Origin of the sequence: Corynebacterium sp. UMB6689, from assembly GCF_030215295.1 — a bacterium.
In the GTDB taxonomy this organism is placed as follows: Bacteria; Actinomycetota; Actinomycetes; order Mycobacteriales; family Mycobacteriaceae; genus Corynebacterium; species Corynebacterium aurimucosum.
Genome location: NZ_JASOLS010000008.1, coordinates 57,055 through 112,706, shown reverse-complemented (window position 1 = coordinate 112,706; position 55,652 = coordinate 57,055). Strand labels below are relative to the sequence as shown.

Genomic DNA, 55,652 nt, shown 5'->3' with positions numbered 1-55,652 from the left:
AAGTGTCCAAGGCCTCCATGGATTCCGTGTCCAAAAAGACACCGGACTCCATGTCCAAAAACCCTATGGACATAACATTTTCTAACTAAGGCCCGGGATGAGCGCGTTGATGCCGAGCATCAACGCCAGCGTTGCCAGCGGGATAACGATGGTCACCACGGCAACATCCTTATAGGACAGACGGTGCGTCATACCGCACACAATCAACATGGTGAGTACCGCACCATTGTGCGGCATGGAATCGAAGGACACCGAGGCCATCGCAGTCACGCGGTGCATCAGCTCAAGGCTGATGCCCTGTTCCGTCGCTAGCTGGGCGAGCTGATCACCCAGGGTCTGCATCGTGATGGAAAGACCACCCGAGGAGGAGCCGGTAATACCGGAAATGACGGCGGTAGACACCGTGGAGACCACCAAGGCATTATCGGAGATCCCCATCATGTTGCTTTTAACCACGCTAAAGACCGCCAGGGCGGCAATCACTGCGCCATAGCCCACCTCCGAGGCCGTGGTCAGGCACGGCAGAATAGCGTTCTTGGCGCCATCGGAGAATTCCTTGACGGACTCTGCAGCCCGCTTGGGGAACATCGCCACGATGACGAAGACCGCGCAAGCTAAAGCGACCGTCGGCGACCAAATACCCAACAACGAATCGAGATCGGTCTCGCCGTATTTCTCTTCGCCAAGATAAGACGTATCCAGAACCTTGGACACGCCGTAGACCATGGCGAAGTTCACCGCGATGACAACGGCGATGGGAACTAGGCCCAACAATCCCTGCACGTGGACGGAGGGTTCAGTTTCTGCCCGAGCATGAGTAGAAACGCGGCCACCGGAGTTGGTGTCGAAGGATTCTCCACCGATTTCTACGCTGGCTTCTTCCCCGCTGTCGCCGATTCCCTCGGGTGTTTCGATGACCTTGCCGTCAGCATCGAGCGGCTCAAATGTTTCCCCACCCGCGCGCAGGGTGCGCACGCGGTACTCCAGCCACGCGGTTCCCACCGCCAGCATGATCGCAGAAGAGATGAGACCGAAGAGGGGTGCCGCGTAGACGTTGGTACCGAAGTAACTGGTGGGGATTGCGTTATGGATCTGCGGCGAACCGGGAAGCCCGGCCAGCGCGAAGGTGATGGTTCCCAGCGCAATCGCTCCGGGCATGAGCCGTTTGGGGATCCCAGATTCCTTAAACAGGGCGGTCGCGATGGGCACGATGGTAAAAGCCACAACCCACGCAGATACACCGCCATAGGTGAGCAAGGCTGTGGCGACGACCGTCGAGAACATCGCGCGCTTTGGCCCGAATAACGCGGTAATCCCGCGAGCTAGGTACCGGGCAAGCCCCGTGGAAGTCATGAGGAAGCCGAAGATCGCGCCGAAGAGGAAGAGCGGGAAATACTTGGTCACGAAGTTTCCGGCTGCTGGCATAAAGATCTGGGTATAGGTAGCCAGGATCGGCTCTCCAGAGAAAACCACCGCGATCAAGGCCGCGAAGGGGGCGACGACCACCACGGAGTGCCCGCGGTAGGCCATCACGACGAGGATAATCAGGGAAAGAACCACCCCGATGAATGAGATAACCATAATTTCTACCTCACTGTCTTGGTCATCTGAGGCAAGAGGGCGAATCACCCTTCCTGCGCATGCGTCGCCGGTACCATGTCCTCTATGGAGGAGAAAACAGCTTCGACGCGGGAGAGAATTCTCGAATGTTCACGCGAGCTTTTCAGTGAGCGGAGCTTCTCACAGGTCTCAATGAAAGACATCGCGGAGGAAGCGAATGTTTCTGTCGCGCTGATTGTGAAGCACTTCCACAACAAGGAAGGGCTCTTTGAGGCCACGGTGGATTTCACTGCTTCCTCGGCAGCGCTCTTTGCCGGTCCCTTCAGCGAGTTAGGCCGCACCGCGGTGGTTGAAACCCTTACTGCTCCACACAACGCGCCCTACTCCATGGCCCGGACTATTTCCGTGGCGAGCGGTGACTATCAGACGCTCGGAGCCATTGGTAAGAGAATTAAATCCGACTTGCTGGAGGTCTTGGCTTCTCGGATTCGTAAAGAGTCCGGGAAGCACTCGCCTTCGCCGGAGCTGCGGGCCCAATCCGCGCTGGCCCTTCTCATGGGACTGTCGTTCATGCGGCGTTTTGGTGATACCGAGTTTGCGGCCTTTCCTACCGAGGAACTCATCGAGTACTATGCCCCGCTGCTCCAGGGCATCCTCGACGGTGGCCAAGCGCCCTAGCGCTCTCAGCAGGCTAGAGCGCCTAGGAGGCCTTAGAAGCACTTAGGAGCGCTTAGGCTGTTCCTTTGGAACGAACTTCGGAAATGATGGCGGAGAAGTCGAGGCCGCCGTGGCCTTCGTCCACAAAGGAGGAGTACTGCTCCTCCGCGATCCGGCCCAGGACAGTGTCGGTCTTGGTGTCTTCCGCCGCGGCCATGGCCAGTTTGAGGTCCTTGAGCATGAGAGCGGCGGCGAAACCTGGCTTGAAATCGTTGTTCGCCGGTGAGCTCGGCACGATATCCGGAACCGGGGCGTTGACGGACAGCGACCACGAATTGCCGGTGGCGTTGGAGACGACGTCGTAGAAGGCTTGGTGATCCAACCCCAAGCGCTCGCCGAGGACCAGGGCTTCAGCTAGGACAATTTGTTGGACCGCGAGGATCATGTTGTTGCATGCCTTGACCGCTTGGCCGTTGCCAATGTCACCGCAGTGGGTGACTGACTTGCCCATGATGTCGAGCAGCGGTTTGACCTTCGCAAAGTCTTCGGCTGTGCCGCCGACCATGAAGGCGAGCGTTCCCGCTGCCGCCCCGGCGATGCCGCCGGAGACTGGTGCATCAAGAAAGGCGGAGCCAGCCTTGCCCACCGTCTCCGAAAGCTCACGTGCCTCCGCGACCGCGATGGTGGAGACATCAACGTAGGTCTTTGCATCCTCGTTGGCTGCGAGGACCGACTCGATGACCTGCTTGACCAGCCCACCATTAGGCAAACTGGTAAAGACTACCTCGGCGCCCTGCGCGGCTTCCTCCGCGGTCTCGATGATGGTGACGCCCTGCTCGGCGGCGCGCTCCCGAGCCTCTTCCACGACGTCGAATCCGCGGACCTCATGCCCGGCCTCCGCCAAGTTGACGGCCATAGGGCCGCCCATGTTGCCCAATCCGATAAACGCGATAGTCGTCATTGTGTTCTCTCCTTACATGACCGGCATGGTGAACTGAGGACCTGCGGACTCATCATTAGGCCAGCGCGAGGTGATGGTCTTAGTCTTGGTGTAGAAGCGGAAGGAATCCGGTCCGTGCTGGTTGAGGTCGCCGAAACCGGAGGCCTTCCAGCCGCCGAAGGTGTGGTAGGCAATCGGCACCGGAATCGGAACGTTGACGCCCACCATGCCGACCTGGACGTTCTTGCAGAAGTCGCGGGCCGCGCCGCCGTTCTGGGTAAAGATGGCGACACCGTTGCCGTAGACGTGGTCGTTGGGGTAAGACACGGCCTCTTCCAGGGTTTCGGCGCGGACCATGACCAGCACCGGGCCGAAGATTTCCTCGCTGTAGACGGACATGTCGGCGGTAACGTTGTCGAAGAAGCTCGGGCCGGAGTAGAAGCCGTCCGCGAGGGAATCCTCGTTATAGGTCTTGTCAGACATGTCCAACTCGCGGCCGTCGGCAAGCAACGTGGCTCCTGCCTCCACGCCCTCGGCGATGAGCCGGTGTACGCGATCGCGTGCCTCTGCCGTGACCAAGGGGCCATAGTCGGCCTCAGGATCGAGGCAGTGGCCTACCTTAAGTTCTGGAATCTTGGCCAGGATGGCATCGCGCAAACGGTCTGCCGTGTCCTGTCCCACGGGGACTACCACGGACAGGGCCATGCAGCGCTCACCCGCGGAGCCGAAGGCAGCGCCCACGATGGCGTCGGCGGTGGCGTCAATGTCGGCGTCGGGAAGCACGATGGCGTGGTTCTTCGCACCGCCGAAGCACTGAGCGCGCTTGCCTGTGGCCGCGCAGCGCTCGTAGATGTACTGCGCAATCGGCGTGGAGCCGACAAAGCCCACGGCCTTGATGGTGTCGGAATCGAGGATGGCATCGACTGCCTCCTTGCCTCCGTGCACCACGTTGAGAACGCCGGCCGGGCCGCCTGCCTCAATGAAAAGCTCCGCTAGGCGTACCGGTACGGAGGGGTCGCGCTCAGAAGGCTTGAGTACGAAGGCGTTGCCCGCTGCCAGTGCCGGGCCGGCCTTCCACAGCGGAATCATGGCCGGGAAATTGAACGGGGTAATACCGGCGACCACACCAAGTGGCTGGCGCATCGAGTAGGTATCGATACCGGTGCCAACCTCCGAAGAATACTCACCCTTGAGCTGGTGCGGGGCGCCAAGCGCGAACTCCAGCACGTCGACGCCGCGCAGCACGTCTCCCTTAGCATCCGGGAAAGTCTTACCGTGCTCCAAGGAGAGCTGCGTGGCCAGTTCATCCATGTTCTCGTGGATGAGACGGATCCATTCCATGATGATGCGGATACGCTTCTGTGGGTTTAGTGCTGCCCAGCCTGGCTGAGCCTTCGCGGATTCCGCGATGACGCTGTCCACATCGGCCTTGTTCGCCAGAGCGACGGCGGCCTGCTCCTTGCCGGTCGAAGGGTTCAGGACGGGCTGGGTGTTGCCCGACGTCCCCTCGAACGTTTCTCCATTGACATAGTGATACACAGTGCGCATGTCGCGTCTCCTTCCTGGAACCTCCGGCTCCTTCTATGGCTTGGGTCACACACTAACCGCAGTCCACAGCCACACGCCATGAATAATGAGACATCAAACACTATTCACCCCCTAGAGTGAGTTGACATACATGCTTTGTCCTGCACTTTCCCCATACGCCTCCCCTCGAAGTAGTGGGGTGAATGCCATTCACCTGGCCTGTGCCCGAGAAAGCGCGGGCTAAGGTGATGACATGGACCACACGGAGCAGCCTGCGACCACCACCCCCGACGGGCCCGGACTAACGAGCTGGGAAGCCGATGTCATCCTCAACGATGGCGATATCGCTACCCTGCGTCCCATCACGCCGGGCGACCGCGATGCCATTCGCGCTTTCTATGATCGCGTCTCGGATCAGTCGAAGTATCTGCGCTTCTTCGGCACACACCCCACGCTGACCGACGATGATCTTGACCGCTGGCTCCATACAGACGGCTATGACAAGGTCACGCTCGTCATGGTGGAGCGCGGCAGTATCGTGGCGGTGGCCGGATACTCCATTGTCGAACAGTTCTTGCCGGCGCGCGTGGGCGATGTCTCCTTCCTAGTCCAGGATTCCCACCACGGCAAAGGCGTAGCCAACATCCTTCTTGAACACCTGGCGGAGATCGGACGCGAAGGAAAAGTGGAGCGCTTTTTCGCAGAGATGCTCACCCAAAACCGCAGGATGGTGCAGGTCTTCGTGCGTGCAGGCTACTCCGCGAAGCCGGAGCTTGAGGATGGATTCATTCGAGTGGATTTCTACATCGCTCCGAATGAGAATTCCCGCGATGTTATGGAACGCCGCGAGCTGCGCGCCGAAGCCAACTCAATTCACCGTTTGCTCACCCCAAGCTCCGTGGCGGTGGTTGGCACGCTCTCCAGCCAGCAACTGGGCAGCGCCGGCTTCACTGGTTCACTGCATCACCTGCACAGCGTCGATGAACTCCATGACCTTGCTGAACCGGTAGACCTCGTTGTCATCGAATTTCAAGGGCGCGGCGGCGCCAATGTCATGGAGGCGGCTGCCGCCGCAGGCGCTAAAGGGGTCATCGTCATCTCTCGCAGCCAGAACCCTAACCTTTCGCGCGAGGAAGCTCGCGACATCGTACTCGCGGCTAGGGACTACGGTCTGCGCGCCCTCGGCCCCGCTGCATTGGGCCTCATCAACACCGATGACTCGGTTCGCCTCAACGCAAGCCCCGCGCCCATGCCACGGGCCGGCCAAGTAGGGCTCTTTACCCAATCGGCTGGCGTGGCGACACTGGCTCTATCCCATGCGCTGCAACTTGGCTGCGGTTTAAGTAACTTCATCGCCGCTGGTTCCTTCGCTGATGTCACCGGCAATGACGTTATGCAGTTCTGGAGCCAAGATGAAAACACACGCATCTGTCTGTTGTCCCTCGACTCGATAGGTAACCCACGTAAGTTCTTCCGCGTTCTGCGCCGCCTAGCACTGGACAAGCACGTCGTGGTGTTTCTTCCTTCGCGCGCGCTGAAATCCGCCCGGCACTACGCGGTCGAAGGACTGTCTGCGGCCAGTCCGGCCGCACTGGATGAGATCATCCGCTACACCGGAGCCATGGTGGTCACCCGCCGCGATGCCATGCTTGACATCGCCCAGCTCCTCGCGCGCCAACCCGTGCCGCAGGGCCGTCGAATTGCCGTGATGTCGAATTCCTCTGGACTGACCGCGCAGATGGAGCAGGCAGCCTGGCGCTTCGGGCTGCGCCCCCGCGCTACCACCGTCGTCGACGATCCCGCTCCCGCCATCACGGAACAGGCCCGGGCAGCTGTAGCGGACCCGAATATTGACGCGGTGTTGTGTGCCGTCGTAGAAGTCGGCGAGTTTATCCTCAAGGATGCTTATTCAAGTTTGTCGCAGCTGGCATCCACGACGACGGATACCCCGCTTATCGCCAGCTTTGTTGGCTTCGACGTCCCCGATTTCCGCACCGCTCCGGGCCCAGAGAAACCCGGCCAACTGCCGGTGTTTGACACCTATGCTGACGCCATCGAAGCATTAGCGACCATCATCGATAACGAACGCCGACGCGCCCTCGCCCGCCCCAACCCTGCCGATGAATTCGCCACCAGCGAGGGTCTGGCTGAAGCACGCGGGGTCGTTGCGGAGGTGCTTCTGGATTCGCCCACCGGGAGGTGGACAACCGATGAGGAGTGCGCGCGAATTCTGAGCGCCTATGGCATCGACATTGTTCCTTGGAATCCGGTCAGCACCCTTGAGGAGGCCATTGCGGCTGGGCACGAGTATGGATGGAATGTGGTCCTCAAGTGCACCTCGCAGATAGTGCGGGGCCGCTCGGAACTTCCCACTGTCGTGCGCAACATCCATGACGAGGAGTCCATGAAGCGCGCGTGGAGCACCATCACTCAACTCACGCGTGATCTCCACTTAGGCGAGGACCCGGCCATCTTGATACCGGTGGTACAGCGCATGGTCACGGCGGGCGCCTCCCTTACTCTGCGGGCCATCGAAGATCCCGTTGTGGGCCCTATGGTTTCTGCAGGTTTCTCCGGGCTGCCCTCGGATCTGTTGGGGGACGTCGAGTGGCGCGTGCCTCCGCTACGCCGAACGGATGCCCTGGACATGCTCAGCTGCTTGAAGGCCTCTCCCCTGTTGACCGGCTATCGCGGTACCAAGGCCGCCAAGCTACATCGCGTCGAAGAGGTCATGATGCAGCTGGCACAGCTCAAAGACGACATTGCCGCACTCGTTGACATCGAGCTCTCCCCTGTCATCGCCGGGGTGACACAGACTGATGTGGTGGGGGCCCGCATGCGCATCGCCCCGCTGGGTGATGTCCGCGATCCCCTCGCGAGGTCCTTGTCATGAGTCAGTCAAAACCGCTGCTTTTCGCTTCGGAGGAAATGTACCGCTACTCGCTTGGTCCAGAGCATCCGATGGGGCCGGACCGGGTCGCCGCGGCGATGTCACTGGCTCAGCACTTCGGTGTGCTCGAGGAATTCGATATCGAGTGCCCCGACCCGCTGAACACCTCGCACCTGCAGCTCGTGCATAGCCCCGACTACATCGCCGCCACCCGCGCCGAGGTGCCCACTAAACGTTTTGGTCTGGGCACCGAAGACAACCCGATTAGTCATGGCTTGTCGACGGTCGCCGCGCGCATCGCCGGCGGTACCCTAGCGGCCGCACGGGCTGTGTGGGAAGGTCGCGCACCACGCGCAGTCAACCTTTCCGGCGGGCTGCACCATGCTTTTGCCGATTCGATGTCGGGGTTCTGTATGTACAACGATGCCGCGATTGCCATCCGGTGGCTTCTGGATAACGGCGCCCAGCGCGTGGTCTACCTTGATTTAGACGCTCACCACGGCGACGGCGTGGAGAAGATCTTTTGGGACGATCCCAACGTGCTCACGATTTCAGTGCATGAATCGGGACTCTATCTCTTCCCCGGCACGGGCTATGCCCACGAGGTTGGTGGACAGGGCGCGGAAGGTACCGCCGTCAACGTGGCCCTGCCCCGTGGGGTCACGGATGAGGAATGGCTGCAGGTGGTCCACGCTATCGTCCCGCCACTGCTCAAGAAGTTCCGCCCCGATTTCATCATTTCCCAACACGGCGCGGATCCGCACCGTTCGGATCCCCTCGCTGACCTAGAGCTCACCATCGATGCGATGGCGCGGGCGTACCGTTCGGTGGCGGTGTGGGCGCAGCAGTTTGCGGCTGGGCGGTGGGTCGCCCTTGGTGGCGGTGGCTATCGAATCGATGCCGTCGCACGCGCGTGGACGCATGTACTCGCCGCGGCCGCCAATGTGGAGCTCACTGCCTCCTCCCGGATGCCAGGCGGCTGGGAAGGCTCCCCTACTCTGGGCGATGAGGGCTCGGGCGCCACCATCGAGGACTTCGACCCCACCAAGGTCATGGCAGAGAGGCCGCACGCAGCGCTGGTGCAGACCACGCGCGCCATCTTCCCCTACTGGGGTTTACCTGCTTATGGTTAGGCCCCGCGTGGGACCTTAGCACTGAATACGCGGCATTCGCCTTAACGCGGCGGCATACGCAGCGCACCATCCAAGCGAATCGTCTCGCCATTGATATAGGGGTTGTCAGCAATCGACAGGGCCAGGGCAGCGAATTCCTCCGGCTTAGCAAGCCTGGCGGGGAAAGGCACAGTGGCTTCCAACTGCTCACGGAACTCCGGGGTGATCTGCTCCATCATCGGGGTGGATACCACGCCCGGGGCGATGGCATTGACGCGAATGCCCAGCGAGGCCAAATCTCGAGCCCCGGTAATCGACAGGGCGGCCACCGCACCTTTCGACGCCGCGTAAGCTGCCTGCCCGACTTGTCCTTCAAAGGCTGCGACGGAGGCAGTGTTGATGATAACGCCGCGCTGGCCGTCCCCATCGAATGGTTCTGTCTGAGCCATTGCCTCAGCGGCAGCAGTCATGACGTGGAAGGTACCTATGAGGTTGACGTTGATGGTCTTGGAAAACAGCTCCGGATCGTGTGGTCCTTTGCGTCCGAAGATGCGTGCCGAGGGGCAGATTCCCGCGCAGTTCACGGCCACGCGTATGGGCGCTTTCGTTGCTGCACCGAGGACCGCCTCCCGGACTGCGGCGGCATCGGTGACGTCGACGGCTATGTAGTTGATGTCGCTGTGCTGTTCCTCTGGGACGGACAAGTCGAGCACAGTGACCGCGGCTCCGTGTTCCGCGAGTGCTGCGGCCGTCGCCGCTCCAAGGCCGGATGCACCGCCGGTCACGACGGCTGATACTTCGTGTAGGTTCATGGTTTTCTCCTTTTGAGAAGAGCGAGGGGGTGGGTTCCCTGGTGCTGTGAATCTGTGGCGGTGAGTACGAGGACAGAGCTACTTAAACGAAGGCAGATACGCCAGTCACAGCACGGCCGACGATGAGCGAGTTGATGTCGTAGGTGCCCTCATAAGTGAAGAGAATCTCGGCATCATCCATCATCTTCGACAGGTCATACTCCGTGAGGATGCCGTTTCCACCGCCAATGTTGCGGCCCGCTGCGGCGGATTCGCGCGCTAAGCGTGTGGTGGTTGCCTTCGCCAGGGCGGCAAACGGCATTTCCAGCATGCCCTGTTCCTGGACCTCCGCCAGCTGGGCCATCATGGCAAGCGACGCAGTAGCGTTGCCCAGGATACGGGAGAGCTGCTCCTGGACGAGCTGGAATTTAGCAATGGGCCGGCCGAACTGCTCGCGCTTAACCGCGTACTCGCGGGCCTTGTCGAAAATGCCCAGCTGCAACCCAGCGCCCTGCCAGCCCACCCAAGCACGGGAATAGCACAAGAAGTCGTTGACGTTGGCGAAGGATTCGGCACCAGGGATCAGGTTCTCATGGGGAATGAGAACGTCGTCGAAGTGCAGATCTGCATTCTGCATGATGCGCAAACCCATTTTGCGCGAGATCTTGTTACGCGTCACGCCGTCGCGGTCGAGCTCAACGATGAAGGCTTTAATCTCATTATCCGCCGTATCGCGGGCGAAGGTGATGGCGAAATCAGCAAAAGTACCGGCGCCGATCCAACGCTTCGATCCATTGATAACCCAGCCCTCGGCGGTGCGCTCCGCCGTTGTGGCTAGTCCGCCGGCGATGTCGGATCCGTGGTCCGGCTCGGTCAGCGCGAAGCACCCCACTTTGGTGAACTGGCGCAAGCCTGCCAACCAGGTGTCTTTTTGTTCCGGGGAACCAAGCTTGTCGATGAGTCCGAGAACAAGCTCATTGTGAATACCCACCAACGCCGATAGTGACACATCTGCGCGCGTGACTTCTGCGTAGACCAGCCCACGATAGAGGCGTGAGGTATCCGTAAGCTCGACTTCCCCTAAACCCATCTCCGCCATGCGAGGAAGAAGGCCGAAAGGCAGCTCTTCACGGTCCCAGTATTCCCCCACGACCGGACGAATCTCCGTCTGCAGAAACTCGTGGATCTCTGCCAGGCGCGCTTGCTCCTCGGGAACTAGGCGGTCAGCGACTGCGAAGATATCAGCGTGAGGGTACTTAATCTTCTCCAAGTGTTTCCCACTGGGATGTTGTGGTCCAAGGATTGGGGGCATAGTTTTCTACCTTTCTAGCTGAGAGTTTGTGGTGGCCACATGGATTTTCTTAAAGCAATGCGGCGATCTGTGGGATGGGAAATCAATGGGAACTACGCATTGAGTGAGTACGATAATACACCGTTTCGTACCGCACACGGCGTGTTCTATGATCGATTGGCACACCGCCATACGTCAAGCCCCACGAGAAATGGGTGCCCGAAGGCCGGAATCAACACAGACGGAGCGACACATGACCAAACCACTCACACCGCGGCAGCGAGAGCTCTTTAACGCCCTTTTGCAGGACTTTCTAGTCGAGGGTTTCGAGTCCTTCACCATCGACGGTGCAACCAAGCGCTACCAATGCTCCAAATCCACCATTTACGCACTAGGGCCATCGAGAGATGCCATCATTCGGCGCGTACTGGTCAGCTTCTTTAAAGAAATTGCACGCCGTACCGCCGTGAGCAAGACACCCACCTACACGCAGGCGCTTGAGAACTACTTTTCCTCCATGACCACCGCCCTAGAACCTGCCAGCCCGGAGTTTATGCGCGATCTCGCCTCCGAACCCGCTGCCCAGGAGGTTTTTAGCCTCAACACGCGCAGGGCTACCGAAACTATCCACGAGCTACTCAAGCAGGGCGTCGCAGCGGGAGAATTCACTGCGGAATACACAGATTTTGTCTCTCACCTGATCCAGCGCTCCATGACCGACATCCAGCAGGGCTTTTACTCGGATACTTTAGCTCCAGCCGAGGCCTATCACACTCTTGGACAGCTCATCCTTCACGGAATTTCATTGCGCTAGCCTGCGACTTCGGTACGCGTTACCCAAAATCTCTAGCAATTACTTCGAACTCGAAGTAAAGTAGTGTGCGACCCACGTCACATAGACGCACGGTTTGGGATACGGGCCATAGACATTGCAGCGTCCTTTCCCCCATGAGCACAAGCTAGAGGAGAACCAATGACCACGGTGACCGAACAATTCCAAGCAGCACGCGACCTGCTGGTTTCTTTTCAGACTGACTATGAAGAGGCCCGAAGCAACTTCGAGTGGCCGCGCTTCGAACACTTCAATTTCGCACTCGATTGGTTCGATCACCTTGCCACTGCAGAAGACTCTAAAGACCGCGAGGCACTCGTCATTTGTGAGACCGATGGCAGCAGCACCCGCCGTACCTTCGCTGAAATGTCGGCTCGCTCTGCGCAGTTGGCTAATTGGCTCGAGGGTCAAGGCGTCCAGCGCGGTGATCGCGTCATGCTCATGCTCAACAACCAAGTAGAGCTGTGGGAGTGCATGCTGGCCTGCATCAAAGCAGGCTTCGTCCTTAATCCAGCAACCGCCATGCTCGGTGCAGCGGATTTGCAGGACCGCACCGACCGCGCCAACATTTCCTGGGTTGTGGCTAACGCTGAGGATGCCGAGAAGTTCCAAGACGTCACCGGTGATTTCACCATTATTCAGGTGGGTGATGAACCAAATGCACAGTCGGCACACCCCACCCTGCGCTACTCGGATTCTTTCACCGGCCCAGAGGTCTACACGCCAAAGCAAGACACCAAGGCTGACGAAACTCTCCTGCTCTACTTCACTTCCGGAACCACATCGAAGGCGAAGCTCGTCGAACACACCCATACCTCTTATCCGGTCGGCCACCTGACCACGATGTACTGGATTGGCTTGGCGCCTGGCGATGTCCACCTCAACGTCGCTGCCCCTGGCTGGGCTAAGCATGCATGGTCGAACTTCTTCGCCCCCTGGATCGCCGGGGCCACCATCTTCCTGTACAACTATGCCCGCTTCGATGCCGCAGCCCTCATGGACAAGATGGAAGAAGAAGGAGTAACCAGCTTCTGTGCTCCACCGACCGTCTGGCGCATGCTTGTCCAAGCAGACTTGGGACGTATGAAGACCCCACCGAAGAAGCTAGTCGCTGCGGGTGAGCCACTAAACCCCGAGCTCATCAGCACCATCAGCAAGGCCTGGAACACCGATGTTCGCGATGGTTTCGGACAGACGGAAACTACCCTGCAGATTGCCAACACCCCAGAACAAAAGGTCAAGCCAGGCTCAATGGGTCGCCCACTGCCGGGGTGGGAAGTCGTGCTCAAGGATCCCGCTACGGATGAGATTGGAGATACCGGCGAAATCTGTTTGAAGATTGATCCCCGCCCGGTCGGTCTAACGGTGGGTTACTTCAACGACCCCGACAAGAACGCGGAAGTCTTTCGCGATGGTTACTACCACACGGGCGATACAGCGGAGCGCGATGAAGATGGCTACATCTTCTACATTGGTCGTGCCGATGATGTCTTCAAAGCCTCCGATTACCGCCTGTCCCCCTTCGAGCTCGAGTCCGTCGTCATCGAGCACCCAGCTGTCGCCGAAGTAGCGGTAGTTCCCTCCCCCGACCCCATCCGCCTCGCTGTGCCGAAGGCTTATGTGGCGCTGGCCAACGGTTACGAGCCGAATGCCGAAACGGCCGAAGCCATCCTCAAACACTGCCGTGATGGCTTGGCACCCTATAAGCGTATCCGCCGCCTCGAGTTCTACGAGCTACCAAAGACGGTCTCCGGCAAGATTCGCCGCGTCGATCTGCGCAAGCGCGAAACCGAGATTCACTCAGCTGATGGCGGTGAGACCACTGCGTCGACAGAGTTCGCTGATTCCGACTTTCCGTCACTGAAGGGCTAGCCCCACTAATCTCTCGACGATACAGGCCCCAGTTTCCAACTGGGGCCTTTGCTTCTCCTATCCCGGTTCTCAGAACAATGAGGCGGTCATTTATAGTTGTCTCGCGCTCTGAGCGCGCTACAAGGAGGTCTCTTTCCCGCTCATGGACATCATTGCCGAAGCACGCCGCCAGTGGGCCAAGCGCTATTCCACGCACTCCGCGCGTGGCCTGGCCACGGTCTCCTCCTTCGAGCGCGCCGCCCACATTTTAAGAAACGGTGCCGAAGAGGTTCTCACTCCCTTCGGGGTGAGCTATAGCCAGTTTGAAGTCCTCGCTGTGCTTATGTGGTCGCGCGCGGGAAGCATGCCCATGTCGAAGATCAGTTCCCGCCTTCAAGTCCCGCCGGCATCTCTTACCCACACGGTACGCAAACTGGAGAAGGACGGGCTCATCACGCGGGTGAGCGACCCTAAAGATAAGCGCTCGACCTTGGTGATGGTTACCGACCAAGGAATCGTGTTGGCCTCTGCGGCGGGGCCTGCCCTCGACCGCTATTTCGAGTCCATTGCGCTACCCGCCCGCGAACAGGATCGCGTCATCGCTGCTGCGAACCGCGTTCGCCGCGCCGCCGGTGAGGACGTCGAGGGGCCCGAAGCCCAGTAGAGCGGCGAAGCTTAAGCATGCTTGAAGTCTGGATCACGCTTCTCCACGAAGGCCGTCATTCCTTCCTTCTGGTCGTGAGATGAGAAGAGTGCGTGAAAGGTACGGCGCTCAAACTGGATGCCCTGGGACAGGGAGAGCTCGTCCACGGCATTGACCTGTTCCTTGATCTGGGACGTTGCTACGAAGGACTTCGAGGCAATGAGCTCTGCGGTTTCCAGTGCAGAATCGAGGAGCTCATCGGCGGGGACCACACGGGCCACGAGGCCGGAGCGCTCCGCTTCTTCTGCTGCCATCATGCGGCCGGTCAGGCACATCTCCATGGCCTTTGCCTTCCCAATAGCGCGGGTCAGGCGTTGGGAGCCTCCCATACCCGGGGTAACGCCGAGGTTGACCTCCGGCTGACCGAACTTGGCCTTGTCGCCGGCGATAATGAAGTCACACATCATAGCTAGCTCACAGCCGCCACCTAAGGCATATCCGTTGACCGCGGCGATGATCGGCGTGCGGGCGCGGGTAAGTACGTCCCAGCCCGCAAACCAATCCGCGTTGTACATTTCTGTCGCGGTCTTCGACGACATCTCCTTAATATCCGCGCCCGCAGCAAAGGCTTTATCGGAGCCAGTGATAACGATTGCTCCTACCTCGGCATCGGCATCGAATTTCTGCACCGCTTGGGTGACTTCCAGCATGGTGTCGTTGTTCAGCGCGTTGAGCGCCTCTGGGCGGTTGAGGGTAATGAGGGCGACGCGGCCGCGCTTTTCAGTAAGAATTGCCATGGATCTAGTGTCCTTTCTGTGCTTTCGGATAGTGCTGTAATAACTCGTGATGAGTGGTGAGCGTGTTTAATCTTCGGAGGCATCAAATGCGGGGGCTTCCACGCTGCCTTCGCCGGGTTCGAGGATAGACGCCACCACGTCTGCTGGGACGGCACCGATGGACTCGTACTCCCAGGAAGGGTTGCGGTCCTTATCGATGATCTGCGCGCGTATTCCTTCCACGAATTCCTTGTGCTTTTGCATGTTCACGGACATCCAGAATTCTTGTGTCAAGGTTTCTGCGAAGCTCATCGACGCAGTGCGGTTAAGGGATTCCTCGGTAACGCGGATTCCCAGTGGGGAGTTGAGACTCATCCGCTTGGCGGCCTTCGCGGCCCAGTGCCCGTCACCGCGCGTGGCGGCGAGTTCCTGCAGCCGGGCCAAGGTTTCCTCAGCAGTCTCTGCAGCGTAGACCTCTACCATTTCGGCGCGCTCCTCCCCGAAGCCGCGCCCCACCTCCTCGGTGAATTTCTCGATGTCTGCGGGGTCACCCGACTCCACCAGCCGTTCAACCAACGCGTCGAGCTTGTCCTTGGGCACAAAATAGTCCGCAAAACCGGTGTCGATCGCTTCGGCAGCGCCCACGTGGATCGCGGTATATGCCAAGTGGCGGCCAAGACGATCTGCGGCCCGGGAAAGCAGGTAGGAGCCGCCGGCATCGGGCGAATACCCAATTCCTACTTCCGGCATTCCGATGCGGGAATCTTCGCTCACAATACGGTGCGAGGCGTGCGCTGAAACGCCGATTCCGCCGCCCAGCACGATGCCTTCCATGAGGGCCACATAAGGCTTGGAATAGGTGGAAATCAGATAGTTCAGCTCGTACTCCGTCTTCCAGAAATGGGCACCGGCGGTTCCGCCTTCCAGGGCATCGTGATACAAAGCCGCGACGTCACCGCCCGCGCACAGTCCTCGATCCCCAGCACCGCGGAGGATGACGAGCTTGACGCGGTCATCATCCTGCCACTGCCTGAGCACCGCCGTCATCTCGTCGATCATCGTCTGGTTGAGCGCATTAATGGCCTTGGGGCGGTTGAGTGTAAGCACGCCGGCATGTCCACGAATTTCGCTAAGTATTTCGTTCGTCATGGTCTTCTCCTTATCTCTCCTACTAGCTACTGAGCTGGAGTTAGTTCACAGCCTCAAGCAACAGGGCTTCGCCTTGACCGCCGCCCCCGCACAAAGTGACCCCGGCGCGGCGAGCATGGGATTGCGCCAATTGGTGCGCCGCATGCACCACGAGCCGTGCGCCGGAAGCCCCGATGGGGTGGCCTAGGGCGATGGCTCCGCCTTGCGGATTAACATCATCGGGGTTGATCCCTAGGATCTTCGCGGAGTGCACCACCACCGCGGCGAAAGCCTCGTTGATCTCGATGTGGTCGAGGTCGTCCACGCCCCAACCTTCGCGTTCTAAGGCTTTAAGAAGAGCACGAGCAGGCTGTTCCTGCAGCGAAGAATCCGGACCGGCTACTTGTCCGGGCGCCCGAAGGACTGCCATGACGGGCAGTCCTTCCCTCTCCGCATGCTCGCGGGTGGTGAGGACGACGGAGGCTGCTCCATCCGTGATAGGTGAGGAATTTCCGGCCGTAATGCTTCCCGTGCTCTCGAAGGCCGGACGCAGTGCAGTCAAAGTTTCTTCCGTGACTCCTTCCCGGATGCCTTCATCGTGCGAGACGGTGACCTCATCGCGCCGGCGGTTCACCGTGATGGGAGCGATTTCCTTGTCGAAGGTTCCCTCCTCACTCGCCTGAAGCGCGCGCTGGTGGGACAGTGCCGCACAGCGGTCTTGTTCCTGACGGGTGGCCGGATAGCGTTCGGCATATTTCTCCGACAGCGAGCCCATGGAAATTCCGAGGTCAGCTGCGCGCAGGCCATCGTGCTCCATGTGATCGAGAAGTTCAACAGGACCAAATTTCTTCCCCCTGCGTGATTGCGGAAGCAGGTGGGGAGCCTGTGACATCGACTCCATTCCCCCAGCCACCACGACAGTAGCCTCACCGGAGCGCAGGAGCCGAGAGGCGTCGATAATCGCGGTCAGACCTGACAGACAAACCTTGTTGACCGTGGCGGTATGTGCCCTCGCAGATATCCCTGCCCCCAGCGCCGCCTGTTTTGTAGGATTCTGCCCCACACCCGCCTGCAAGACCTGTCCACAGATGACGGCATCAACATCATCCGGCTTAATCCGTGCTTGTGTGAGTGCGGCGGCGATGGCGTGAGAACCGAGCTCCGTCGCTGTCACGGTGGAAAGGGAACCAAGTAATTTGCCGAAGGGCGTTCGGGCGGCACCCACAATGACGATGTCCATATATCGCTCTCCAAACTGTACGAAGTTAACTCAAATCGTACCGCTGGATTGTGTGCTGCGCCACCCTTTTGAGGCATTCTATGCTCGCATGATTCTGGAGCAGCGCCATACGAAACAGTTTGAAGAGCAATTAAGGCTCACTAGAACCAGCCACATGAGAGAGCCGTCGAGGCTCTACCCAGCTGCATTCCTGAAAGATTAGAACGTGAGCATCAACGGAATGACCACGATCTTGACTATCTGCGCCACCACAATGGTGGCCGCGTAGCCGGTCATGATGCGGGAATCCGTGCTCATACCCGTGGCGTAGTTGACCACGGCAGGCTGACCGAAGATGCCGGAGATACCGCCGGCGGTGCGGGTCTCCGACTGGCCGAGGAACCTATTGACAACAGCGAAGATGGCGACGGCAACCACGGTAATGATGGCGGCCAGAACCATGGACTTCAACCCCATCCAGGAGAAGGCCGTGGACTGGAAAGCCTCACTCGAAGCGAGGCCCACCGACGCCAAGAAGATGACTAGACCCCACTGTTGAAGAGCCATATTGATAGAGGCCGGGACCTTCCACGGCACACGACGCGTGCGGTGGAGAGCGCCAAGAACAAGGCCGGTAATCAGCGGCCCCAGCGCGAAGCCCAGCTCAAAGGACGTGCCACCCGGCAATGGCACCACGATGAGCGCAATGAGGTAGCCCAAGAACAGGCCACCTCCCACGGCGATCCAGTTCAGCTGCGAGTAGCCCTGAACCGAGTCACCGAAGTAATCGCGAATATCGCCCATACGGTCCTGATCCACGATCACCGTCACGCGGTCACCGGCATCAAGGTGCGTATCGAAGCTGGCGAGGAACTCCTCATCGCCGCGCTCCACGTGGACGATGCGGCCACCATAGCGCCGGAAAAGATTGAGCTCCTCCACGGTTCGTCCCGCAATATCGGTGTTCGAGACCACCACGTTTTCAATGACCAAGCGCTTGTCCACGAAGGGTACTTGGGGCTGACGTTTACCCAAGGCGGCGGTAAGCTCGCGCCTCTTCGCCTTCGTCACGAGCACGCGCAGGATATCGCCTTTGCGAATCTCTGGATGGTCCCCCGCCACGGTGCGGGTATTGCCGCGGCGAATCGTGGCGATGACAAATTGATCCTCGAAGCGGTCCACGAGCTCCTCATAGGTGATGTCCTTGGTCACCCGAATGGTGCGGGAGCGGAAAACCTCCTCCGCAGAATTGTCTTTGTCTTTAGAACCCGGCCAGGACTGCTTGAGCAGGAATGCCACGAGCAGAATGGCAACGGCTACGCCCACCGGGTAGCCCAAGGAATAGCCCACGGCGGGCAGCTCCTCGCCGGTCTGTTGTTGGGCAACAGCAAGCGACGCCGTCGAGGTCGTCGCACCGGAGAATACGCCCACGGAGAGCAAGGGTGACAGGCCCAACCATCCGCCCGCGAGAAGCGCTACGGCAGCAGCCCCCACCACCGCGATGGCAGCAGTGATCATGTGTTTCAGCTGCTCAGAGAACCCCTTGAAGAAGCGTTCGCCGGCAGACAAGCCCTGCATATAGATAAAGAGGCCAAGCCCCATCTCTTGCAGGCTGCTTAAAATCGTTCCGTCGAGTTCGATAAAGGCACCGATGGCCAGTCCCACAAACAAGGTGCCGGCTGCGCCGAAGCGCAGCGGGCCGAAGGGGATCATGCCAAACAACGTGCCGAGCAAGGCAACAAAGAATATGCTCAGCCAAATATTTCCATCAAATAGAGCCAACACGAAAGGCCATTGTAGGAAAGCGAGAGCAAAAGACCACGTTCAAAGACGCTTTTCTGCGCTAAGGGTGCTCCGTCTCACGTCTGAAGCAGAAAGGAGATCTAAAAATGGCGCCTCAGCTTGGCCAGTTAGCTGCCGAGGAATTCCTTCCACGCCGGCCACTCCGCATAGGTCTGAGCGCGCCCGGCTTCATAGTTCGCACGCAGCTTAGTCACCGAGCGCTCGGTCGAAGCCACCTGCATATCCTCCGGAAAGAAAAGCTGAGCGCGCCCCTTTTTCTCCAGTTCCAGGAGTAGCTCCTTGGAGGCGTTATAGCGTGGTGGGCGCGCAATCATCGCCTCCGCCACAGCCGGGTACTTCCGGAAGACCCGCCGCAGCGCCGCCGGCCGCCCCACTTCCGGGCGCACGTACCCACGCGGTTTCGAACCGAGGAAAAGAAACTTCTCGAACCCGGCCTTCTCCGCTTGCTCGATGAGGATGCCACCGGACTCGCCCATCGCACCGTCGACATAAGGCACGCCATCGATGACGCGCATCGGCATGATCAGCGGCAACGTTGAAGAGGCGCGAACACGCACCATCAGGTCGTCTTGGGTCTTTATGTCTTCGCGCCCCCAGTACACGCTCTCCCCGGTATCGGCACGGGCGGCGGATATGCACATTTGTGCCGGGTTGGCCTCGAAGGCTTCCCAGTCAAAAGGCATGTCCTGGTCCGCGGCTTTCTCGTAGATGAACTCCGCGTTGAAGTAGCCGCTACCGCGCAGCAGCGAACCTAGGCCACCGAAGCTGGGGTTCTTGGCAAAGTCTACGAAGGATTCCTCCGAGCGACTCACATCGCGGGAGAGGAAATTCACGGTGTGCGAGGAACCCGCGGAAACGCCTCCAACCCAGCCGAATTCCACCTCCTCCTGCAGAAGCTTGACGATGCACGCGGCGGTATAGGAATTGCGCATGCCGCCGCCTTCAATGACAAGTGCTGTATCTTTCGCGTCAATCACAGTGCTCGATGGTACCCCCGCGCTAGGATCGCGCCATGGGTTTGTTTTCTGCGGTTAAGGATGTCATCGACAAACTCGGCGGCTCCAGCACTGTCCGTTTGGCTTCCCCGGATCCCCACGCCGTCGAGGTCTCTTTAGATCACCTGTCCGTGCACACGGCGAGCGGTCTCATCATCCTGGCTACCTCCCCTGCCGGTGCGCAGGTGCTCAGTGAGGTGGCCCATTCCGGCGAGCCCGCACAGTTACGCGGACCGCAATCCACGGTGCACCTCTCCCCCACGGCGAAGACACAGCGCCCTGTCCACGATCCCAAGCGGGGCTGGGCCATCCCGTTGTCGTCTGCGGAAAGAGAGGCGCTGTCCCGGATCAGCGCCGAGCCCGGCGATTATGAAATTTCCGAGTCCCTCGCCGTATCGATCGAAACCACCCCTGAAGAAAGCTAGTCCGCCATGCTCATCCTCCCCTTCCAAGGCCGCACTCCCCGCATCCACCGCAGCGCCTGGCTTGCCCCGAATGCCACCATCATCGGTGACGTCACCATCGGGCCAGATTCTTCCGTGTTCTATGGCAGCGTGCTGCGCGGGGACGTCGGTTCCATCCACCTTGGGGCACGCGTCAACATCCAGGACAACTGCGTCATCCACGTTGAATCCAGTAAGCCTTGTGTGCTGGAGGATGACGTCACCGTAGGACACATGACCATGCTCCATGGCACGCACGTGGGCGCGGGCACGCTCGTTGGCATGAAGGCCTCCCTACTCTCCGGCTCTACCGTGGGCCCAGGTTCTCTCATCGCTGCCGGCGCTGTGGTGCTCGAAGGCCAGGATATTCCCGCCGGCACCCTAGCTGCTGGGGTGCCCGCCAAGGTGCGCCGCGAGTTGAGCCGTGAGGAATCCGCCGCCTTCATCCCGCACGCCGCGCGCTACGTCGACATTGCTCAGAAGCAGGCGCTGCTTGGCGAAGCCCTCCCCCTCGACGAAGTCCTCTACGACTAGCGCCACGACTCTTTCACACTGCCGTTGTTGCCAAAACTCTTGAGCTCGCCGCAGGATCTGACCAGATCTTTGGCAACTAGGGCAGTTCTGCTCCGCAAGCTAAGGCCACGAGCTAAGCCACCCATCGATTGCTCTCAGTGCTGAAGCCCTAGAGCAGGGAAACAAGCCCCATGATCACTAGGAAGGCAGCCACGCCATAGCCACTCCACAGCGCAACTGTGGCGGAGTTCTCCCGCGCCCACGCGAAGGCGCGACCGGCCCAGGAATGTGGTTTCGCCCGAACCACAGCGATGAAAAGCCCGCACACCGTGGGCAGTGAGAGCGCGAAAGTGGCATAGAAGAAAAGGCCGCCGTATTTAACGGTGTTGCTAAAGTCCCCTGCCGCAAGGTGCATCAGGCCATAGAAGAAGGGCACGGAGGTCAAGGACTGGATAACCCCCATGGCATAGCCCACCGCGACAGTCTTGGCCGAAGGCGTGCGCAGCGGGCCGAGGAGTTTCTGCACCATGTCATTAGGTTCGCCCTTGGAGCGCCAGGCCAGAAGGCCCAGTCCCAGGCCGATGATCACCAGCCCCCAGCCAAGCAGCGGTGATTCGAGTGCGGCAGCCACCTTGTCCTGAATACCGACGAACACAAACATCACCACGGCGGCTGCGGTGAGCACACCGAACCAATCACCGACGATGACTAGGGCCGCGATCTTGCGGTAGCTGCCCCGCGGAAGCATGATGCCGATAGCTACCAGGATTCCGATCAGTAGAGCATTGACGGAATCGGCAAAGGCATTGAGCACGGCTTCGAGCATGCGGGCCAGTGTACAGGGCGTCGTGTCGGAGCTAATACGGACTCCGAGCCTTCAGCTCCTGCACCGAGCCTCACCCTAGCGGTACAGCCTGAGGAAACATTCACTCACTGTTTACCGTTAAGGGCCCTCATGTGAGGGCTGTCAACGGTAAGGTATTGAAAAGTGCTTGCCGCCGCGACGGGTTTCTCCCCCATCGTCGGCGGCGCCCTAACTCATGCCCCCGACAGTGATGTGGAGAGATAACAAATGAAGGTAGCGATTCTCGGCGGAGACGGCTTCTGCGGTTGGCCCGCTTCCCTCTATCTCTCCGACCAAGGCCACGATGTCATCATCGTGGATAACCTCTCCCGGCGCGCCATCGATGAGGAGTTGGGCGCGGAATCCTTAACACCCATCGCCTCCATTGAGGAGCGCCTGGCTGCGTGGACCGAGGTCTCCGGCAAGACCATCGGCTTCCGCAACCTCGACGTGGCCCAGGACTACGACGGCTTGTTGGATTTCCTGAATACCGAGCGCCCAGATGCTGTGGTGCACTTTGCTGAGCAACGTGCCGCCCCCTATTCCATGAAGAACTCGCGCACCAAGCGCTACACGGTGGATAACAACATCAACGCCACCCACAACTTGCTCGCCGCCATTGTCGAGTCTGAGCAAGATATCCACGTCGCCCACTTGGGCACCATGGGTGTCTACGGTTACGGCACCGCCGGCATGAAGATCCCGGAGGGCTACCTGGATGTACAGGTGGATGCGGGGGAGAATGGCGTCGTCAAGCAGCAAATCCTCTACCCCTCCAATCCGGGCTCGGTCTACCACATGACGAAGGTGCTGGACCAGCACCTGTTTGCCTACTACGCCAAAAATGATGAGCTGCGCATCACCGACCTACACCAGGGCATCATCTGGGGCACGCACACTGAGCAGACCCAGAAGGATGAGCGCCTGATCAACCGCTTTGATTATGACGGTGACTACGGAACGGTGCTCAACCGCTTCCTCATTCAGGCCGGTATTGGTTATCCGCTGACCGTGCACGGCACCGGCGGACAAACCCGCGCTTTTATCCACATCCGTGACATGGTGCGCTGCATCGAGCTAGCGCTGCAGAACCCGCCGGCACGCGGTGAGCGCGTGAAGATCATCAACCAGATGACCGAAACCCACCGCGTGCGTGACTTAGCAGAGTTGCTGGCGAAGATTTCTGGTGCGGAAGTGGCTTATGTGCCGAACCCGCGCAAGGAATCCGCGGAGAATGAACTCCACGTCACCAACGACACCTTCCTCGAACTAGGACTGGAGCCGACCACCTTGTCGGAGGGGTTGCTCCATGAGGTCGAGGAGGTTGCGCGTAAGTACGCCGACCGCGCGGACCGCTCCAAGATTCCGGCGCAGTCACTATGGACACGCCAGCAGCACGCCGGCGTTCCTTCCACGGAGGCTTAAGTCCCACCGTGCGCATCGCAATCGTTACTGAGGTCTTCCTGCCCAAGATCGACGGCGTGGTCACGCGCCTGACGCGCACGCTGGACCAGTTAGCCGCGATGGGCCACGAGGTCCGGATTTTTGCCACGGGCAAGGCTCCTGACTCCTATGCCGGCTTCGAGGTCACCCGCATCCCCAGTCTGTCGCTGTGGGTCTACCCGGAGATCAAGTTTGGCCTGCCTTCGTGGAAATTCTTCAAGGAGATCCGAGATTTCGATCCCGATGTCATCCACGCGGTCAACCCCATTTGGACTGCAGCCCTCGGCGTCTTCGCCGCGCAGCGCGATGCCGTGCCGCTGGTGGCGAGCTTCCACACCAACGTGCCTGAATACGTCGATGCGCTGGGCATCGGATGGACCCGCCCGCTGACTGAGGCCGCTCTGAAGTACCTGCACAACCAGGCGGCGGTGAACCTGTGCACCTCTGGCCCCATGGTGGATAAGGCTCGGACGATGGGGATCCGCAACGTGCAGTTGTGGCCCAAGGCGGTGGATACGCAGACCTATCACCCTGACCGCGCCACAGCACAGATGCGCGAGCGCCTCACCGGTGGTAACCCGGATACCCCGCTGGTGACCTATATCGGCCGAGTGTCCAAAGAGAAGGACTTGGAGCGCCTCGACCACGTGATGCAGCTAGTGCGGGCAGAGCTTAGCGACGCCCGCCTGGCCATCGTTGGCGATGGTCCCGCTTTGGAGGAGCTCAAGGCTAGCTTCGATCCTGCGCACACAGTGTTCACCGGCTACCTGTCTGGCGAGGAGCTCGCCGCTGCATTCGCCGTGGGGGATGTCTTCCTCTTCCCCTCCGCCACGGAGACTTTGGGGCTGGTAGCACTCGAGTCCTTCGCCTCGGGCGTGCCGGTCGTCGGCACGAATGCCGGTGGTATCCCCTTCGTCATTGAAGAAGGCGTGACCGGGCACCTCATCGCTCCCGACGCCGATGAGGAGGCGTGGGCGCGCGCCACGGTCGGACTCCTCGAAGACCCTGCCCGCCGGGAGACGATGGGCGCTGCCGCCCGCCGCGAGGCTGAAAAGTATTCCTGGGTAGAATCCACCCAAGCCCTCCTCCACGCCTACGAGGAGGCTATCGAACACCCCTTCCGCAGGGAAGAAAACGAAGTCAAGGAGCACTAATGGATTCCGCCCAGAACCTGTACTCCGCAGGCGCTTTTATCCAAGCCGGCATCGACGCCACGTTTACGTCCCGCTTGGGCGACGTGCGCGACGTCGAAGTGAACTTCACGCCCGCTGCCCCCGCCCCCGAAGCCCGACAAGCAGCGCAGCCAGACCAAGACCAGCGCGCGGTGGTGCGCTTTAGTACTGATTCAGGGAGCTATGACTTCGATGGGCTGCGTCTAGCCACCATCCAGGACGGACAACTGCACTGGGCCACGGGTTTGACGGAACAAGCGCCCCAACCTCAGTTCCACGGACCACAGCCCGATTCCGCCCTGCTTCGCGGCTTAGCGCGGCGGTTGGTGGGTGACCGGCCCGTTCTCCGCGTCCCACAGGGTGAGGGCGAAGCACTCGTCGCCGTCGATTTCACGGACCTCCACCCGGATCCCCGTGTTAGCATCCTGGCCGGGCTCGAACGCTCGGGGGATGTCGAAGGAGGCGTCGACGAGCGCCTTGCTACCTCTGAGCTCGCCTCCTATCTAGGCGTGGCCTCGGCAGCAGCAGAAGGCCTCGCGCGCTTCCACGGCACTCGGATCGCGGCCCTTCCCCACCCCTCAGGCCAGGCCGGGCTTAGCGCACGCGATGTATTGGCTGACGCCCACTTTCTTGCCACCGAGCATAATTTCTTCTTGGAGGCCCGCTTCCCCAACCTGTCTGCGGACCTCGACCCTGGCACGTCTCGCACCGTGGTCAACTCTGATTATGGTTCGCTCACGGTTCCCGCCCACCTCATTGCTACTCTCGACGCATCCACGGACACGTTCACCTGGGCATGGGCGGACGAGCTATCTAGTTCCATGTCCGCCCAAGCAGCGGCGAACCTGCGCCGCTTCGGCTATGACAATGCTCTCCCCGAGCTGATTCGCGCCCGTGTGTCGATCCCCGAAGCGCGCTCGGTGCGCCTGCCGCAGTTAGCCATGCCGGTCTTGGGGCTGTGGACCCTATTGCCTGTGCAGCTGCCCGATGGTCGCCAGGGGCTGGCGCTGACCGATACCCCTGCCTTCCATCTGCCCGCACCGACCCCGGCCGCCACGCAGGCCACCCTTAACGTTGCCGTGCCTGAAGGAGTGGATGAACACCGGGCGCGCGCCGCCTATCAGCAGGCACGTGGCCTATAAGTCCTAACTAGGAGTTCAACACTGCGCGGAATTCTTCGGCGTCAACCTCCTCGGTGGTCGCTGGGTTAAACGCAGCATCCTGGGTCTTGTCCACCAGCACCGCGCGCACGCCTTCGGAAAAATCGGGACGGCGGTACATGTGCATGCCCAGCTTGAGCTCCAGTAGGAGGGCCTCGCGGATATCGTCGACAGCAGCCTCCGCCTCATAAAGCTCATTGGCCGCAACGATGGCGGCTGGACAGGCGGCGGCCATGAGGCGGCGTACTTCGCCGGCAATGGTTGGGCGCTTGTCGAGCTCTGCGGAAATCTCCTCCCACGTCGGCAGCGCGAAGGTCTCCTCCAAGTCTTTGGCTACCTGCTCCAACGGCGCCGGCTGTTGTGGTGCCGGCAAAGCTAGATCCTCCAGTGCGGCGTCGATGCCCCGCTCGATAGCTGCCTCAATCAACTCAGCGGCATCCTTAACCACGTGGGTTGCGACTCCCGTCCACAGCATGTCCGCGGCATACATGCGGTAGCCGCTGAGCCCCCAGAATTTTGCCAAGCCCGGCGAAGCTACTCCGCGTGTGCCCACCATGCGCTGCGCTGCATAGGCCACTCCCACGTCCGTGACGTAGCCGATATTCATCTCCGGCATCGACGCGAAGGCCTTCTCAGTTACCACGCGGTGCGAACCATGCATGGAGATACCCAATCCACCACCCATCACAACCCCGTCGATGACGGCAATATAGGGCTTCGGGAACTCGGCTATATCACCGTTGGTGAGGTACTCGCTGGCGAAGAAGGCATCGACTTCCTCCAACTGTCCTTCCGCGATTCCCTCACGGGCGTGGCGCACATCGCCACCGGCGCAAAAGGCTTTGGGGCTGTTGGAATGAATCAGGACTTGCTCAATCTCGTCATCCTGCGCCCACGCTTCGAGGGAGCGGCGGATGATGTCAATCATCTCCGGGTTCAAAGAATTCAGAGCCTTCGGGCGATTGAGTTCAAGGACTCCGGTACGGTTGCGGACAGAAACGAGTACTGGATCAGTCATAGTCATGCGCACCAGTGTTCCATATCACAAATGTTTCAGCCACCTATTTTTGGCGCTACCTTGGACATGGTTTCTGCTTTTAGCCCAACCCGTTTAGATTGGTGTGACTTTTTTGCTCCCACAACTTGTTGCTCTTGACATGGACGGCACGCTCCTCGATGACCACGGCCAACTACCAGCGGACTTCGCGGAGCTGCAGGAGCTTGCCGCGCACCGTGGATGCGAGCTAGTTCCGGCCTCAGGGCGCCAACTGGCAACACTCAAGCAGATGTTCCCGCAAGGTGAAACCTTCATCGCTGAAAATGGCTCAGTAGTCATGCGTGGTGGCGACATCATTGCGACATTCCCGCTCCCAGAAGCGACCGTGCACTCAGCACGCGAGGCCTCAGCAGCCATGGATGTGGAGCACACCGTGGTGCTGTGCTCACCTGAAACCGCCTATGTCGGGCGGGATGCATCCGATGCAGCCTGCGCAGAGATCTCCAAGTACTACAAGGCGGTCACGTGGGTCGATGACCTAGACGCCGTCCCCGATAGCAACATCATCAAGATCGCCATCTTCTGCGAATCCGGTTCAGAGGCACACATCTACAAACCCATTGTCCGCGCTGTCCCGGAAGACAACGTGGCGGTATCGGGCAAAGTCTGGCTCGATGTCATGGCTCGCGGCGTGGATAAAGGTGCAGCCTTAGTCAAGCTCGCTGAACTCGCCAACGTACCCATCACCGCCACCGTGGCCTTCGGTGACTACCTCAATGATCTCGAAATGCTGCGCGCTGCCGGGACAGCCGTCGCGATGGAGAACGCACATCCGCAGCTGAAAGACCTAGCGGACATCATTGCCCCTCCCAATACTGACAACGGCGTCAGCACCGTGCTTCGCCAGCTTTTGCGCACCTAACACGCTCCCCTGACTCCTTGACCGACTAGCCACGCGCACAGAGTAGGATTACTCGGGTTACTAAGCCTCAGTATCCGAACCACGGTGTCTACCTGCGGAGTGTGAAGTGAAGAAGTTTTTGCGGTCGATGGTGTCACGCTTGGCAAAAGGCGAATCATCCACATCGAGTTCCACTCCGGACTCCCCTTCCGCTTCACAGAAGCCTTCTTCAACGTCGACTACTGCATCTAAAGTCTCAGCCGCGTCTACTAAGTCCACTACGGCTGTCAAGCCCTCATCGGCTTCTCCTTCCACCGCACCTACTGACACCACGAAGCCTGGAAAGTCGACCTCACCCGCCAAGCCCACCACCTCGGATAAAAGCGCTACGCCCAGAGCTCAGCGGCCCAGCACTCAGCGCCCAGCCGCGCGGCCTGGCCGCGTGCGCCCACGGCCAGCGGAAGACTTCACCCTGGACTTGTCGCCGAGCGCCCTTCCCAAAGCTGCGGCGGTGAAGAAGGCCAAACTCGTCAAAGCCCGCGAGGAGGCTGACGTAGTCTCGACTGGCCGCCGCGGCCCACGACGCACCGTCCCTCGCCGCCCGATCACGCAGAGCCCTGCCCCGCAGAAAACAGGTTCTGAGCAGCAGAACAAGACTTCTGTTCCGGGAAACAAGGTCTCGGAGACCAGCCGTGCCAGCAAGACTCCGGCCGCCACACCAGGTTCCCAGCCCGCTGCGGCAAAGTCCCCTACAGCTGCCACAACACAGAAGCCTGCCTCGACTCCGGCACCGGCTGCACACAAAGAAAAGACTCCCAAGCCTACTAAGAATCCTGCACAGGGCGAAGAGCGCCAAAAAGCCCAGCGCACTGAGGCCATCAAGGCCGAGGCACCTGAACAGACCAAAGAACCGGGAAAGGGAAAAAAGAAAAAAGAAACCGCCGGGCCCGAGAATGAGATTTCGCGGGCTCTGGCTCGTCGCTCACAGTCCGTCGGGGTACTGAGCACAAAACAAGAAAAGCGCCGTTCAGCAAAGCGGCCAGTAGCGAAAGAATCCACTGCTGCTGCGGCGGCTCCGGCAACTGCAACCGCGGCAGCGGTAGGCGCCGCAACGGCAAGCGCGACGTCCGCCACTGCGGCTACGGCCCCCGCCACGGCTCCTGCCGCTGCCAGTGCATCCGCCCGCAGCACAGCCGCCCCGTCTACAACTTCACCTGCAACCAAACCACGCCGTCGACGCGCCCGGCTGCGTCAAGTACCGGGCTTGGATGGTCTGCGTGGTCTCGCGGTGATCGCCGTAGTGATCTATCACTTCTTCGGGGATATCCTCCCCGGCGGTTACCTCGGCGTGGACATGTTCTTTGTCCTTTCCGGCTTCCTCATTACCTCGCTGCTGGTCCGTGAATTCAACGCGACTGGGCGCATCAGCCTCAAGGATTTTTGGATCCGCCGTTTCCGGCGCATTCTCCCCGCCGCCCTCGTGGTCCTCTCGATATGTACTGCGATTGTGGCCCTCATCGGCGGCGACCTAGCAGTAGGCATCCGCCAGCAATTCTTGGGCACCTTTTTCTTTGTCAACAACTGGACCCAAATCGCCACCAGCCAAACCTACTTTGCGCCAAATGAAGTGCAGGTCTTCGCGCACTATTGGTCCTTGGCCGTCGAGGAACAGTTCTATCTGATTTGGCCCCTGCTGATGTTTGGCATCTTTGCCATTTCCCGCCGCAAGCCCAAGCGTCTGCCCATCGCGGTATCGCTGATCCTCACGATTGCTTCGGCCGTCGCGATGGCGCTCATCTTCACCCCGGGCGAGGATCCCACCCGTGTGTACTACGGAACCGATACCCATGCCTTCGGTCTCCTCATTGGCGCAATGTTGTCCCTGCTTTTGACCTCCACCGACAAGGACGTCGACGCCGACTCTTGGCCGGCAGCAAACAAGGGCACTCTTGCCGGTGCCGTTGGAACTCTCGCACTAGTTGCTTACCTTGCCCAACTGGTATGGATGGGCGCGGACCGCGAATTCACCTACCGCGGTGGTTTGGTCCTCACCAGTGTGCTCGGCGCGGCGATGATTTGGGGAGTGGTGCGGGAAACCGGCCCCCTCACCTGGATCTTCCGCACCCGCGTGATGCGCTGGCTGGGACAGCGTTCCTTCTCTTTGTACCTCTGGCACTGGCCGGTAGTCATGATTGTCCACGCGCTGTCCGATGCCCCTTCGTGGCTCCTGGGTCTCCTTTGCCTTCCGCTGAGCTGCTTGCTGGCAGAGGTGACCTACCAGTTTGTAGAAAACCCCTTCCGCCGCGCCGGATTCCGCCCCACGTGGCATGCCTATTGGTCGGCACGCCCCAGCATGGAGGAGATTAAGGATGGCTTTGGCAAGGCCCTGTGGCCTGCAGTCCCCGTCATCGTCGTGCTATCTCTGCTCGGTGTGGGCTATGCCCTGGTGACCTCGGAGGATAAGAGCGAACTAGAGCGCGAGCTCGAGCGCATGGCGCAGTCCAACGAGCAGGCTGCTAGCTCCGCTCCGGCACAGCCCTCGGAAACTGCAAAGCCGAAGGAGAAGCGCGCGATACCCACTGGCAACGAAATCAGTGCGATCGGTGATTCTGTCATGCTTGCTGCTTCCGAAGCACTTAGTGAGCGTTTCCCGGGTATCAGTATCGACGCTGCTATCTCCCGCCACTATTCGGCAGCCCTGCCCGTGGTTCAGGGGCTGAAGGATTCCGGGCAGTTGCGCTCCACCGTATTTATGGGCTTGGGCACCAACGGAGCTACGTTTGAGGGCCAAATGGACGAGCTCATCGACATCGTTGGCTCCGAGCGCACACTGGTCCTCGTGTTGCCTTACGGTGAGCGCGATTGGATGGGGCCGGCGCGCGCCGAAATCATCGAGGCCGCAACGACGCACGACAACGTCTATATCGCAGACTGGTGCGGAGTAGCGCAGGAGAATCCTGCCATGCTTTACGACGACGGTGTACACCCGCTACCCGAAGGCGCGCACCTGTACGCGGATGCTCTGTACGCCGCCCTCGAACAGTACGCAGACGGGGAGAAGAACCTCACTACAGTGTGCTCCAGCTAAGCGACAAAGACCTAAGAATCACGAAAAGCCGCCCAGCTTCACAGCTGGGCGGCTTTTGTTTAAGCATGCGGTTTAGACCGAGAATTCAGCCATCTTATCCCACTCCGTCTTACCTGGAATGGAAGTATTGATGATGTCCGGGGTCTCCACCAGGTACTTCGGGAACTCCTCGCAGGAGCGCTTGAAGTGCTCGGTGTTGACGTGGTCGACGTCAGTGCCATCCTTGTAGGACTCAAGCAGCAGGAAGCGCTGCTTGTCTTCCGGATCGCGGAACCACTTGAAGTCGATGCAGCCGGGCTCTGCCTGGCATGCTTTGGTGTACCAGTCAATCTCGTCCAGGAAGGTATCCGCGTACTCGGGCTTAACGTGGAACTGTACGTTGATCAAAATCATGTGCCCCACTGTAACGCTCTCCACGAAAACGTGCAGAAGGCCCTGCCTGAGGCGGCAGGGCCTTCTGCTAGGGCGGCTTTCATAAACCGCGCGGCGGCTTAGTTGAAGAAGTACTCCGCTACGTAGACGTGGGTGCCATCAAAGGCCTGGGATACGCCGAAACCGGTGCCATCGGTCTTGGTCACGGGCACGTCGCGGTTGAGCCAGTTCACGCGGTCCTTCGCTTCCGACTCAGTGAGCTTGTAGATGTTGCCGCTGCCCTCTTCCAGGTGAGTCAGGCCATCGCCAACATTGTCTTGGAAGGTGACCTTGCCAGCCGCGGCCTGGTTTGCCCACTCCTGGGCAATGTTCTTGGCGTTGGCATCCTCGTGGTGGCCCTGCTTCAGCAGGTGGGCGTGGGTTGCACCAACGAGCTCATTTGCCACGGCCGGGGTCGGCTTCTTGATGAAGCCTGGCAGCTGGACGTTGTACTGCTTGGCCAGGTCATAAGCCTGCGCTGGCAGCTCGATTTCAAAAGAATTGATCTGCTCAGCAGCCTGTGAGGACAACTGGTTCAGTTCCTGCGGCTGTGCGGAGGAAAAGTTGGCCGGGGCGGCCTGGGCCGCGGAGACCGACAAAGCGGCGCTAAGGGATGCTGCCACGGCGGCAGTAGCGGACAGGCGGGAAACACGACGGAAGGAATTCATGCCTTCTATCGTGCCATACAACTGCGAGCGCAGTGAAGGTCTGCTCGGCTCTAGGGGATTTTCGATACCACTTTGTTATCCCCTGCCGGCGTCAGCGCCACGACGTGAAAGAATGACCGAAGGCTAGCTTTCACAATTATTCGAAAGGTTGATCACTGTTGCTGGACGTCTTAACCGGCTTCGCCATCATTTTTGTGGTTATCGGGGTGGGCTTCTTCTTGGCTCACCGAGGCGTTATTGGCGAGGGCGAGGCGCGCCTGCAGTTCAACCGCACAGCGTTCTGGGCAGCCACCCCGGCGCTGATATTTTCCAGCGTGGCCACCTCAGATACCTCTGCCTTCACCTCTCCCGTTGTCGCTGTCATTGCGATTGCTTCAGTCACCACGATGGCACTGTATGGGTTGCTCAGCGCACTGTTCTTCCGGCGAAGCGGAGCAGAAACGATGGCCGGTGCGGCAGCGGCAAGCTATTACAACTCCGTCAACATTGGACTGCCCATCGCGACCTATGTCATCGGTGATGCCACCTTTGTGGTGCCAGCACTCGTACTCCAGATGGCGGTACTCTCCCCCTTCATCATCGCCGGCCTCAACGCTCAGGGGACAAGCCTGCGTTCGATCGCCAGCTCCGTGGTTTCCGGACTTACGGCACCTGTCGTCATCGCGGCCATCGCTGGCTTCATCGTTTCTGCGGCTGGCTGGCAGGTCCCCGATGTCATCATGGCGCCCCTCGAGATCCTCGGTGGTGCTTCCATTCCGATGATCCTCATGAGTTTCGGAGCCTCCCTTACAGGTAAAGGGTTGCTGACCAACGACCGCCTGCCGACGATTACCGCCACGGTTCTTAAGCTCATTGCCATGCCAGCCATCGCCTTAGCGGCAGGCCTAGCCTTGGGGCTGAGCGGCAACGAGCTTTACGCAGCGCTCATCTTGGCCGCGCTTCCGACCGCGCAGAACGTCTACAACTATGCCGCGACCTACCAATCGGGAGAAACGGTGGCGCGCGATACGGTCTTCCTCACCACCTTCCTCTCCCTGCCGGCCATGCTGGCTATCGCCGGGTTCTTTGGGTAGGGCTAGGCCAAACCGTCAAGCACTAGCCTTCGAGCTTCTCCCCCAGCTCCAGCCACTCCATCTCGAGTTCTTCGCGCTCGGCGGCAACGGCTTTGAGCTCGGTGTCGAGCTTCGCTAGCTCACCACTGTCCCCCTCACCAGAGGACATCTTCTCCGCGGCTTGTGCCATCTTTTCATTCAGCTTCGCGGTCTTGTCGTCGAGCTTGCTCATCTTGCGTTCCAGCGCATTCATTTTCTTGGTCAGCTCGCGCTCTTCCTGAGAGCTCAAACGCTTGGTCGGGGCGGCTTCCGCGCTTTGTTCGTCGGTGTTCTTGGAGCTCTCCCCCAAGTCGAGAACGCCGCGGGCGGTGGCAGCTTCCATTTCTTGGCGGCGACGCAAGTATTCCTCAATGCCTCCCGGCAGGTTAGTGAGCTTGCCATCCCCAAACAGCGCATACGTGTTATCGGCGATGCGCTCGATGAGGTAACGATCGTGGGAAATCACCACCAGGGTGCCGGGCCACGAATCTAGAAGAGACTCCAGCTCCTGAAGAGTATCGATGTCGAGATCGTTCGTGGGCTCGTCGAGAAGCAGCACATTCGGCTCTGCCATGAGCACGCGGGTCAGCTGCAGGCGGCGGCGCTCACCACCGGAAAGATCGCCGACCGGCGTGCGCTGGCGCTTGGCGGAAAAGCCCAGACGCTCAGCCAGCTGAGAGGCGGAGAGCTCCTTCTTTCCCAGGTGGACGTAGGTGGCGACGTCCTCGACGGCGTCGAGAAGCCGGCGCTGCGGATCCAAGTCATCGAGTTCTTGGCGAAGCCAGCCCAGCCGCACGGTCTTGCCCTCGATGCGCTTGCCGGCGGCGAGCCCTACTTCACCCGCAAGGGCGCGCAGCAGCGTGGTCTTGCCCGAACCGTTAACACCGACGAGGCCGATGCGCTCGCCCGGCGCCAGCCGCCAGGTGAGGTGATCCACCAGCGTGCGGCCATCCGGGGTTGTGACCTTGGCATCCTCAAGCTCAATGACGACGCGCCCCTGGCGCTGCTTAGAGAAGGCCATGAGCTCAACCTTGTCACGCGGCGCAGGAACATCCGCGATGAGTGCCTCAGCCGCCTCAATGCGGTAGCGCGGCTTCGAGGTACGGGCCGGTGCCCCGCGGCGCAGCCACGCCAGCTCTTTGCGCGCCAAGTTCTGCCGGCGCTGCTCGATAGCATCAGCTTGGCGGGCACGCTCGGCGCGGGCAAAGGTCCAGTCGTTATAGCCACCCTCGTAAGCATCGACGACACCATCGTGCACCTCCCAGGTCGTGGTGGCGACGGTGTCGAGGAACCAGCGATCGTGCGTGACGACGACGACCGCCAGCTTGCGCGAAAGCAAGTGGCTGGCCAACCATTGCACGCCTTCGACGTCAAGGTGGTTGGTCGGCTCATCGAGCACCACAATATCGAGGTCTTGAACAAGTGCGGCGGCCAGGTTGACGCGGCGGCGCTCACCACCAGAGAGCGAGCCCACAGGGGTGTCTAGCCCTAGGTCAACGATGCCAAGGCCACCGAGGACATCACGCACCTTGGCATTAGACGCCCATTCGAATGTCTCCAACCCAAGCGGCTCGATGATGACCTGGGCGATGGTGAGCGACTCCTCCAGCTCAAAGCGCTGGGTTACCACCGCCATGCGCAAATCCGAATTGTGGGACACACGGCCCGAGTCCGGGGATTCGATGCCGGTGAGAACTTCCAGCAGCGTGGTTTTGCCGCCGCCGTTGACGCCGACGATGCCGATACGATCACCGGTTTGCACGCCGAGGGAGACCCCGTCCAGCAGGGTCTTGAGACCAAAGGACTTGGTTACATTTTCAAGGTTAATGAGGTTCGCCATATCGAGAGTTCATCTTAGTGTCTCAGCGTGGCTGAACGAAGAACGCAGCCGCTGCCCCTACAACAGGGTGGCGCCTGACGCCGGTCCCGTGGTTACTAGGCCATTGGTGCCGCGGTTATCGGCGCAGACCTGGGCCACTACTTCCTGCGCGGTCTCCTCATCTTCACAGAGGAAGGCACAGGTTGGCCCAGAGCCGGAGACAATCCCCTTGAGGGCGCCGGCGGCCTCACCAGTATCAAGAATCTTGCGCAGGTCTGGGCGTAGCGAAAGGGCTGCCGGTTGGAGGTCGTTGTGCATCACCGCGGCGAGCTCGCGAGGGTTGCCGCCCACGAGGGCTTGCCCCACGGCTTCAGTGTCGAGGTGCGGTGTGCTTCCCCGGCCGGCAGCGCGCAATTCGTCCAGCTTGCGGAAGACAGAGGGCGTTGACAAGCCCTCCGCATTGGTGATGATTGCCCAGATATAGCGCCCACGCGAGAGCATCGGCGTCAAGAGCTCGCCGCGCCCGCGCCCCAAGGCCGTGCCACCCATGAGGGTAAAGGGAACGTCGGAACCCAGCTCCGCGGCAAGCTCGTAGAGCTTCTCCATACTGAGCGGCTCGCGGCCAAACTCGGTACCCAACGCCTGATTAGCCAGAAGCAGGGCTGCGGCGGCATCGGCAGAACCGCCAGCCATGCCGCCGGCGGCCGGGATACTCTTTTCCATCGTGAGCGTTCCAGCAGCCGGCAGCATGAGGTTCTGTGCCACCAATTCCACCGCGCGCCAAGCCAGATTCTCGGTCGTTGCCGGAACGCCCTTCGCATGGTTGCCGGTGACTTCCACGGTGCTTCCCTCGCTCCAGCGGTAGCTCACGCGATCGTGCACGTCGAGAGACTGGAAGACGGTAGCTAGCTCGTGGAAACCATCCGCGCGGGCCTCACCGACGCCCAAGTGTAGGTTGACCTTGGCGTGGGCGCGCGCCTGCCAAAGCTGCGGGGACTCGTTTACCGTCTTGCTCATGAGACTTCCGCCAATCGAACGAAGTCCTCCACGCCCAGCTTCTCACCGCGCAGGCGCGGATCGATTTCCGCCGCGCGTAACGCCTCCTCTGCTGCCGCGGCGGAACCATAAAAGCCCGCTAAGGCGGCGCGAAGCGTTTTGCGGCGTTGGGCAAAGGCGGCGTCGATCAGCGCAAAGAGCCGTGGTCGCAGCTCCTCGTCGAAAGGGCGGGTGCAGTCGATACGCACCAGTCCTGACTCGATCTTGGGTGCCGGCCAAAACACGTTCTTGCCAATCGTGCCGGCTTGGCGGACGGGGCCATAAAAAGATGCTTTCACACTCGGTATGCCATAGACCTTGCTGCCCGGCACGGCGGCGAGGCGTTCAGCTACCTCCAGCTGCACCATGACCAGAACACGGCGAATCGATGGGTAGACCTCCAACAGGTGGAGCAGCACCGGCACCGCCACGTTATAGGGCAGGTTGGCCACCAAGGCGGTCGGCTCCCCCAGCTCCCCCGCCTCAACGGTGAGTGCATCCTTCTCCACCACGGTGAGGCGCTCCGCAAAGTCGGCCGCCCGCGCGGCCACAGTGTCCGGAAGCTTGCCTGCCAGACGCGGGTCAATCTCAACTGCCGTGACGTGCTCCACCTCCCCCAACAGCCCCAAGGTCAGCGAACCCAGACCAGGGCCGACTTCCACCACGCGATCCTCCGGACTCAGGTCCGCAGCGGCAACAATGCGCCGGATGGTGTTGGGGTCATGGAGAAAGTTCTGGCCCAGCTTCTTCGTCGGCGTCACATCGAGCTCAGCGGCGAGCTCGCGGATTTCCACCGGGCCTAGCAGGTGGGGTTGTGTCATGTCATCCAGACTAATACGCGCGGCTCGGAAGCTTTAGCGCAGACCAAGCTTCGAGGTGCAGGCGGGCCATGCACCCCAGCCCTGTGCAGCCTGAACCTTCTGGGCCACAGCAATCTGCTGCTCGCGGGAGGCCTGCCATGCCTGCGGGGCGTACTCGGTTCCGCCAAAAGCAGCCCAGGTCGACGGGGTGAACTGCAGACCACCGGAGAAACCGTTGCCGGTGTTGATGGACCAGTTGCCGGTAGCTTCACACTGCGCCAGGGCATCCCACACGGAGCCCTCGGCAACGGCCGGGGCGGTGGACTTGGGCTTGGTGCCGCGCGCGATCACGGCGGCGACGGCCTCATTGCGGACGTCTTCCTTGATGATCTCGTTGGACTCTTCCTTACCGTTGACCTTCACAATCTTGCGGGTCACGGTACGGGAACCAGGGGTGCCTTCCTCGCGGACTTCCTCGGTTCCCTCTTCCAACTCAGGATCGTCGACAAAGTCGGCGGGGGCATCGAAGTCTTCGGTCTTTTCTTCCTCGGAAATCTCGACGCGGTCCACAGTGATGGCCGTGCCGGCCTTAACCGGGGTATCCAACGCTGGGGATACTCGGTCATCCTTGCCCACGGAAATTCCACGGGCTTCCAGCACGTCTTCCACGGTTTTAGCGGCAACGCTGGCGTAGGAGACGGAACCGCCGTCAGAAATCTTGATGATCTTCGGGGACGTAACCTCAAGGTTCATGCCCTCAGTCACCGTTTCATCCTCCTTCACGGTCTTGGAGCCGGAAGTGATGGCAGCTCCCGGGGCGATACCATCGAGGCCGCCCAATAGGTCAGAGACCGTGAGTTCAGTGGAGGAAAGCTGCTTTTCAACACCATCGATGGTCACCGCAACCGGCTTAGCGGTACGAACGGTGATCGAATCACCGTCGGAAACCTGCTCTGACAGTGCGGGATAAACAACGTCTTCTCCCCCGACGTTGACGCCCGCAGCTTCGAGAGCGGCGTTGACATCGCCAGCGAAGGTAGCCAGCTCGGTGGTCTCACCATTGACGTCGAGCGTGATGTCCTTCTGGGCACCAACGGCAACAACACCACCCACGGCAAGGGTGCCGAGCACACCGCCGGTGGCCATGCGCAGCGGCAAGGAGCGGGAGTTATTGATTCGCTTGATCTGCTTCTTCGGGGACATAAACCTTTACTCGTCTCTGCGATGCTGTGTGCACGAAAGGCAGCTTCCTACCTTTGGCACCTGTCATGGCGCACTCTGGGCGCGCCGGCCGGCAACATCAAGGCCGGACTAACTTTGAATAACGATACGGTAACAGAACTCAACGATCGAGACGTATTTACACGCCAGGACCACTAGCAACACACTTGCCACAACAAGCACGCACGCCACCTATGAGCAGCACTTTTGCGTTGGGTGAGAATCGTCACACTCCGAAGACCTGCGCGAAGGTATCAGTCACCTCGGCAGCCAAATCCTCCACCTTTTGACCGCGCGCTTCGGCCACGCAGCGATAGGTGTGCCCGATCAAGGATGGTTCGTTGCGCGCACCGCGGAAAGGCTCCGGTGTCATATACGGCGCATCCGTCTCAATGAGCAGTTGGCCGGCTGGGGCAAGCGCTGCGGCCTGGCGCATTTCTTCGTTGCGCTTGAAAGTCACATTGCCAGCGAAGGAAAGAACATAACCGCGCTCAAGGGCTTCTTTGGCTACCTCCAACGGTGAAGAGAAACAGTGCAGCATCACCTTCGGCGCCTGGGCGCACTCCCCCAGTACGCGCATAAGATCTTCATCAGCCTCACGATTGTGGATCATCAGTGTCTTGCCCACCTTCGCCGCCAACTCGGCGTGCCAGCGCAGCGCTTCCTCTTGGACCTCAAGGGGTGCGGTGCGCTCCGGCTCGTGGTGAATCCAGTAGGTATCCAACCCCGTTTCCCCAATGGCCACGCAGCGTGGGTCCGCTGCCATCTCGATCAGGCGCGCGCGGGCGGCCTCATCGAGTTCTTGAGCCTTCGTCGGGTGAATCGCGCAGGCCGCATACACGTTGTCGAACTCGTGTGCTGCGGCCAAAGCCTTCTCCGCCTCGGCCAAACCATCACCCACGGTGACGATGCGCTCAACTCCAGCAGCATGAGCGCGGGCAACAAGGTCAGCGTCGGCGTCGCGGCAGGAGGCGAGGTGCGTATGGGCGTCGATAAGCTGGCTCATACCTTCGGCGGGCACGGGCGTGGGGCGTGGCTTCTTCTTAGACATGGCTGCGAGTGTAGTCACCGACTTAGGCCAGCCCCTAACGCTGAGCTATCAAGTTGCATGAGAAGTTCGGCTTTGCCACTGTAGGAACGTTAAAAGAAGTCAGCCGCAAAGCTGGGCGCTGGATAGACCTCACCCACTTGCAACTCATGGTTTAAGGAACATCATGCACGTTCGTCCCGCAGAGCTTGCCGACGCCCCCGCAATCTCCGCCATCTACAATGCCGCCTCCGCTGCGAAGCCGGCCACTAACCTCGTCACCTGGCAGGAGTCCGTAGAGGACCGCGAAAAGTGGCTCGCGCAGATGGAGGAGGAAGGTTTTCCCGTCTATGTGGCCGTGGACGACGACGAAATCGTTGGCTGGGCCGCCTACTTCCAGTTTGTCACCCCGGCTATCTACTACGGCACGGCGGAGGACTCTATCTATATTGCGGAGTCTGCGCGCGGCAAGGGCGTGGGCAGCGAGCTCATGGACACGCTCATGGATCACGCGAAGGAAAATGACTACGTGGAGACGATGATTACCTACATCGTGGACACCAACGAGTCCTCCATTGCTCTGCATAAGAAGTTTGGCTTCGTGGAGACCGGCCGCATGCCCAATATCCACACCAAGGATGGTGTCCGCCTCGGTCTGGTGCACCTACAGCACGACTTCGACCGCCCCTAAAGGATTGACGCCCCACCCCAGCGACGGCACTGTCTTACGCCCCGCCTCAGTGACGGCACTGCCATTGTTGCCAAAGATCTGGCCAGATCTTGAGGCAAAGCGGGAAACTTTGGCAACAACGGCGACTTCGGCTTAAACAACTTATCCTGCGCTACGCGGTCACAGACGGCAAACGTGTTAAGCCGACGCTGCCTGAAGCGGCACAATATCGTCCAACTCAGCAAGAATTTTGTCTTCTGCGACATCCAAGTCGTAGTGAGTCTGCAGCCCGAGCCAAAATTGTGGGGACATTCCAAAGTACTTGGCAAGGCGAAGAGCCGTATCGGCGGTAATAGCCCGCTTTCCGTGGACGATTTCGTTAATACGTCGAGGCGGGACCCCTATCGAAACAGCGAGTTTGTGTTGGGTAATCCCCATGCCCTTGAGAAAGTCCTCCATAAGGATTTCACCTGGGTGCACCGGGGGGAGCTTGTTAGTGGTAGTCAACGATCTCAACCTCCTCTGGCCCTAAAGCGGTCCACCGGAAGCAGATCCGCCATTGGTCATTGATACGAATACTATATTGACCCCGCCGATCGCCCTTCAAAGCTTCGAGCCTATTTCCTGGAGGAATCCGAAGCTCATCGAGCCTCTGAACGTAGCCCAATTGCCTCAGCTTGCGAAGAGCTACCGAGTGAATACGTGAATCAATCGAGAGCACCCTCTCTCGATTCCATAGACGCTCAGTGGCCCTATCCGCGAACGACTGAATCATAAACGCACCATACCCCCTTATAACGCAACACGTCAATAACGCGAGACGTTAACTCTATCTAACGTTGTAACCCAAAAGCTACCCCAACTGTCGAGAACCGGCTAGGCAGCGAGCTCGTCGTCGATGTAGACACGCGTCGTCGCACGCAGGCCCGCGACTAGCATGCACAAGCTGAGCACCATGAGTCCAATAAGCACAGCGGTCCAATCGCCGGTGGCCCCGCGCACCACTCCCACGGACAGCGGTACCAGGCCCGCTAGGATGTAGCCGCCCGGCTGAACGAAGCCGGACAACCGCGCGGTCGTCAGCGCGCTCCGCGTGCGGGCGGTGAGCAGCGCCAGCGCCAGCGGGAAACACATGCCGCCGATCCCCATGAGGCTGGCCCAGGCCAGCGGGGCGGCGTCCGCAGCCACGAGAACCCCACCCCACCCAGCGCATGTGCATAGCGCCAGCACAATAGGTACGGGTGTGAGGCGGTCCAAGCGAGAAATGAGCCACGGCATGACAACGCCGCCGGCAATGTTGAAGACACCGATGACGGCAAGTGCCACGCTGGCGGTGTTCTCACCCACGCCTTTTTCCACCAGCATGCGCGGTAGCCAGCCCATCTGGACATAGGCCATGGTGGACTGCAATCCAAAGAAAAAGAGCATGGCCACCGCTGTGGGCGAGGTGAACATGGGACGTTGCGCGCCCGCGCCATCAACCGTTCCGTAGGCGACGTCCCTTCCAGCTTGCGGAAGGACCACTATCCAAGCCACTAACTGGGCAATGGCGGGAAGACACCAGATCCACAACGCACCTTGCCACGATTTTTGTGTCACCGCGGACAGCGGGCCGAAGGCGCTGGAAACGCCCAACATCGTCGTGTAGGTGGTCATCAGCGCCACCAGCGTGCGGCCCGACCCATGCTGCTTGATCCATGCGGGAAGCAGCACATTTGCCAGCGCGATGCCGGCAACAACGCATAGGGTAAGCGCTACGAAAAGCGAAAAGCTACTTACCCATGGACGCAGGCCAAGCCCCACGACCAAGGCCAGCGTGCCGCCGGCCAAGGTACGGCTTAGCCCCACGCGGCGCGCGAGGGGAACCGCTGCCAAACCCATGGCCGCGAAGCACAGCCCCGGAAGTGCGGTAAGCAAACCCGCCTGGCCGGAGCTAATCCCGAAGAAGTCCTGGATCTGCCCCAGCACCGGTGCCACGGAGGCAATGCCCGAACGCAGGTTTAGCGCGGTCAGACAGACAACGACAAAGAGTAGGACGGGCGCCAGGGAGCGCCGAAACGCCGAGCCCACGCCTTTACTTCTGAACCGGGGCCCACTCTGGGCCGGTCTCACCGAGCTCCGGATCGAGCTTAGCCACCAACGGCTTCGGCTTCTGCAGCGCAGTACCCGGAGTAATGTCGACACGCTTCCACGCAGCCTGCTGCGCCGAGTAGTCACCGGTGATGATCGGGTAGGGATGGTTCTCCGGCGGGAGGTCTACGCCAACGAGCTCGACCGGCATATCATCGACCACGTCCTCAATGCGCGGCTGTGCGGCCCAGACGCCCTCACGCCCCAGGGTCTCGTGCACTTTCTGTGCGGTGAAGGGTAGGAACGGAGTCAGCATCACGTTGCAGTCGGAGACCACCTGCAGTGCGGTCCACAACACGGTGGCCAGACGCTCCCGCTGAGTCTCATCCTTGGCCAGCTTCCACGGCTCCATCGCAGCAACGTAGGCATTGGCCTCGCCGACGACGTGCATGATGGCGGTCATGGCCTGCTTGAACTTGGACTGCTCGAGGAATTCCGCGGCGGTGGTGAAGGTCTCCTCCGCCAGCGCCAGTATGTCCTTGTCTGCCGGCTCCAGCGCCGCAGGAGCCGGGACCTCGCCGAAGTTCTTGTGGGCCATCGACACCGTGCGGTTGACCAGGTTGCCCCAGCCGTTCGCAAGCTCGTTGTTGATGCGGCGCACGAACTCATCCCAGGTGAAGTCGGTGTCGTTGTTTTCCGGGCCAGCCACGGCAATGAAGTAGCGCAGCGCATCCGGGCCGAACTCCTCCAGGAAGTCCTTGACGTAGATAACGACGCCCTTGGAGGAGGAGAACTTAGAACCAGACATGGTCAGGTATTCCGAAGACACAATCTCCGTCGGCAGGTTGAGCTCACCATAGGTGTGCAGCTCACCGCCCTTGGAGCCTTTGCCCGCGTAACCCAAGAGTTCCGCTGGCCAGATTTGGGAGTGGAAGGTGATGTTGTCCTTGCCCTGGAAGTAGTAGTGACGCGCCTGCGGGTTCTGCCAGTAGTCCTTCCAGGCCTCCGGGTTACCGGTACGGTGGGCCCACTCGATGGAAGAAGACAGGTAACCAATCACCGCGTCGAACCACACATAGAGCTTCTTCGCGCCGTTGTCCTCCCAGCCTTCCACCGGGATGGGAATACCCCAGTCGATATCGCGGGTCATGGTGCGCGGGCGCATATCCTCCAGCAGGTTAAGGGAGAACTTGAGGACGTTCGGGCGCCAATCCTCACGGGTCTTCAGCCACTCTTCGAGGACGTCCTTGACCGCAGGCAGGTCCAGCAGGAAATGCTCGGTATCGATGAACTCTGGGGTTTCACCGTTGATCTTGGACACCGGGTTGATGAGATCTACCGGATCGAGCTGGTTGCCGCAGTTATCGCACTGGTCACCGCGCGCGCCTTCGGCGCCACACAGCGGGCAGGTGCCCTCGATATAACGGTCGGGCAAGGTACGGCCCGTGGACGGCGAAATAGCGCCTTGGGTGGTCTCCTTAAGCATGTAGCCGTTCTCGTACAGCCCCTTGAACAGCTCCTGCACCACGGCGTAGTGGTTGCGGGTGGTGGTGCGGGTAAAGAGATCATAAGACAGGCCGAGCCCAGCCAGATCAGTGACAATCTGACGGTTGTAGCGATCCGCCAGTTCACGAACCGTCACGCCTTCCTTATCCGCTTGCACGAGCAGCGGGGTGCCGTGCTCGTCGGTACCGGAAACCATGAGGACGTCGTTGCCACGCATTCGCTGGAAGCGGGCGAACACGTCGGAAGGAACGCCGAAACCCGCCACGTGTCCGATGTGGCGGGGTCCGTTGGCATAGGGCCAAGCAACATTAACGACAACTGTCTCAGTCATGGCCTCTACTCTATCGAACACCCCCTCACCGGCAATGCAGTGAGGGGGTGTATCAGAGAAATGCTCGCGCCAGAACTAGCTCTTGTTGCTGTGCTGGCGGCGGCGGGCCTTGAAGGCCTGTTCGCGCTGGAACTCGCGGTGCAGGCGACGCTCACGCGCCAGCTTGCGCTGGAAGGCCTGGGACTCGCGGTACTCGCGGTAAATCACGTCGTTACTCAAGTCCTTGAAAATAGCGAACATGAGTCCAACGAGGATAAAGAGGAATGGCAGTGCTGCCACGATGGTGACGTTCTGCAGGTTCGATAGGGAATCCTCGCTCGACAGCAGCAGGGTCAGGCCGACGGCTGCAGTGAGCACACCCCACGCTGCGGATAGCCACGGCTTAGCGGTGGTTGCACCGGACTGGGACATCGAGCCCATGACTGTCGACGCCGAGTCGGCCGACGTAATAAAGAACGTAGCCAGCAGCAGAGCGGCAACGATGCCTGCAATGAAACCACCAGGCAGGTTCTGCAAAAGGTTGAACAGCTCCTGCTCGGCAGATTCACCGGAGATAGAGTTGCCCTTCTGCTCCATGTGAATAGCGGTACCACCGAAGATGGCAAACCACACAGTGGAGACACCAGCCGGGACGAGAAGCACGCCAACGCAGAACTCGCGGACGGAACGACCACGGGAAATGCGGGCGAGGAACATACCCACGAACGGCGACCAGGAAACCCACCAAGCCCAGTAGAAGATGGTCCACGTCGACAGCCACTCACCAGCAGTTCCGTTGTCAGACTCGGCGGTACGAGCGATCATCTCAGTGAAGTTCGCCAGATAGTTACCAATGGAACCCGGAATCTGGTTCAGGATCGACACCGTGGGGCCAAAAATGAACACGAAAATGGCCAGCAGAGCCGCCAGAACCATGTTGGTGTTGGACAGGTACTGAATGCCCTTACCCACGCCGGACATGGCAGATAGAAGGAAGGCCAAGGTCAAAACGAGAACGATGCCGATGACGACCTTCTGAGTCGGGTTCTCAATGATTCCGGAGGCTTCCAACCCGGCCTGAATCTGCATAGCGCCCAGTCCCAGTGAACATGCGGTACCGAAGACTGTGGCAAAGATGGCCAAGATATCAATGATCTTGCCAACGAAGCCATCGGCCGCGCGCTGACCGATCAGTGGCACGAAGGCTTGACTTAACAGCTGCTTACGGCCGATACGGAAGGTGGAATAGGCAATGGCGAGACCCACGATGGCATATACAGCCCACGGGTGCAGGGTCCAGTGGAACATGGCCGTGGCCATCGAAGTTCCTACCTCGTGCTCGCTATGGCCTGGGACACCGTTCTTAAAGTAATTAAGTGGCTCGGATGCGCCGTAGAACATCAAGCCGATGCCCATGCCGGCCGCGAACATCATCGCAATCCAAGAGACCGTGGAGAATTCCGGCTCTTCGTTGATCTTGCCCAAGCGAATGGTGCCGAACTTAGAAGCAGCAATGCAAATAACAAAAATAACGAAGATGGTCCCGAAGAGCACATAGGCCCATCCAAAGTTATTCACAACAAAGCTCAGCGCGTTACCAGAGAAGGAAGCAAAGCTCTCCGGCGCTGCCAAGCCCCATGCCACGATGGCAGCGATGAGCAGACCGGCGAACCCCACAATGGTCCAGTCAATCGGTGAATCGATGCCGCCGGGCCCAAACTCGTCGGTTTCTTCTTGTTCTTCTACTGGGGTAGCTGCAGCCGCAGGATCGAACGCCTTGTTGGTGAGCATATCCTGGAGCTGGCTCGTGGCTGAGGATGCCTCGAGGCGCTCGTCGACAGTGCGGTAGTCCTCCACCGCCGCCGGCGAGCTCTGTTCTTGGGAGGCAGCCGAAGACACCTCCGTGTCCTTCACATTGTCTGAATTGGTCGAGTCTGTCATACCTACCGACCTTGGTGCTGTCTCATCAACTAGTCAAACTAAATCAGAAACAAAAAGACTATTCGCCACATGCATTTCGGGCATATAGCGTTCCTCAAGCATCTGTCACGAGCTTCTTTACGCGACCGTTATTCCACTGCAACTGCCGGTTCTGTACCGCAACTGTGCAGCTTGCCAGCTTGTTCGAAGGCATTTCGGAGATATGACACCCCTACCACGCATGCCGCGGCCACGCCGGGCGACATAACGATGCCATAACGATTCCCGCGAAAGAGACGGCCATCACTTGTTCTTATTCGTGCAGCTCAGCCACGGGCCGCAAGGTAGGCATCATAAAGCTCACGATTGGACCACGCCGTTCCCGCGGCGGCTTGCTTGCAGGCATCCTTGGCCCGCACGCCGCGTTCAACCTCTGCGCGGACCTGCTCCACGAGGGTCTCCAACGACACGGGTGCGGCATCACCGCCCTCGATCACTACGGTGATCTCACCCCGCGCATTCTCTTGCGCCCATTCGGCAAGCTCGCCCAAGCAACCACGCTTAATCTCCTCATATGTCTTCGTCAGCTCGCGGCACACTGCAGCGCGACGGTCGGCGCCGAGGATCTCTGAGGCGTCGCCAAGCGTCTGCGCCAAACGGTGTGGGGACTCGAAGAAAGCAATAGCGCGCTGCTCCCCCACCAAGGACTCGAGCCACGCCTTACGCGGGCCGGGCTTGCGCGGCGGGAAAGCATCGAAGAGAAAGTGGCCTACCCCTAAGCCCGACAGGGCGAGGGCAGTCGGCACCGCAGAGGGCCCGGGGAAACACGTCACGGGCACGCCCGCCTCCACGGCGGCGGTCACGATGGAGTGCCCCGGATCAGAAACTACCGGCATGCCGGCATCCGACACGACAAGTACGGTTCCCGTCTGGGCAGCGGCGACCAACGTGCGTGAGCGCTCCTCCTCGTTGTGGTCGAAGTTGGAGACCACCTTGCCGCGGATTTCTACTCCTAACGCCTGGGCCAAGTTGCGGACACGGCGAGTATCCTCCGCGGCAATCACATCTGCGTGGCCCAAAGCGTGCATGAGACGGGCGGAAGCATCACCGGGATTTCCCAGCGGGGTGGCGGCGAGGATGACACCGCGGGGCAGGGGTTCAAGCTGAAGACTCATACTCCCCAGCATTGCACATGCAAGCTAGACTCTTCCGGGTGAGTACCGCAACCCCTACAGATCGATCTGGCCGCCGCAAGCGCACGCGCCCCTCCGCCACGCGTGGCGCCCATACCCGGCCGGCACCGCCTGCCCCTCGGCCCTACACCTGGACCCGGGCCGACTCGATCAGCACTGCGATCATTGGTGTCTTGGCTTTTCTCACACGATTCATTGGTCTGGCTGCTCCGGTTTCTGAAGGCACACCCGTCTTCGACGAAAAGCACTACGTTCCGCAGGCCTGGGACATGGTCACCAGCTGGCACAACCTCTTCCTCGGCGGTATTGAATCTAACCCGGGCTACGGCTTGGTTGTGCATCCGCCGCTGGCCAAGCAGATCATCGCGATATCAGAAGCGCTTTTCGGCTATACCCCACTGGGATGGCGGGCCATGGCCGCGCTTTTCGGAGTGGGCACAGTAATGCTCACCATGGCGCTGGCTCGCCGCTTGTCTGGTTCGTGGCAGGTGGGATTCCTGGCTGGCCTGCTCGCCGTGTGCGATGGCGTACTGCTCGTAGCCTCCAAATTCGGAATGCTCGACATCTTCCAAGTCTTCTTTGTGGTTGCCGCCGCGTGGGCTTTGGCGCGGGATCACCAGCAGATGCGTGAGCGCCTCCACGCCGCCTTCGTGTCGGGGACCATGGGTGACTCCGACTTCGGGCCCCGTTTTGGGTTCCGGTGGTGGCGTTTTACGGCCGGCGTTTTCCTGGGGCTGACGTTGTCGGTCAAGTGGTCCGGCCTGTACTACATCATGTTCTTCGGTCTGATGAGCGTTTTCTCGGACCTCGCGCTGCGCCGCCTCTACGGCGTGCGCCGCTACATCGTGGGCACGCTGGTACGCGATACGCCAGCGGCCCTCGCCTCGATCGTCGCGGTTCCTGTGGCACTGTACACCTGGTCTTGGCGTGCGTGGTTCGCTGATGAAACCGCTGTTTACCGCCACGCCAAAGTAGACGGCACTATTGAAGAGGGCTCTTGGTTGCTCCATCTCCCCGAGCCACTCGCCGGCTGGTTTTACTACCACTCTTCCGTGTTGGAGTTTCATGCCTCTTTGACAACCTCCGGTGGGCACAGCCACCCCTGGGATTCCAAGCCGTGGGCTTGGTTGGTGGCTGCACGCCCTATCCTCTACTACTCCGCCACGGACATCTCCTGCGGGGACGGCAACTCCTGCCGCAAGATGCTGTATCTCTTTGGCACTCCCGCCATCTGGTGGCTGGTCATCCCAGCTGTGCTGTGGGGCCTGTGGTCCCTGCTCGTTCGCCGCAACCGCGCCTTCCTCATCCCGCTCGTGGGTGCCGCGGCGGGATTCCTGCCCTGGCTGGCCGTTTTCGACCGTCAAATGTATTTCTTTTACGCCACGGCGTTCATCCCATTTGTCATCGTGCTGATATCTCTGGCCTTGGGACAAATGATTGGGCGCGGCCGTGTTGTGCAGTGGCGCTGGCTCACAGGACTCTTTGGTACCGCGATGCCCTTGGGTACCTTCCTCACGGTGTGTTACGCCGCGCTCGTGGTGGCGATGTTCGCCTACTTCTCCCCGATTCTTTATGGATACCTCATACCGGATTCGTGGTACAGCTCCATGATGTGGCTGCCATCTTGGTCCTAACGCGGGCTAGCGGACAACGTCCGGTAAATATCCCGCAGCAGGAATCCCCGGTCCGCCGCCCAGGCCCAGCCCAAGCTGGCGGTGGCCAAGCCCGTGCCGATGAGGATATAAACCTGCCCCGCGGCGACGCTGCCCAGGGCAAAATCGCGCATGGTAAAACCGCACAGGAATGCGAACATCGTGCACGCTACCGGCAACAATCCAGGTGCCGAAGCGGGGCGCCATGCCGCAAAAGCCAAGCCACTTGCAAGGCCGAAACGCAGCGCCGCAGCCTCCATCAGCAGGTGCGCGCGCCCTGGGTCAGCCCCTTCCGCGAGGGTTCCTTCGCTCGATAAGGTGGTCAAACCTGAGGCACTAACAACGACCACGACCGCCCACACCAAAAACGCCAGGGACAACACTCCGAGGGATACTCGCGCCAACGTCAGCGACGCCTGCCGCGTGCTGGAAGCGCGCTGCCATTCCGGCTCCACGCCGGCGAGGATCACCTCAGACAAATCGTGCGGCGGAACGCCTGCCGGTTCCACGAGGCTCAAGGAATGTGTTAGGGCTGCCGCCTTATCCCGGAAAGCCGCGCACTCGGGGCATCCCGATACGTGCGCTTCAATAACATCCGGTGAGAGCTGCGGGGCTTCCCCGTCCAGCTGTGCGGAAATGGCCGCCTGCACCTGCTCATGCGTCAGCACGGCTCAGCACCCCATCCACGCTGGCCCGGCCAGAGCCAAAAACGACAATCATGAGCAGCGACACGATGAGAACCAGCGGATACTCGACGCCACCATCGGCTGCAAAAAGGCCATTGCCCATGTGCACAAAATACAAAGCACAGGCCATGAGGAGAGCCAAAGCCCCCGCCACAAAGGTGGTGAGCAGGCCTACGACCAGCGCCGCGCCTCCCAGCATTTCTGCGAAGGCAGCCAAGTACGCGGAAGTATGCGGCTGCGGGACACCAAGTGCGGAAAACTGCCCGGTTATTTCATCCATTCCGCTAAAAAACATCTTGTCTACACCGTGCGCCACGAAGATGACTCCCAGTACCGCGCGGAAGATCAGGAGCGCGGCATCGCGTACGGCGGGTCTATTCATGGTTCATAGACTACCCTGGATGGCCACCTCTCTCCGAAAGGACTCCCTCCCAGCATGCACTTGTGGACTTCACTGGACACTCCCCTCGGCCGCCTCACCCTCGTAGGGTCCGCGCGAGGCTTATCGCAGGTGTATTTCCCTGACGAGGCTCCAAATCTCAACGGCCTGCAGCGCCTCACCGCTCGCTCAGATAGCGCCTGGTCGAGCGTTAAGGTTCTCGTCGCGGCCACCCAACAGATCACCGAATACTTCGCTGGCACGCGGCGAGACTTCGAGCTGCTACTCGACGTCCCTGCGTCTCCTGACACCTTCCGCGCCCGAGCACAACGCGCGCTTCGTGATATCCCCTTCGGTGAGCGCTGGACCTATTCACGCCTTGCCTCCGCGGCTGGGAGCGCCCAAGCTGCCCGCGCCGCAGGCAGCGCCTGTGCCAGCAACCCTCTGCCTCTCGTGGTGCCCTGCCACCGCGTCGTACCAGCAAGCGGCGGCTTGGGGTCTTACCGCGGGGGCGTTGCCGCAAAGCGGCTACTGCTGGAGCACGAAGCGGGGAACCAATGAGTAAGTATTACAGTCTAAAAAGGCATGACTAGTACACAAATGGCAAATGATACGAGACTTGTTTATGACGCGACAGGGCTTGGCCGCCCTGCGTGGGCAATGACTTCCCCACTGCTCAAGGAGTATTACGACACTGAATGGGGCATGCCTGTCCACGAAGAATCCGCACTGCTGGAACGCCTCTGTCTGGAAGGCTTCCAGGCAGGGCTGAGCTGGGAGCTAGTACTGCGCAAGCGTGATGCTTTCCGCGCTGCTTTCGTGGGGTTTGATGCGGACCTTCTGGCCAGCTTTGGTGAGGAGGAAGTCGAGCGTTTGATGAACAATCCAGGAATTATTCGCAACCGCCTCAAAATCAACGCGGTGCTCGCTAACGCACGAGCCACGGTGGCCTTGCGCGAGCAGGGCGGGTTGGACGAATTCGTATGGAGCTTCTTGCCTGAAGAAACCATCGCGCCGGAAAGCGAAGAAGATATCCCGAAATACACAAAAGAAGCCTTGGACATGTCCAAGGCTTTGAAGAAGGCCGGGTTCAAGTTCGTCGGCCCAGTGACCTGCTTTTCCCTCATGACGGCCATCGGGATGGTGGATGCCCACCTTGTGGGCTCACATCGCCGCGGGAGCTCGGGAGTGTGGTCGGCCTAGCGCTCAGCGCGCTTAGGCACAAGACACACTCGCGTGCCACTTAACCGACTCGCCGTGCCGCGAGATCATCACGCCGCTGGCGCGGGGAAGGATGGGGGCCGTCGAAACCACCGTCGGAATCATCCTCCGAGTACACCGGAAGGTAATCAAAATCCGGGCTTTCATCATCGATTTCCAAGATGAGGGCGCCCGGCCGGCGCAGGTTCGGCGGCAGCGACTCAGCAGGATTTTCCGCGTTGCGCACACCCAGGCGCGCACGGCGCAGGTGGTAGACGCGGCGACGAAGTAGCTCCTGCTCGCGGCGTACCTGGGCGCGCAGCGCCACCAGGTAGACCGCGGTCGCAACACCAGCGATGCCCGCCAACCACCAGGTCCAACCGCCCACGACGATGCCCAGGCATACCGTTGCGACCACTGCCACGGCTAGGCCAATGAGCGTGCGCTGGCGGCGCTGGTACCGCGTGGCCGAAGCCTCCTTCTCCTTCACAGGATCCCAGCCGCCGCGGCCAAGACGGCGCTGCGCAAAGGCAAGCTCTTCCGCGGAGAGCTCGGTATCGCTGCCATTGGTTTCAGCGTCCGCAGAGTTCGTTTCTGCGACATCAATGCTCTCGCCGTCAACCGCTATGGTCTCTTCCGGCTCCGGAGCATCATCAGCGCCGTCTGTTTCCTCGGCGTTAAAGTCCTCCGGCGTCTGGCCCAGAGAGTCAATAGCTCCCGGGTACATCAAATCGACCGGAGAGGTATAGGAGTCATCCAAGCCGTAGGCATCCTCTGCGACACTAGCGTTGGCTGGAGCCGTGAAAACCTCGGCAGCGTTCGATTCAACGCTCTCGATGTCATTATCGAGGTCGTGCTCTTTGTTGGCATCATGCTCAGGTTCCGCTGCTAGCTCGAAATCCTCTTCCGCATCTTCAGCCTCAACAACTTCGCCGTCAATCGTGTCGGCGACATCTGGCTGCTCGGCAGCATCAGTCGCAGCGGTCTCAACAGGGCCGGATTGTGAATCCTCGCTGACTCCTTCGGCCTCGACCAGCTCGTAGTCTACCTCCTCAGCACCAGTCTCCGCCTCTGCCTGGGAACTCATGCGGATATCTTCCTTACCCAAGCGCGGCTTGCGACGGCCCGGCACGGAGCCGGAATCGCCTTCGAAGAGCACGCGGGTCTCTTCAAAGGCCTCACCTGTATGGCTCATCGGGCGTTGCGAACGCAAAAGCAACGGGGCGAGGATGAAGAGCCACAACACGATTACGAGAATGATCGGCACGGCAGTCATCATGCGGCTGTGTCCCACTTTCAGGGGTCGACGAAAAAGGGAATATAACTAGGCCCCTACTCTAGCCGCCCAGCCCTGGCCTGTGGGCATCAACGAGCCCATAAATTACAAGGTTGTTACTTAAGTGAAAGCAGAGGTAGTTGACCAAAATATCGACCGGTTCAGCATTGGCTAAACACCGCTGAGGCGGCCCGTCGCACGCAAGCGCTCGACCGCCCCGGACGCAAAATCCTCACGGTTCAGTGCCAAGAAGTGGTGATCCCTCCACGCACCGTCGATATGCAGGTTGCGGCGCAGGAAGCCCTCATCCCGAAACCCGTTGCTGTGCAGTACCTTGCCGGAAGCAGGATTCTCCGGCAGATAGGTGGCCGTCACACGATGCAGCCCCACACGGTAAAAGGCATGGTCCACACCGAGAGCGCAGGCGGCAGTAGCCACCCCCGCGCCGTGTACCGCGGAATGAACCCAATAGCCAATCCAGCACTCGCTGACCCCTCCGTGCTGGATATTGCCTAAGGTCAACTGACCCCGGAACTGCCCGTCGACATCAATGACGAGCGGCACCACCGTTCCGGCGCGAGCCGAATCACGCAGAAACATCAAGTGATTCCACCATGCCGACTGCGAATGTGCCGCATCCCATGACGTCGGCAGAGTCGGCTCCACCGGTTTAAGAAAATCCCTATCCTCGATGCGCTGCCACCGCCAAGACTCACCGTCCCGGCGCAGCAGGGGGCGCAGGCGCACTGTCGCGCCGCGCGGGAAGACACGAGATTCTCGCAATCGGACCGCAGGCGTAGCTTCTGGCCACCCCGGATGGTCGGGGTTTGCCTCACCGCTGGCGGGGGTGGAAAAGCGCCCCGCGGCGGTACCGAAAGGATCAAGCATGATGTCGGCGGTGACCAGCTAGGCGCGTTGGGTCAGGAACAGGACGTCCACCACGTCCCCGGGGCGGATCTCTGTAACTTCCTCCGGGATACGGATCATCGCGTTGGCCTCGGATAGTCCAGCCAGCAAATGCGCCGGCGCGCCAGCCGCGCCGCCCAGTCCTTCCACCAGGTAGTCGGAGGTGTCTGCATCTCGCATGAGCCGGGCACGAATATAGCCGCGGCGCCCCGGGCGGGATTCCATGTGATTAAGCACGCGTGCGCGCACCATGCGGCGTTGGCCGCTGCGCTTGCCCAGGGAGAGCCGGATCAGCGGGCGCACAAAGACCTCGAAGATCACCAGCGCGGATACCGGGTTCGAGGGCAACAGGAAGGTCGGGATGCGCTCCTCACCCAACAACCCGAAGCCCTGGACCGAGCCTGGGTGCATGGCTACGCGTGAGGTATCCACGTCTCCCAACTCATCGAGGACCTCGCGGATTTCTTCCGAACCCGCACCGCCCACGGCGCCGGAGATCACCAGTACCTCGCTGCGCGCCAGGTAGGTTTCCAAGGCCTCGCGCACGCGGCGCGGCTCACCGGCGGCAATGCCGACGCGATGCACATCCGCTCCGGCTTCCTTCGCGGCTGCTGCAAGCGAATAAGAGTTCACGTCGAAGACTTGACCCAGGCCGGGTTCGCGGTCGACGTCGACAAGCTCCTTGCCATAGGACACGATGGTCACGCGTGGACGCGGATACGCCAAGACCTTTGAGCGCCCCACAGCCGCGAGCAAGCCAATCTGTGCTGGGCCCAGGATGGTTCCGGAAGACACGGCAACATCCCCGGGCTGAATGTCATCGCCCACGCGGCGCACGAAGTCGCCCGAGCGTACCGGGCGGTGGGAGGTCACGCGCTTACGGCCGCGGTCCGTCCATTCGAGGGGAAGGACGGCGTCGGCAAGCGTCGGCAACGGCGCACCCGTGTAGACGCGCACCGCTTGCTTGGGCTGCAAACGCAAAGGCTGGCGCGAACCTGCGGGAACCTCCCCCACTACAGGCAGAGAACGTTCAACCTCCGTCTCCGTGACGGGAGCATCCGCGTCCTCGGAGTCGTGGCGCGAGCGCGCTTTGAGGGCTTTTTCTCCCCCGACGTCTACGGCACGCACGGCGTAGCCATCAATGGCTGCTTGCGGAAAGCCCGGAAGCGGCTGGTTTGCCTGCACCTCCTCCGCACACTTGAGACCTAGGGCATTCGCGATGGCGATGCGTACCGGTTCAGGTGTCATCGCTGCATCAAGAATGAACGCCATCTGGTCATCGACCGAACGCATGTACCGCCTGCCTTTACTCTGGGGTATGTGGGGCCTAAAGGGATGGAAGTTACTGGAGTAGAGCTTAGCGCGCTGGACGTATGAAGGCTTAGCCCTTCAACCCCTTTTCTTCTTCGTAGTCCTCCACAATCTTCTTGATTGCCTTGTAGAGCGCAGGACCGTACTTCTCATCACGCAGACCAAAGTCAACGTTGGCCGGGATGTAGCCGCCCGGGTTGCCCAAGTCGTGGCGCTTACCCTGGTGGACTACGACGTGAACGGGGTGCCCCTCCTTAATAAGGAGCTCGATGGCGTCAGTCAGCTGCAGTTCCCCACCCTTACCTGGCTCGATACGGCGAAGGGCATCAAAAATCTTCCTATCGAGCAGGTAGCGCCCAGTAGCCACGAGATTCGAGGGCGCATCAGCCGGGTCCGGTTTTTCCACCATGCCCACGACCTTCTTCACTCCCGGCGCGTTCGTGTCCTCGACGTCGAAGACGCCGTAGTTATAGGTCTCTTCGCGCGACACCTCGAAGGCGCACAGCACGCTACCACCCAGCGCTGCACGAACGCGGGCCATCTCCCCCATGACGGTGGCCGGCAGGACAATGTCATCCGGGAGCATGACGGCGAAGAATTCTTCGTCATCCTCCAGCACAGATTCCGCCAAGCCCACCGCGTGGCCCAGGCCCAGCGGCTTTTCCTGTTCCACGGAAATCGGGTGGATCAACTGAGCAGCGCGCTTGACCTTGGCTACCTGCTCATCTTTGCCGCGGGCGTCGAGGGTCTCGACGAGATCGGGGAACTCCTCGAAGTGCCGCATCACTTCCTGTTTGTTCGGCGCGGTAATCACCGCAAGGCGCTGGGCGCCCACGGACGCGGCCTCTTCCGCGATGAGTTCAATGCCCGGCGTATCAACGACGGGGAGCAGCTCCTTCGGCACGGTCTTGGTGGCGGGCAAAAAGCGAGTGCCCATGCCAGCAGCGGGGACAACGACCGTAGTGATCCCGGTATGGGAATCCTCGTGTGCAATAGCCATAATTTCCACTTTACAATGCAGCCCCCGCGCCCCCATGCTGCGCTACGCCATCCCGCTATGATTAAAGCCCATGACGACCTCCCACAAGGACGCCTTAAGATCCTTACTCCTTAACGCCCGGCGCGAGCGCAGCGCCGAGCAGCGCGCTGATGACAATGCCGCGTGGTGCACCGGCGTGGGTGAGTTGCTCACTCCCGCGATGCGAGTTGCCGCCTACCACCCACTGGGCACAGAGCCCGGCGGGCCCAACTTCGTAGAGACTGTGGCAACACTCTGCAAGGAGGTTTACCTGCCCATTTCCGGCAAAGACGGTGAGCTTTTATGGACGCTGTATGGCGGGCCGGAGGCCATGTGCCCGGGGGCATTAGGGATTGCAGAGCCCGTCGGGCAGCGCCACAGTAGCGATATCTTGGCGCACCTCGACCTCATCTTGGCGCCCGCGATGGCGGTGAGCGAGTCAGGCATGCGCCTCGGAAAAGGCGCCGGCTACTACGACCGCGCGCTCACCCCGCTACCCACTGGGCACCCGCCCGTCGTCGCGCTAGTTCACTCCACCGAGGTCCGCGAGGTTCCTTTCGAGGAGCACGACCGGCCAGTCGATGGCATCCTCACCGAGCGCGGAATGCGCTGGCTGTAGCCAGCACCCTTGTCTCGCACGCTTCGTTGGCTTGTGCGCTTTCCATCGATTTTTCGGGAACCATACGGCGCCGCGTGCAGTCTAAAAAGGCATGGGTTTTCTTCACGTTCTGCGCACTCCGGGGCATCAACGTAGCGTTATCCTTCGCCGCATAGCAGCCACAGTCTTGCTCCTTGCCGCGGCGGCGAGTGCCCTCGCCTCTACCCGCGAGCAGCCCCGCGTCGTGGTCATGGCCCGGGACGTCGCCGCTGGCGAGACGCTGGCGCTAAGCGATGTCTCCGTGGCGCG

The 55,652-nt window shown here is 60.5% G+C and carries 52 protein-coding genes and 1 pseudogene (1 of these 53 running past the window's edge); 21 read left to right on the top strand and 32 right to left on the bottom strand.

Translation table 11 applies throughout. The features are described 5' to 3' along the window. Positions 1-81: 81 nt before the first annotated feature. Positions 82-1,581, bottom strand: coding sequence for a GntP family permease (locus QP363_RS06420; protein WP_284763484.1), 1,500 nt, complete (start codon positions 1,579-1,581; stop codon positions 82-84). Between the two features lie 75 nt (positions 1,582-1,656). On the opposite strand from QP363_RS06420, the gene QP363_RS06415 reads away from it, so the two are divergent. After that, entirely contained in the window at positions 1,657-2,238 is a 582-nt protein-coding gene (locus QP363_RS06415; RefSeq protein WP_284763482.1) for a TetR/AcrR family transcriptional regulator, read from the top strand. A gap of 52 nt (positions 2,239-2,290) precedes the next feature. Here the strand turns inward: QP363_RS06415 and mmsB are convergent, their stop codons facing one another. Then, positions 2,291-3,178, bottom strand: a complete 888-nt coding sequence (mmsB, locus tag QP363_RS06410; protein ID WP_070447131.1) for a 3-hydroxyisobutyrate dehydrogenase — start codon at positions 3,176-3,178, stop codon at positions 2,291-2,293. A 12-nt stretch (positions 3,179-3,190) separates the two neighbouring features. Then, the gene (locus QP363_RS06405) at positions 3,191-4,705 is read right to left on the bottom strand and encodes a CoA-acylating methylmalonate-semialdehyde dehydrogenase (RefSeq protein ID WP_070710703.1); all 1,515 of its coding nucleotides are present in this window, start codon (positions 4,703-4,705) and stop codon (positions 3,191-3,193) included. Between the two features lie 232 nt (positions 4,706-4,937). On the opposite strand from QP363_RS06405, the gene QP363_RS06400 reads away from it, so the two are divergent. Both QP363_RS06400 and QP363_RS06395 read left to right on the top strand, forming a co-directional pair. Beyond that, positions 4,938-7,577, top strand: coding sequence for a GNAT family N-acetyltransferase (locus QP363_RS06400; protein WP_284763480.1), 2,640 nt, complete (start codon positions 4,938-4,940; stop codon positions 7,575-7,577). Continuing rightward, complete coding sequence (locus tag QP363_RS06395) at positions 7,574-8,707, top strand: acetoin utilization protein AcuC (protein ID WP_284763479.1); 1,134 nt, start codon at positions 7,574-7,576, stop codon at positions 8,705-8,707. Before QP363_RS06400 ends, QP363_RS06395 begins: the two co-directional genes overlap by 4 nt. A 41-nt stretch (positions 8,708-8,748) precedes the next feature. Here QP363_RS06395 and QP363_RS06390 read toward each other — a convergent pair whose 3' ends face one another. Further along, positions 8,749-9,498 carry an SDR family NAD(P)-dependent oxidoreductase gene (locus QP363_RS06390; protein WP_284763477.1) on the bottom strand — a complete coding sequence of 250 codons (750 nt, stop codon included), beginning with the start codon at positions 9,496-9,498 and terminating at the stop codon, positions 8,749-8,751. 82 nt (positions 9,499-9,580) lie between these two features. Further along, on the bottom strand, positions 9,581-10,789 hold the full coding sequence (locus QP363_RS06385; RefSeq protein ID WP_284763475.1) for an acyl-CoA dehydrogenase family protein: 1,209 nt from the start codon (positions 10,787-10,789) through the stop codon (positions 9,581-9,583). 232 nt (positions 10,790-11,021) lie between these two features. On the opposite strand from QP363_RS06385, the gene QP363_RS06380 reads away from it, so the two are divergent. From QP363_RS06380 to QP363_RS06370, 3 genes are all read left to right on the top strand, one after another. After that, positions 11,022-11,582: a TetR/AcrR family transcriptional regulator gene (locus QP363_RS06380; protein WP_070646208.1), complete on the top strand. Its 561-nt coding sequence runs from the start codon at positions 11,022-11,024 to the stop codon at positions 11,580-11,582. A 159-nt stretch (positions 11,583-11,741) separates the two neighbouring features. Beyond that, positions 11,742-13,472, top strand: coding sequence for an AMP-binding protein (locus tag QP363_RS06375; RefSeq protein WP_216379875.1), 1,731 nt, complete (start codon positions 11,742-11,744; stop codon positions 13,470-13,472). Positions 13,473-13,614: 142 nt separating this feature from the next. Continuing rightward, positions 13,615-14,115: a MarR family winged helix-turn-helix transcriptional regulator gene (locus QP363_RS06370; RefSeq protein ID WP_070646202.1), complete on the top strand. Its 501-nt coding sequence runs from the start codon at positions 13,615-13,617 to the stop codon at positions 14,113-14,115. 11 nt (positions 14,116-14,126) lie between these two features. On the opposite strand, the gene QP363_RS06365 is transcribed toward QP363_RS06370, so the two are convergent. From QP363_RS06365 to QP363_RS06345, 5 genes are all read right to left on the bottom strand, one after another. Next, entirely contained in the window at positions 14,127-14,891 is a 765-nt protein-coding gene (locus QP363_RS06365; RefSeq protein WP_070646198.1) for an enoyl-CoA hydratase, read from the bottom strand. Between the two features lie 66 nt (positions 14,892-14,957). Next, positions 14,958-16,019, bottom strand: coding sequence for an enoyl-CoA hydratase/isomerase family protein (locus QP363_RS06360; protein ID WP_144657521.1), 1,062 nt, complete (start codon positions 16,017-16,019; stop codon positions 14,958-14,960). A gap of 40 nt (positions 16,020-16,059) precedes the next feature. Beyond that, the gene (locus tag QP363_RS06355; protein ID WP_070646192.1) at positions 16,060-17,238 is read right to left on the bottom strand and encodes an acetyl-CoA C-acyltransferase; all 1,179 of its coding nucleotides are present in this window, start codon (positions 17,236-17,238) and stop codon (positions 16,060-16,062) included. Positions 17,239-17,436: 198 nt separating this feature from the next. Then, a complete protein-coding gene (locus tag QP363_RS06350; protein ID WP_070646189.1) occupies positions 17,437-19,002 on the bottom strand; it encodes a TrkA C-terminal domain-containing protein in 1,566 nt (521 codons plus the stop codon). A gap of 125 nt (positions 19,003-19,127) precedes the next feature. Next, the gene (locus QP363_RS06345; protein ID WP_070710693.1) at positions 19,128-19,997 is read right to left on the bottom strand and encodes a patatin family protein; all 870 of its coding nucleotides are present in this window, start codon (positions 19,995-19,997) and stop codon (positions 19,128-19,130) included. 35 nt (positions 19,998-20,032) lie between these two features. Here QP363_RS06345 and QP363_RS06340 point away from each other — a divergent pair, with 35 nt between their 5' ends. Beyond that, entirely contained in the window at positions 20,033-20,440 is a 408-nt protein-coding gene (locus tag QP363_RS06340; RefSeq protein ID WP_070710692.1) for a hypothetical protein, read from the top strand. A gap of 6 nt (positions 20,441-20,446) precedes the next feature. Then, on the top strand, positions 20,447-20,992 hold the full coding sequence (locus QP363_RS06335; RefSeq protein ID WP_284763471.1) for a gamma carbonic anhydrase family protein: 546 nt from the start codon (positions 20,447-20,449) through the stop codon (positions 20,990-20,992). Between the two features lie 148 nt (positions 20,993-21,140). Here the strand turns inward: QP363_RS06335 and QP363_RS06330 are convergent, their stop codons facing one another. After that, positions 21,141-21,797 carry a hypothetical protein gene (locus QP363_RS06330; RefSeq protein WP_144657515.1) on the bottom strand — a complete coding sequence of 219 codons (657 nt, stop codon included), beginning with the start codon at positions 21,795-21,797 and terminating at the stop codon, positions 21,141-21,143. A 246-nt stretch (positions 21,798-22,043) separates the two neighbouring features. On the opposite strand from QP363_RS06330, the gene QP363_RS06325 reads away from it, so the two are divergent. From QP363_RS06325 to QP363_RS06315, 3 genes are read left to right on the top strand one after another with little or no spacing between them, the layout of a single operon-like run. Beyond that, positions 22,044-23,240: an NAD-dependent epimerase/dehydratase family protein gene (locus QP363_RS06325; protein WP_070731016.1), complete on the top strand. Its 1,197-nt coding sequence runs from the start codon at positions 22,044-22,046 to the stop codon at positions 23,238-23,240. Positions 23,241-23,248: 8 nt separating this feature from the next. Beyond that, complete coding sequence (locus QP363_RS06320; RefSeq protein ID WP_284763470.1) at positions 23,249-24,412, top strand: glycosyltransferase family 1 protein; 1,164 nt, start codon at positions 23,249-23,251, stop codon at positions 24,410-24,412. Next, positions 24,412-25,572, top strand: coding sequence for a DUF6882 domain-containing protein (locus tag QP363_RS06315; protein WP_284763469.1), 1,161 nt, complete (start codon positions 24,412-24,414; stop codon positions 25,570-25,572). The genes QP363_RS06320 and QP363_RS06315 overlap by 1 nt, the downstream gene beginning before the upstream one ends. A gap of 7 nt (positions 25,573-25,579) precedes the next feature. On the opposite strand, the gene QP363_RS06310 is transcribed toward QP363_RS06315, so the two are convergent. Continuing rightward, positions 25,580-26,614 carry an enoyl-CoA hydratase/isomerase family protein gene (locus QP363_RS06310; RefSeq protein ID WP_070646166.1) on the bottom strand — a complete coding sequence of 345 codons (1,035 nt, stop codon included), beginning with the start codon at positions 26,612-26,614 and terminating at the stop codon, positions 25,580-25,582. A gap of 97 nt (positions 26,615-26,711) precedes the next feature. On the opposite strand from QP363_RS06310, the gene QP363_RS06305 reads away from it, so the two are divergent. Then, entirely contained in the window at positions 26,712-27,509 is a 798-nt protein-coding gene (locus QP363_RS06305; protein WP_284763468.1) for an HAD family hydrolase, read from the top strand. 60 nt (positions 27,510-27,569) lie between these two features. On the opposite strand, the gene QP363_RS06300 is transcribed toward QP363_RS06305, so the two are convergent. Next, complete coding sequence (locus QP363_RS06300) at positions 27,570-27,851, bottom strand: hypothetical protein (RefSeq protein ID WP_201828478.1); 282 nt, start codon at positions 27,849-27,851, stop codon at positions 27,570-27,572. 148 nt (positions 27,852-27,999) lie between these two features. Between QP363_RS06300 and QP363_RS06295 the strand changes: the two genes are divergently transcribed. After that, positions 28,000-30,576, top strand: a complete 2,577-nt coding sequence (locus QP363_RS06295) for an acyltransferase family protein (protein ID WP_284763467.1) — start codon at positions 28,000-28,002, stop codon at positions 30,574-30,576. Positions 30,577-30,648: 72 nt separating this feature from the next. Here QP363_RS06295 and QP363_RS06290 read toward each other — a convergent pair whose 3' ends face one another. After that, positions 30,649-30,969 (bottom strand): putative quinol monooxygenase, encoded by a 321-nt coding sequence (locus QP363_RS06290; RefSeq protein ID WP_070447180.1) that lies wholly within the window; start codon positions 30,967-30,969, stop codon positions 30,649-30,651. A gap of 98 nt (positions 30,970-31,067) precedes the next feature. Next, positions 31,068-31,655 carry a hypothetical protein gene (locus QP363_RS06285; RefSeq protein WP_284763465.1) on the bottom strand — a complete coding sequence of 196 codons (588 nt, stop codon included), beginning with the start codon at positions 31,653-31,655 and terminating at the stop codon, positions 31,068-31,070. Positions 31,656-31,813: 158 nt separating this feature from the next. Here QP363_RS06285 and QP363_RS06280 point away from each other — a divergent pair, with 158 nt between their 5' ends. Next, positions 31,814-32,728 carry an AEC family transporter gene (locus tag QP363_RS06280; RefSeq protein ID WP_070447185.1) on the top strand — a complete coding sequence of 305 codons (915 nt, stop codon included), beginning with the start codon at positions 31,814-31,816 and terminating at the stop codon, positions 32,726-32,728. 22 nt (positions 32,729-32,750) lie between these two features. On the opposite strand, the gene QP363_RS06275 is transcribed toward QP363_RS06280, so the two are convergent. From QP363_RS06275 to QP363_RS06255, 5 genes are all read right to left on the bottom strand, one after another. After that, positions 32,751-34,586, bottom strand: coding sequence for an ABC-F family ATP-binding cassette domain-containing protein (locus tag QP363_RS06275; RefSeq protein ID WP_070447187.1), 1,836 nt, complete (start codon positions 34,584-34,586; stop codon positions 32,751-32,753). A 57-nt stretch (positions 34,587-34,643) separates the two neighbouring features. Further along, positions 34,644-35,582: a 4-(cytidine 5'-diphospho)-2-C-methyl-D-erythritol kinase gene (locus QP363_RS06270; RefSeq protein WP_216379885.1), complete on the bottom strand. Its 939-nt coding sequence runs from the start codon at positions 35,580-35,582 to the stop codon at positions 34,644-34,646. Next, positions 35,579-36,421: a 16S rRNA (adenine(1518)-N(6)/adenine(1519)-N(6))-dimethyltransferase RsmA gene (gene rsmA / locus QP363_RS06265; RefSeq protein WP_284763463.1), complete on the bottom strand. Its 843-nt coding sequence runs from the start codon at positions 36,419-36,421 to the stop codon at positions 35,579-35,581. The genes QP363_RS06270 and rsmA overlap by 4 nt, the downstream gene beginning before the upstream one ends. Positions 36,422-36,454: 33 nt before the next feature. After that, positions 36,455-37,603, bottom strand: a complete 1,149-nt coding sequence (locus QP363_RS06260) for a resuscitation-promoting factor (protein ID WP_070646153.1) — start codon at positions 37,601-37,603, stop codon at positions 36,455-36,457. A 244-nt stretch (positions 37,604-37,847) separates the two neighbouring features. Continuing rightward, positions 37,848-38,672 (bottom strand): TatD family hydrolase, encoded by an 825-nt coding sequence (locus QP363_RS06255; protein ID WP_070447195.1) that lies wholly within the window; start codon positions 38,670-38,672, stop codon positions 37,848-37,850. A gap of 47 nt (positions 38,673-38,719) precedes the next feature. Between QP363_RS06255 and QP363_RS06250 the strand changes: the two are divergent. After that, positions 38,720-38,827 (top strand): annotated as a pseudogene (locus tag QP363_RS06250) (N-acetyltransferase family protein); the annotation flags it as partial. An 8-nt stretch (positions 38,828-38,835) separates the two neighbouring features. Further along, positions 38,836-39,339, top strand: a complete 504-nt coding sequence (locus QP363_RS06245; RefSeq protein WP_070646150.1) for a GNAT family N-acetyltransferase — start codon at positions 38,836-38,838, stop codon at positions 39,337-39,339. A 177-nt stretch (positions 39,340-39,516) separates the two neighbouring features. On the opposite strand, the gene QP363_RS06240 is transcribed toward QP363_RS06245, so the two are convergent. The 6 genes from QP363_RS06240 to rsmI all read right to left on the bottom strand — a co-directional run bounded on the left by QP363_RS06240 (position 39,517) and on the right by rsmI (position 46,299). Beyond that, on the bottom strand, positions 39,517-39,777 hold the full coding sequence (locus QP363_RS06240) for a HigA family addiction module antitoxin (RefSeq protein ID WP_070447199.1): 261 nt from the start codon (positions 39,775-39,777) through the stop codon (positions 39,517-39,519). Between the two features lie 34 nt (positions 39,778-39,811). Continuing rightward, positions 39,812-40,093 (bottom strand): type II toxin-antitoxin system RelE/ParE family toxin, encoded by a 282-nt coding sequence (locus tag QP363_RS06235; RefSeq protein WP_070565735.1) that lies wholly within the window; start codon positions 40,091-40,093, stop codon positions 39,812-39,814. Between the two features lie 101 nt (positions 40,094-40,194). Continuing rightward, positions 40,195-41,388: an MFS transporter gene (locus tag QP363_RS06230; RefSeq protein WP_284763457.1), complete on the bottom strand. Its 1,194-nt coding sequence runs from the start codon at positions 41,386-41,388 to the stop codon at positions 40,195-40,197. 4 nt (positions 41,389-41,392) lie between these two features. Then, positions 41,393-43,225: a methionine--tRNA ligase gene (gene metG, locus QP363_RS06225; RefSeq protein WP_070646144.1), complete on the bottom strand. Its 1,833-nt coding sequence runs from the start codon at positions 43,223-43,225 to the stop codon at positions 41,393-41,395. A 75-nt stretch (positions 43,226-43,300) separates the two neighbouring features. Beyond that, positions 43,301-45,145 carry a BCCT family transporter gene (locus tag QP363_RS06220; protein WP_070447206.1) on the bottom strand — a complete coding sequence of 615 codons (1,845 nt, stop codon included), beginning with the start codon at positions 45,143-45,145 and terminating at the stop codon, positions 43,301-43,303. Between the two features lie 305 nt (positions 45,146-45,450). Next, the gene (rsmI, locus tag QP363_RS06215; protein WP_070447208.1) at positions 45,451-46,299 is read right to left on the bottom strand and encodes a 16S rRNA (cytidine(1402)-2'-O)-methyltransferase; all 849 of its coding nucleotides are present in this window, start codon (positions 46,297-46,299) and stop codon (positions 45,451-45,453) included. 167 nt (positions 46,300-46,466) lie between these two features. Between rsmI and QP363_RS06210 the strand changes: the two genes are divergently transcribed. After that, positions 46,467-47,951, top strand: coding sequence for a dolichyl-phosphate-mannose--protein mannosyltransferase (locus tag QP363_RS06210; RefSeq protein ID WP_246817257.1), 1,485 nt, complete (start codon positions 46,467-46,469; stop codon positions 47,949-47,951). Here the strand turns inward: QP363_RS06210 and QP363_RS06205 are convergent. Together QP363_RS06205 and QP363_RS06200 are read right to left on the bottom strand one after the other, a co-directional pair. After that, positions 47,948-48,637 carry a zf-HC2 domain-containing protein gene (locus QP363_RS06205; RefSeq protein ID WP_070646138.1) on the bottom strand — a complete coding sequence of 230 codons (690 nt, stop codon included), beginning with the start codon at positions 48,635-48,637 and terminating at the stop codon, positions 47,948-47,950. The genes QP363_RS06210 and QP363_RS06205 overlap by 4 nt on opposite strands. Next, positions 48,624-49,037 carry a DoxX family protein gene (locus tag QP363_RS06200; RefSeq protein ID WP_010187578.1) on the bottom strand — a complete coding sequence of 138 codons (414 nt, stop codon included), beginning with the start codon at positions 49,035-49,037 and terminating at the stop codon, positions 48,624-48,626. Before QP363_RS06200 ends, QP363_RS06205 begins: the two co-directional genes overlap by 14 nt. A gap of 54 nt (positions 49,038-49,091) precedes the next feature. Here QP363_RS06200 and QP363_RS06195 point away from each other — a divergent pair, with 54 nt between their 5' ends. Beyond that, positions 49,092-49,595, top strand: coding sequence for a methylated-DNA--[protein]-cysteine S-methyltransferase (locus QP363_RS06195; RefSeq protein ID WP_216379895.1), 504 nt, complete (start codon positions 49,092-49,094; stop codon positions 49,593-49,595). Positions 49,596-49,619: 24 nt separating this feature from the next. Next, positions 49,620-50,237 carry a DNA-3-methyladenine glycosylase I gene (locus QP363_RS06190; protein ID WP_284763455.1) on the top strand — a complete coding sequence of 206 codons (618 nt, stop codon included), beginning with the start codon at positions 49,620-49,622 and terminating at the stop codon, positions 50,235-50,237. Positions 50,238-50,277: 40 nt separating this feature from the next. On the opposite strand, the gene glpR is transcribed toward QP363_RS06190, so the two are convergent. From glpR to QP363_RS06170, 4 genes are all read right to left on the bottom strand, one after another. After that, positions 50,278-51,513, bottom strand: a complete 1,236-nt coding sequence (gene glpR / locus QP363_RS06185) for a gephyrin-like molybdotransferase receptor GlpR (RefSeq protein ID WP_284763453.1) — start codon at positions 51,511-51,513, stop codon at positions 50,278-50,280. A gap of 168 nt (positions 51,514-51,681) precedes the next feature. After that, positions 51,682-52,398 carry a GNAT family N-acetyltransferase gene (locus QP363_RS06180; protein WP_070718330.1) on the bottom strand — a complete coding sequence of 239 codons (717 nt, stop codon included), beginning with the start codon at positions 52,396-52,398 and terminating at the stop codon, positions 51,682-51,684. A gap of 18 nt (positions 52,399-52,416) precedes the next feature. After that, positions 52,417-53,709, bottom strand: a complete 1,293-nt coding sequence (glp, locus tag QP363_RS06175; protein WP_070731058.1) for a gephyrin-like molybdotransferase Glp — start codon at positions 53,707-53,709, stop codon at positions 52,417-52,419. Between the two features lie 88 nt (positions 53,710-53,797). Next, a complete protein-coding gene (locus tag QP363_RS06170) occupies positions 53,798-54,727 on the bottom strand; it encodes a UTP--glucose-1-phosphate uridylyltransferase (protein ID WP_070447224.1) in 930 nt (309 codons plus the stop codon). A gap of 70 nt (positions 54,728-54,797) precedes the next feature. On the opposite strand from QP363_RS06170, the gene QP363_RS06165 reads away from it, so the two are divergent. Next, a complete protein-coding gene (locus tag QP363_RS06165) occupies positions 54,798-55,364 on the top strand; it encodes a 5-formyltetrahydrofolate cyclo-ligase (protein WP_070447226.1) in 567 nt (188 codons plus the stop codon). A gap of 91 nt (positions 55,365-55,455) precedes the next feature. Beyond that, a protein-coding gene (locus QP363_RS06160) for an SAF domain-containing protein (protein ID WP_070646122.1) crosses the window boundary here: on the top strand, positions 55,456-55,652 show its beginning. 448 nt of this gene lie beyond the right edge of the window; 197 of the gene's 645 nt are visible here — the first part of the coding sequence; the start codon lies at positions 55,456-55,458; the stop codon falls past the right edge of the window.

What these genes read in the sequence shown, in the direction of transcription:
- QP363_RS06420 (WP_284763484.1), bottom strand. Translation starts at nt 1,581, where the DNA reads ATGGTTATCTCATTCATCGGGGTGGTTCTTTCCCTGATTATCCTCGTC.
- QP363_RS06415 (WP_284763482.1), top strand. Translation starts at nt 1,657, where the DNA reads ATGTCCTCTATGGAGGAGAAAACAGCTTCGACGCGGGAGAGAATTCTC.
- mmsB (WP_070447131.1), bottom strand. Translation starts at nt 3,178, where the DNA reads ATGACGACTATCGCGTTTATCGGATTGGGCAACATGGGCGGCCCTATG.
- QP363_RS06405 (WP_070710703.1), bottom strand. Translation starts at nt 4,705, where the DNA reads ATGCGCACTGTGTATCACTATGTCAATGGAGAAACGTTCGAGGGGACG.
- QP363_RS06400 (WP_284763480.1), top strand. Translation starts at nt 4,938, where the DNA reads ATGGACCACACGGAGCAGCCTGCGACCACCACCCCCGACGGGCCCGGA.
- QP363_RS06395 (WP_284763479.1), top strand. Translation starts at nt 7,574, where the DNA reads ATGAGTCAGTCAAAACCGCTGCTTTTCGCTTCGGAGGAAATGTACCGC.
- QP363_RS06390 (WP_284763477.1), bottom strand. Translation starts at nt 9,498, where the DNA reads ATGAACCTACACGAAGTATCAGCCGTCGTGACCGGCGGTGCATCCGGC.
- QP363_RS06385 (WP_284763475.1), bottom strand. Translation starts at nt 10,789, where the DNA reads ATGCCCCCAATCCTTGGACCACAACATCCCAGTGGGAAACACTTGGAG.
- QP363_RS06380 (WP_070646208.1), top strand. Translation starts at nt 11,022, where the DNA reads ATGACCAAACCACTCACACCGCGGCAGCGAGAGCTCTTTAACGCCCTT.
- QP363_RS06375 (WP_216379875.1), top strand. Translation starts at nt 11,742, where the DNA reads ATGACCACGGTGACCGAACAATTCCAAGCAGCACGCGACCTGCTGGTT.
- QP363_RS06370 (WP_070646202.1), top strand. Translation starts at nt 13,615, where the DNA reads ATGGACATCATTGCCGAAGCACGCCGCCAGTGGGCCAAGCGCTATTCC.
- QP363_RS06365 (WP_070646198.1), bottom strand. Translation starts at nt 14,891, where the DNA reads ATGGCAATTCTTACTGAAAAGCGCGGCCGCGTCGCCCTCATTACCCTC.
- QP363_RS06360 (WP_144657521.1), bottom strand. Translation starts at nt 16,019, where the DNA reads ATGACGAACGAAATACTTAGCGAAATTCGTGGACATGCCGGCGTGCTT.
- QP363_RS06355 (WP_070646192.1), bottom strand. Translation starts at nt 17,238, where the DNA reads ATGGACATCGTCATTGTGGGTGCCGCCCGAACGCCCTTCGGCAAATTA.
- QP363_RS06340 (WP_070710692.1), top strand. Translation starts at nt 20,033, where the DNA reads ATGGGTTTGTTTTCTGCGGTTAAGGATGTCATCGACAAACTCGGCGGC.
- QP363_RS06335 (WP_284763471.1), top strand. Translation starts at nt 20,447, where the DNA reads ATGCTCATCCTCCCCTTCCAAGGCCGCACTCCCCGCATCCACCGCAGC.
- QP363_RS06330 (WP_144657515.1), bottom strand. Translation starts at nt 21,797, where the DNA reads ATGCTCGAAGCCGTGCTCAATGCCTTTGCCGATTCCGTCAATGCTCTA.
- QP363_RS06325 (WP_070731016.1), top strand. Translation starts at nt 22,044, where the DNA reads ATGAAGGTAGCGATTCTCGGCGGAGACGGCTTCTGCGGTTGGCCCGCT.
- QP363_RS06315 (WP_284763469.1), top strand. Translation starts at nt 24,412, where the DNA reads ATGGATTCCGCCCAGAACCTGTACTCCGCAGGCGCTTTTATCCAAGCC.
- QP363_RS06310 (WP_070646166.1), bottom strand. Translation starts at nt 26,614, where the DNA reads ATGACTATGACTGATCCAGTACTCGTTTCTGTCCGCAACCGTACCGGA.
- QP363_RS06290 (WP_070447180.1), bottom strand. Translation starts at nt 30,969, where the DNA reads ATGATTTTGATCAACGTACAGTTCCACGTTAAGCCCGAGTACGCGGAT.
- QP363_RS06285 (WP_284763465.1), bottom strand. Translation starts at nt 31,655, where the DNA reads ATGAATTCCTTCCGTCGTGTTTCCCGCCTGTCCGCTACTGCCGCCGTG.
- QP363_RS06275 (WP_070447187.1), bottom strand. Translation starts at nt 34,586, where the DNA reads ATGGCGAACCTCATTAACCTTGAAAATGTAACCAAGTCCTTTGGTCTC.
- QP363_RS06270 (WP_216379885.1), bottom strand. Translation starts at nt 35,582, where the DNA reads ATGAGCAAGACGGTAAACGAGTCCCCGCAGCTTTGGCAGGCGCGCGCC.
- rsmA (WP_284763463.1), bottom strand. Translation starts at nt 36,421, where the DNA reads ATGACACAACCCCACCTGCTAGGCCCGGTGGAAATCCGCGAGCTCGCC.
- QP363_RS06260 (WP_070646153.1), bottom strand. Translation starts at nt 37,603, where the DNA reads ATGTCCCCGAAGAAGCAGATCAAGCGAATCAATAACTCCCGCTCCTTG.
- QP363_RS06255 (WP_070447195.1), bottom strand. Translation starts at nt 38,672, where the DNA reads ATGTCTAAGAAGAAGCCACGCCCCACGCCCGTGCCCGCCGAAGGTATG.
- QP363_RS06245 (WP_070646150.1), top strand. Translation starts at nt 38,836, where the DNA reads ATGCACGTTCGTCCCGCAGAGCTTGCCGACGCCCCCGCAATCTCCGCC.
- QP363_RS06240 (WP_070447199.1), bottom strand. Translation starts at nt 39,777, where the DNA reads ATGGAGGACTTTCTCAAGGGCATGGGGATTACCCAACACAAACTCGCT.
- QP363_RS06235 (WP_070565735.1), bottom strand. Translation starts at nt 40,093, where the DNA reads ATGATTCAGTCGTTCGCGGATAGGGCCACTGAGCGTCTATGGAATCGA.
- metG (WP_070646144.1), bottom strand. Translation starts at nt 43,225, where the DNA reads ATGACTGAGACAGTTGTCGTTAATGTTGCTTGGCCCTATGCCAACGGA.
- QP363_RS06220 (WP_070447206.1), bottom strand. Translation starts at nt 45,145, where the DNA reads ATGACAGACTCGACCAATTCAGACAATGTGAAGGACACGGAGGTGTCT.
- rsmI (WP_070447208.1), bottom strand. Translation starts at nt 46,299, where the DNA reads ATGAGTCTTCAGCTTGAACCCCTGCCCCGCGGTGTCATCCTCGCCGCC.
- QP363_RS06200 (WP_010187578.1), bottom strand. Translation starts at nt 49,037, where the DNA reads ATGAATAGACCCGCCGTACGCGATGCCGCGCTCCTGATCTTCCGCGCG.
- QP363_RS06195 (WP_216379895.1), top strand. Translation starts at nt 49,092, where the DNA reads ATGCACTTGTGGACTTCACTGGACACTCCCCTCGGCCGCCTCACCCTC.
- QP363_RS06190 (WP_284763455.1), top strand. Translation starts at nt 49,620, where the DNA reads ATGACTAGTACACAAATGGCAAATGATACGAGACTTGTTTATGACGCG.
- glpR (WP_284763453.1), bottom strand. Translation starts at nt 51,513, where the DNA reads ATGATGACTGCCGTGCCGATCATTCTCGTAATCGTGTTGTGGCTCTTC.
- QP363_RS06180 (WP_070718330.1), bottom strand. Translation starts at nt 52,398, where the DNA reads ATGCTTGATCCTTTCGGTACCGCCGCGGGGCGCTTTTCCACCCCCGCC.
- glp (WP_070731058.1), bottom strand. Translation starts at nt 53,709, where the DNA reads ATGCGTTCGGTCGATGACCAGATGGCGTTCATTCTTGATGCAGCGATG.
- QP363_RS06170 (WP_070447224.1), bottom strand. Translation starts at nt 54,727, where the DNA reads ATGGCTATTGCACACGAGGATTCCCATACCGGGATCACTACGGTCGTT.
- QP363_RS06165 (WP_070447226.1), top strand. Translation starts at nt 54,798, where the DNA reads ATGACGACCTCCCACAAGGACGCCTTAAGATCCTTACTCCTTAACGCC.